40 protein-coding genes and 1 pseudogene are annotated in these 45,582 nt (G+C 66.3%); 27 read left to right on the top strand and 14 right to left on the bottom strand.

All coding sequences use genetic code 11. The annotated features are described in order from the left end of the window. Positions 1–242: 242 nt before the first annotated feature. From ACW2Q0_RS29450 to ACW2Q0_RS29435, 4 genes and pseudogenes are all read left to right on the top strand, one after another. The gene (locus ACW2Q0_RS29450) at positions 243–1,109 is read left to right on the top strand and encodes a carbohydrate ABC transporter permease (RefSeq protein ID WP_457194188.1); all 867 of its coding nucleotides are present in this window, start codon (positions 243–245) and stop codon (positions 1,107–1,109) included. Beyond that, positions 1,099–1,977, top strand: coding sequence for a carbohydrate ABC transporter permease (locus ACW2Q0_RS29445; RefSeq protein ID WP_457194187.1), 879 nt, complete (start codon positions 1,099–1,101; stop codon positions 1,975–1,977). Before ACW2Q0_RS29450 ends, ACW2Q0_RS29445 begins: the two co-directional genes overlap by 11 nt. Further along, positions 1,974–3,275 carry an ABC transporter substrate-binding protein gene (locus ACW2Q0_RS29440; protein WP_457194186.1) on the top strand — a complete coding sequence of 434 codons (1,302 nt, stop codon included), beginning with the start codon at positions 1,974–1,976 and terminating at the stop codon, positions 3,273–3,275. Before ACW2Q0_RS29445 ends, ACW2Q0_RS29440 begins: the two co-directional genes overlap by 4 nt. Positions 3,276–3,368: 93 nt before the next feature. Continuing rightward, positions 3,369–3,742, top strand: a pseudogene (locus tag ACW2Q0_RS29435) (HD-GYP domain-containing protein); the annotation flags it as partial. 931 nt (positions 3,743–4,673) lie between these two features. On the opposite strand, the gene ACW2Q0_RS29430 reads toward ACW2Q0_RS29435, so the two are convergent. Then, positions 4,674–5,117: a hypothetical protein gene (locus tag ACW2Q0_RS29430; protein ID WP_457194185.1), complete on the bottom strand. Its 444-nt coding sequence runs from the start codon at positions 5,115–5,117 to the stop codon at positions 4,674–4,676. A 950-nt stretch (positions 5,118–6,067) separates the two neighbouring features. Here ACW2Q0_RS29430 and ACW2Q0_RS29425 point away from each other — a divergent pair. From ACW2Q0_RS29425 to ACW2Q0_RS29405, 5 genes are all read left to right on the top strand, one after another. After that, positions 6,068–6,433 carry a hypothetical protein gene (locus tag ACW2Q0_RS29425; protein WP_457194184.1) on the top strand — a complete coding sequence of 122 codons (366 nt, stop codon included), beginning with the start codon at positions 6,068–6,070 and terminating at the stop codon, positions 6,431–6,433. A 56-nt stretch (positions 6,434–6,489) separates the two neighbouring features. Next, complete coding sequence (locus ACW2Q0_RS29420; protein WP_457194183.1) at positions 6,490–7,002, top strand: DUF6630 family protein; 513 nt, start codon at positions 6,490–6,492, stop codon at positions 7,000–7,002. Positions 7,003–7,789: 787 nt separating this feature from the next. Further along, a complete protein-coding gene (locus tag ACW2Q0_RS29415; protein ID WP_457194182.1) occupies positions 7,790–8,611 on the top strand; it encodes a mycofactocin-coupled SDR family oxidoreductase in 822 nt (273 codons plus the stop codon). A gap of 67 nt (positions 8,612–8,678) precedes the next feature. After that, positions 8,679–9,893, top strand: a complete 1,215-nt coding sequence (locus ACW2Q0_RS29410; protein ID WP_457194181.1) for a cytochrome P450 — start codon at positions 8,679–8,681, stop codon at positions 9,891–9,893. 104 nt (positions 9,894–9,997) lie between these two features. After that, entirely contained in the window at positions 9,998–10,996 is a 999-nt protein-coding gene (locus tag ACW2Q0_RS29405) for a PDR/VanB family oxidoreductase (protein ID WP_457194180.1), read from the top strand. A gap of 229 nt (positions 10,997–11,225) precedes the next feature. On the opposite strand, the gene ACW2Q0_RS29400 is transcribed toward ACW2Q0_RS29405, so the two are convergent. Then, a complete protein-coding gene (locus ACW2Q0_RS29400) occupies positions 11,226–12,218 on the bottom strand; it encodes a DUF7064 domain-containing protein (RefSeq protein ID WP_457194179.1) in 993 nt (330 codons plus the stop codon). An 18-nt stretch (positions 12,219–12,236) separates the two neighbouring features. After that, positions 12,237–13,865: an AMP-binding protein gene (locus ACW2Q0_RS29395; RefSeq protein ID WP_457194178.1), complete on the bottom strand. Its 1,629-nt coding sequence runs from the start codon at positions 13,863–13,865 to the stop codon at positions 12,237–12,239. 175 nt (positions 13,866–14,040) lie between these two features. On the opposite strand from ACW2Q0_RS29395, the gene ACW2Q0_RS29390 reads away from it, so the two are divergent. Genes ACW2Q0_RS29390 through ACW2Q0_RS29380 form a run of 3 tightly spaced genes read left to right on the top strand, consistent with a single transcriptional unit; the run spans position 14,041 to position 16,138 of the window. Beyond that, complete coding sequence (locus ACW2Q0_RS29390) at positions 14,041–14,961, top strand: alpha/beta hydrolase fold domain-containing protein (protein WP_457194177.1); 921 nt, start codon at positions 14,041–14,043, stop codon at positions 14,959–14,961. Further along, positions 14,958–15,335: an EthD domain-containing protein gene (locus ACW2Q0_RS29385; protein WP_457194176.1), complete on the top strand. Its 378-nt coding sequence runs from the start codon at positions 14,958–14,960 to the stop codon at positions 15,333–15,335. The genes ACW2Q0_RS29390 and ACW2Q0_RS29385 overlap by 4 nt, the downstream gene beginning before the upstream one ends. Beyond that, positions 15,332–16,138, top strand: a complete 807-nt coding sequence (locus ACW2Q0_RS29380; RefSeq protein WP_457194175.1) for an enoyl-CoA hydratase-related protein — start codon at positions 15,332–15,334, stop codon at positions 16,136–16,138. The genes ACW2Q0_RS29385 and ACW2Q0_RS29380 overlap by 4 nt, the downstream gene beginning before the upstream one ends. A gap of 290 nt (positions 16,139–16,428) precedes the next feature. On the opposite strand, the gene ACW2Q0_RS29375 is transcribed toward ACW2Q0_RS29380, so the two are convergent. The 4 genes from ACW2Q0_RS29375 to ACW2Q0_RS29360 are packed head-to-tail and all read right to left on the bottom strand — an operon-like array spanning position 16,429 to position 21,357. Beyond that, complete coding sequence (locus ACW2Q0_RS29375; protein ID WP_457194174.1) at positions 16,429–17,964, bottom strand: long-chain-fatty-acid--CoA ligase; 1,536 nt, start codon at positions 17,962–17,964, stop codon at positions 16,429–16,431. 19 nt (positions 17,965–17,983) lie between these two features. Next, positions 17,984–18,346 (bottom strand): hypothetical protein, encoded by a 363-nt coding sequence (locus tag ACW2Q0_RS29370; RefSeq protein WP_457194173.1) that lies wholly within the window; start codon positions 18,344–18,346, stop codon positions 17,984–17,986. Beyond that, the gene (locus ACW2Q0_RS29365) at positions 18,346–19,473 is read right to left on the bottom strand and encodes a phosphotransferase family protein (RefSeq protein ID WP_457194172.1); all 1,128 of its coding nucleotides are present in this window, start codon (positions 19,471–19,473) and stop codon (positions 18,346–18,348) included. Before ACW2Q0_RS29365 ends, ACW2Q0_RS29370 begins: the two co-directional genes overlap by 1 nt. Positions 19,474–19,512: 39 nt before the next feature. Then, positions 19,513–21,357: an acyl-CoA dehydrogenase gene (locus ACW2Q0_RS29360; protein WP_457194171.1), complete on the bottom strand. Its 1,845-nt coding sequence runs from the start codon at positions 21,355–21,357 to the stop codon at positions 19,513–19,515. 200 nt (positions 21,358–21,557) lie between these two features. Here ACW2Q0_RS29360 and ACW2Q0_RS29355 point away from each other — a divergent pair, with 200 nt between their 5' ends. The 7 genes from ACW2Q0_RS29355 to ACW2Q0_RS29325 all read left to right on the top strand — a co-directional run bounded on the left by ACW2Q0_RS29355 (position 21,558) and on the right by ACW2Q0_RS29325 (position 30,097). Beyond that, a complete protein-coding gene (locus ACW2Q0_RS29355) occupies positions 21,558–22,793 on the top strand; it encodes a TetR/AcrR family transcriptional regulator (RefSeq protein ID WP_457194170.1) in 1,236 nt (411 codons plus the stop codon). Between the two features lie 199 nt (positions 22,794–22,992). Then, complete coding sequence (locus ACW2Q0_RS29350; RefSeq protein ID WP_457194169.1) at positions 22,993–23,172, top strand: hypothetical protein; 180 nt, start codon at positions 22,993–22,995, stop codon at positions 23,170–23,172. 102 nt (positions 23,173–23,274) lie between these two features. Beyond that, a complete protein-coding gene (locus tag ACW2Q0_RS29345; protein ID WP_457194168.1) occupies positions 23,275–24,324 on the top strand; it encodes an LLM class F420-dependent oxidoreductase in 1,050 nt (349 codons plus the stop codon). Positions 24,325–24,369: 45 nt separating this feature from the next. Further along, complete coding sequence (locus tag ACW2Q0_RS29340; RefSeq protein ID WP_457194167.1) at positions 24,370–26,331, top strand: flavin-containing monooxygenase; 1,962 nt, start codon at positions 24,370–24,372, stop codon at positions 26,329–26,331. 291 nt (positions 26,332–26,622) lie between these two features. Next, positions 26,623–27,408 carry an alpha/beta hydrolase gene (locus ACW2Q0_RS29335; RefSeq protein WP_457194166.1) on the top strand — a complete coding sequence of 262 codons (786 nt, stop codon included), beginning with the start codon at positions 26,623–26,625 and terminating at the stop codon, positions 27,406–27,408. 27 nt (positions 27,409–27,435) lie between these two features. Next, on the top strand, positions 27,436–29,049 hold the full coding sequence (locus tag ACW2Q0_RS29330; RefSeq protein WP_457194165.1) for a flavin-containing monooxygenase: 1,614 nt from the start codon (positions 27,436–27,438) through the stop codon (positions 29,047–29,049). Position 29,050: 1 nt separating this feature from the next. Continuing rightward, the gene (locus tag ACW2Q0_RS29325) at positions 29,051–30,097 is read left to right on the top strand and encodes an NAD(P)-dependent alcohol dehydrogenase (RefSeq protein ID WP_457194164.1); all 1,047 of its coding nucleotides are present in this window, start codon (positions 29,051–29,053) and stop codon (positions 30,095–30,097) included. A gap of 80 nt (positions 30,098–30,177) precedes the next feature. On the opposite strand, the gene ACW2Q0_RS29320 is transcribed toward ACW2Q0_RS29325, so the two are convergent. The 5 genes from ACW2Q0_RS29320 to ACW2Q0_RS29300 form a co-directional block, all read right to left on the bottom strand. Beyond that, complete coding sequence (locus tag ACW2Q0_RS29320; RefSeq protein WP_457194163.1) at positions 30,178–30,837, bottom strand: TetR family transcriptional regulator; 660 nt, start codon at positions 30,835–30,837, stop codon at positions 30,178–30,180. 63 nt (positions 30,838–30,900) lie between these two features. Continuing rightward, the gene (locus ACW2Q0_RS29315; protein ID WP_457194162.1) at positions 30,901–31,677 is read right to left on the bottom strand and encodes a hypothetical protein; all 777 of its coding nucleotides are present in this window, start codon (positions 31,675–31,677) and stop codon (positions 30,901–30,903) included. A gap of 474 nt (positions 31,678–32,151) precedes the next feature. After that, a complete protein-coding gene (locus ACW2Q0_RS29310) occupies positions 32,152–32,544 on the bottom strand; it encodes a MaoC/PaaZ C-terminal domain-containing protein (RefSeq protein ID WP_457194161.1) in 393 nt (130 codons plus the stop codon). After that, on the bottom strand, positions 32,541–32,996 hold the full coding sequence (locus tag ACW2Q0_RS29305) for a MaoC family dehydratase N-terminal domain-containing protein (protein WP_457194160.1): 456 nt from the start codon (positions 32,994–32,996) through the stop codon (positions 32,541–32,543). Before ACW2Q0_RS29305 ends, ACW2Q0_RS29310 begins: the two co-directional genes overlap by 4 nt. Continuing rightward, positions 32,996–34,195 (bottom strand): lipid-transfer protein, encoded by a 1,200-nt coding sequence (locus tag ACW2Q0_RS29300; protein WP_457194159.1) that lies wholly within the window; start codon positions 34,193–34,195, stop codon positions 32,996–32,998. The genes ACW2Q0_RS29305 and ACW2Q0_RS29300 overlap by 1 nt, the downstream gene beginning before the upstream one ends. A 164-nt stretch (positions 34,196–34,359) precedes the next feature. Between ACW2Q0_RS29300 and ACW2Q0_RS29295 the strand changes: the two genes are divergently transcribed. The 7 genes from ACW2Q0_RS29295 (at position 34,360) to fabG (ending at position 42,433) form a co-directional block, all read left to right on the top strand. Continuing rightward, entirely contained in the window at positions 34,360–35,187 is an 828-nt protein-coding gene (locus ACW2Q0_RS29295) for an SDR family NAD(P)-dependent oxidoreductase (protein WP_457194158.1), read from the top strand. Next, complete coding sequence (locus ACW2Q0_RS29290; RefSeq protein ID WP_457194157.1) at positions 35,169–36,041, top strand: enoyl-CoA hydratase-related protein; 873 nt, start codon at positions 35,169–35,171, stop codon at positions 36,039–36,041. The genes ACW2Q0_RS29295 and ACW2Q0_RS29290 overlap by 19 nt, the downstream gene beginning before the upstream one ends. Positions 36,042–36,329: 288 nt before the next feature. Beyond that, positions 36,330–37,538, top strand: coding sequence for an acetyl-CoA C-acetyltransferase (locus tag ACW2Q0_RS29285; RefSeq protein WP_457194156.1), 1,209 nt, complete (start codon positions 36,330–36,332; stop codon positions 37,536–37,538). Positions 37,539–37,549: 11 nt separating this feature from the next. After that, complete coding sequence (locus ACW2Q0_RS29280; protein ID WP_457194155.1) at positions 37,550–39,709, top strand: 3-hydroxyacyl-CoA dehydrogenase NAD-binding domain-containing protein; 2,160 nt, start codon at positions 37,550–37,552, stop codon at positions 39,707–39,709. Next, complete coding sequence (locus ACW2Q0_RS29275) at positions 39,702–40,844, top strand: acyl-CoA dehydrogenase family protein (protein WP_457194154.1); 1,143 nt, start codon at positions 39,702–39,704, stop codon at positions 40,842–40,844. Before ACW2Q0_RS29280 ends, ACW2Q0_RS29275 begins: the two co-directional genes overlap by 8 nt. Continuing rightward, positions 40,841–41,614: an SDR family NAD(P)-dependent oxidoreductase gene (locus ACW2Q0_RS29270; protein ID WP_457194153.1), complete on the top strand. Its 774-nt coding sequence runs from the start codon at positions 40,841–40,843 to the stop codon at positions 41,612–41,614. The genes ACW2Q0_RS29275 and ACW2Q0_RS29270 overlap by 4 nt, the downstream gene beginning before the upstream one ends. A 72-nt stretch (positions 41,615–41,686) precedes the next feature. Beyond that, positions 41,687–42,433, top strand: a complete 747-nt coding sequence (gene fabG / locus ACW2Q0_RS29265) for a 3-oxoacyl-ACP reductase FabG (protein ID WP_457194152.1) — start codon at positions 41,687–41,689, stop codon at positions 42,431–42,433. A 225-nt stretch (positions 42,434–42,658) separates the two neighbouring features. Here the strand turns inward: fabG and ACW2Q0_RS29260 are convergent, their stop codons facing one another. Beyond that, positions 42,659–43,099 carry a MarR family winged helix-turn-helix transcriptional regulator gene (locus ACW2Q0_RS29260; protein WP_457194151.1) on the bottom strand — a complete coding sequence of 147 codons (441 nt, stop codon included), beginning with the start codon at positions 43,097–43,099 and terminating at the stop codon, positions 42,659–42,661. 90 nt (positions 43,100–43,189) lie between these two features. Between ACW2Q0_RS29260 and ACW2Q0_RS29255 the strand changes: the two genes are divergently transcribed. After that, a complete protein-coding gene (locus ACW2Q0_RS29255) occupies positions 43,190–43,540 on the top strand; it encodes a DoxX family protein (RefSeq protein ID WP_457194150.1) in 351 nt (116 codons plus the stop codon). A gap of 847 nt (positions 43,541–44,387) precedes the next feature. On the opposite strand, the gene ACW2Q0_RS29250 is transcribed toward ACW2Q0_RS29255, so the two are convergent. Continuing rightward, on the bottom strand, positions 44,388–45,506 hold the full coding sequence (locus ACW2Q0_RS29250) for a hypothetical protein (protein ID WP_457194149.1): 1,119 nt from the start codon (positions 45,504–45,506) through the stop codon (positions 44,388–44,390). Between the last annotated feature and the right edge of the window lie 76 nt (positions 45,507–45,582).

The following is a 45,582-nucleotide window of genomic DNA, read 5'->3' as shown; positions in this document are numbered from 1 at the left end:
GTTAGCACTGGTGTCCGGAGGCGGTAACGACCAGTACGCCAACCTGCGGCAACACCGAATACTGCTGGTCATCGGGAAATAGCGGTGGCGATTCAGCCCCGACCGCCGACTCCTCGTCGTGGGCCGCTGCGGACGAATCCGGCGGCCTCACCCCGTCGTCCGGGATCGCCCTGTAATCTCCGGCACCGTCCGTGGGGACGTGTCGCGCACCGAAATCGGTTGCCCGGGTAAGTTCGCACAGCATGAAACGACGTGCACTTCGTCGTGCCCTGACCAGTTATGCACTGTTGCTCCCGAGCCTGGTGGGAGTCGGCTGTTTTCTGCTGCTGCCGATAGCGATGGTGGCCTGGCTGAGCATGTACAGCTGGAATCTGCTGGGGCCCATGCATTTCGTGGGTCTGCGGAACTGGAGCTCGGTGCTGACGGACCCGGTGTTCGGGCACGCGCTGCTGGTGACGCTGCTGCTGGCGGTGATCGTGGTCCCGGCCCAGACGGTGCTCGGTTTCGCGGTCGCCGCGCCGCTGGCCCGGCGCCGCGGCGGGACGACGCTGCGGGTGATCTACGCGCTGCCGTGGATGTGCGCGCCGGTCGCGGTGGGTGTGGTGTGGCAGTGGCTGTTCGCGCCAACCGGCGGCGCGATCAACGCCGTGCTCGGGCACCGCACCGAGTGGCTCGCCGATCCGATGCTTGCGCTGCCTTCCGTTGCGGTGGTGAGTATCTGGTCGAACTTCGGGTATGTCGCGCTTTTCTTCGTCGCCGGTCTGCGGGCGATTCCGCAGGAGATCCTGGACGCAGGTGCGCTCGACGGGGCGAGCGGGTGGCGGCGCACGCGCTGGCTGCTGCTGCCGATGCTGCGCCCCACCATGTTCTTCGTGCTCGCCACCGGGATCATCACCGCGTTCCAGACCTTCGACACGGTGTACGCCCTGACCAGGGGCGGGCCCGGCAATCGCACGGATGTCGTTGCGATGCGGATCTTTTCCGAGGCGTTCGTCGCGGCCAGGCCCGGCCGCGCGGCGGCGATGGCGATGGTGATGTTCGCCGTGATGTTCGTGATAACGCTCGTGCAGCACCGCTACTTCCGGAACCGGACGGCCTATGAGTACTGATATCGCATACCGCGGCACCGCGGCGGATTTCGTACGGAGACCGCGACATGCCACCGCCCTGCTGCGCGGGGGCATCGTCTATCTGTTGCTCGTCTCAGGGGCGCTGCTGACCGTGGCACCGCTGGTGCTCAGCGCCCTGACCTCGCTCAAGAAACCCGAACAGTTCGCGAGCGGATCGCCACTAGCGCTGCCGAATCCGGTGACGGGCCAGAACTTCAACACCGTGCTGCACCAGGGCCTGGGCCGGGCGGTGCTGGTGACTGCGCTGATGACGGCGTTCATTACTGGCGGCCAGTTGATCACCTCCATCCTCGCCGCCTATGCGTTCGCCCGCACCGAATTCCCCGGCCGCGACGTGCTGTTCTGGATCTACCTGGGGACCATGATGGTGCCCTCGATGGTCACGCTGATACCGCTGTATCTGATGTTCGCGAAGCTGCGGTGGCTGAATACCTTCTGGGCGTTGATACTCCCGTTCGTGTTCGCCTCTCCGTACGCGATCTTCCTTCTGCGCCAGTACTTCCGGTCGATACCAAGCGAATTGCTCGGGGCGGCACGACTGGACGGCGCGAATACACTCGACATCCTGGTCCACGTGGTGGTGCCGATGAGTCGACCGATCCTGGCCACCCTGACGCTGATCACAGTCGTCACCCAGTGGAGCAACTTCATGTGGCCGCTGGTGGCCAGCAGCGGCCGGACCTGGCAGGTGTTGACCGTGTCGACCGCGACGCTACAGACCGAATATAACGCGCAGTGGACCTTGGTGATGGCCGCGACAACCTTGGCGATCGTGCCTCTGGTGCTGCTGTTCATCGTGTTCCAGCGTCAGGTGTTGCGGTCGATCACCTGGACCGGTCTCAAATGAGGCCCGCATCACGGCGTTTCACCGCCCCGAATACTTCCACCTCGGTGCTGCTGGCCATCGTGCTCAGCGTCGTGTTGCTGATCGCGGCGGCGCTGTGGCTCGGCCGCACCGGCGACGAATCGGGTCGCACCGTGCTGCATATGCGTATCTGGGACCGGGGTTTCGTCCCGGCCTATCGGGCCTCGCTCGATGCGTTCGAGCGGGCGAACCCCGATCTCGAGGTGCGGATCACGGTGGTGCCGTGGGCCTCCTACCAGCAGAAACTGCGGCTCGACGTGGCCAGCGGCATCGCGGACGACGTATTCTGGGCAAACCTGTATGAGGACTACGCCGATACGGGCCGGCTACTGGACATCGGCCGGCTCCTTGGACCCGACGCCGCGCGAGCCTGGGATCCCTCGGCGGTGTCGCAGTACACACGCCATGGGCATTTGTGGGCGGTACCGCAATTCGTCGACGGCGGTACGGCCGTGTACTACAACCGGGATCTACTCTCCGCCGCGCACGTCGATCCGGCCGAGCTGTCCACGGCGCGGTGGGGACCAGGCGCGGATACCTTCGAACCGCTGCTGCGCCGGCTCGCCGCGGTCTCGCCGTGGGCATTCAACGCCGGCAACGATTTCCAATCGATCGAGTTGCCCTTCCTCGGATCGGCCGGCGGGCGGCTACAGGGTCCGGACGAACGGTTCGTCTTCGACAGCTCGCAGGGCGCCGAGGCGTTCGGCTATCTCGTGCGCCTGATCACGGACCGGCTTGCTCCGTCGGCGGCAGATACCAACGGCAACACCGACTTCGCCCGAAACGCTTTCCTACAGGGGAAGCTGGCGCTGTTTCAGTCGGGCACCTTCAACCTCGCCACGATCGCGCAGCAGGCGAAGTTCCGGTGGGGCGTGGCGATGATCCCGCAGGGCCCGGCGGGGCGGGTCAGCACCGACAACGCGATCGGTGTGGCTGCCAGCGCGGCCACCCGGCAGCCGGACGCGGTGCGCCGACTACTGGCCTGGCTCGGCAGCGCCGTGGGCAACCGCTACCTCGCGCGGGACGGCGCGAGCATTCCGGCTGTCGTTACCGACCAGCAGGAATACCGGGACTTCTGGTCCCACAGGGGAATCGACGTCGCCGCGTTCTTCGATGTGCTGCGCGGACCCCGCATCGCCAGCGGCGGCGGGTCCGGATTCCCCGCGGCCCTCGACGCCATCAATCCCATACTGTCCGAGATGTACCTGGGTCGTACTCCGGTTCTCGCGGCCCTGTCCGGAGCGGTTGCCGCGGGTAACGCTGCCATGAGCACCCAGTAATGTCCGGACGTAGCCAGTGACCGCTGAAGTTATTACGGCACAGAATGATTCGGATGCACATCCGCGGCAGGCGGCACCAGTCAGACGGACAAGGAGAGCGACGAGTTACTCGAGGCCATGGCTGATTTCTCGATCTCAAATCTCCGTTCACCCTGGGGCATTCGCGTGGCGCCGCGAATCCGGTGGCCGGGGCGGCCCGACACCTGGGCATGTCACCATCGGACATCAAGCATCTCTACCGTGCCGGCCTCGTGCACGGCCTCGGCAAAATGGGAGTGTCCAACCAGATCTGGGAGAAGAAGGGGCCGCTCACTACGGCTGAATGGGAACGGGTACGAATGTATCCGGATCTGACCGGCCGGATACTGAGCCGAGTTAACGGCTTGGAGTCGGTGGTGTCCGTCGCGACGAAGCACCGGGAACGGATCGACGGGTCCGGCTTTCCCCGGGGGATTGCCGGCGCGGAGTAGCGTGCATTCAACGGTACAAACCCTCGAGCACAGGATGCCGGTCTCTGGTGCGGGCAGACGCGCCTCAGGGGTGCGGCGGCCGATGGTGAAGGTCGGCTCATGGCTGAGCAGCCACAGCGTGTCGGGTCGCCGGTCCTCGCACGTTCCTGCTTCCTGGGGGTGCGATTTGAGGCAAACGCCTCATGCGACCACGGAGGCGGCGGAGCGATGATCAGGGCATGACAAAGCGAGTTCAGGAATTACGAAGATCATCGGTCATGACCGATTTGACATTCGCCCTACCGACCGTCGAGCGGTTCGGTACGCGCACTTCGGATCACGCACATGGAGTGCCAGGCTGCGGACGGGTCGATGCAGTCAACGTGGGCCGCCACGTCGAGGCGCGGCAGATTCTCCAGTAGCTGTCGCTGTCGGTCGAACCAGCGGCGCGCGCCTCCTCTCGCAACCGATCGGCAGCGCCGCGAGGATCGAGCGCCGGCCGGTGTGGACGCGGCTCGAGCAGTCGCTGATAAGCCTCCGCCGTGGCAAGCAGCCGGGCCTGCGTGGTCAGGCGTTCCCCCACAGAACCTGGTCCGGCGCCCGTCGGCCTTCTTGCGCGGTATGACTTCCCTGCCAGTCGTTTTCACACCTGTTCGAGCTTTGGACGGTACTGCGTGAGCCGACCGACGGCTTCGGCGGGCACCTCCGACAGCGAGTGATCGTGAGCGATCTTGTCGCGCCGAACCGAGCCGGTCCCCGCACACCGCCGCGACTGGGTTTGGTCACCGAACGTCGGGTTGTTGGCCTCGGTGCTCGGTTCGGCGTGATCCTATAACCGCACGCAGCCGCGTCCAGGCCAAAAGTGCCTAACGGTCCGAAATGGCTTCCGGTGTATGCGGGCTGGCGAATTGGCGTCGACCAACCCGACCCTGGCGCCAGCCCGGATGCACTAGGGCACCAGCAGATACCACTCCGCGAACGGGCCCTGGATCGGCCAAGTGTCGGCCATGATCTTGGCCGGACCCATCCCCACCCACAGGTCCACGGTCACGGTGTCGCCCGGCGCCGCATCGGTGTGCACATACACATCTTGCGCCCGCGCACCCGCTGAGCCCACCCACCCCATCATCACGTGATTGCCACACGGCCCGCGCTGATAACCCAGTGGTGTCACATACGCCAGCACGTGGCCGGGCAGATGCGGCGCCGCCTCCACCGCCACACCGATCGTCCCAGCACAGAAATTCGCGTCCCCGAAGGTGTAGAGCGTGGTGCCGAACGGCGCCCATTGCGGTAGCGGATCAGCCTGCGCCGGCGTCGCCTGTATTCCACACATCAACGCACCGATCCCTGCCGACACCACGACCCCTGCCGCTGCTCGCCGCACTGTCATCAGTCGATGTCCTTCCGGCGTAACAACGGTCTACACAAGCCACCGGTTGCATCGTAAAGGAAGGGCCCCGACGATACCAACAGAGCAGGAAAGACATTCGTGATATGACCGTCGACGATCCGCCTGGCCGAAATGCTGGTTTCTCAGGTTTTTCTCATCTGAACCCGTACCCGACGCAACGCGCCCCAGATCGGAAACCTGCTCTGGAGGCAACGCGTGACGGCTGCTTTCCAGCTTCCGTGACATCGCTCTCTATTGGCTTGCCTCCCACCGGGTTGTGACGGACTGGCTCGGCAAGCAGGAGGCTGCGACCAGCACACTGTTGGGGTGTGGTTCACCCAGCTGTGCAACCGCCTGCGGGCACACTTGTATGCACCGAATCAGCGCAAAGACGGCCGATTTCGCGAGATGCGGTGGGACCTGCCAACCGTCGTGGTTATCCGCGGGCGGCTCAGCGCGTGCTTGCTATGTGCGGTTGACCAGCCCGTCATATCAGGCGAAGCAGGACTACATCAACGAATACATCATCGCGCAGCGCGACCACGACCCTGATACTCCGCGACGTCGTAGCCCGGCCCGGCGCTCTTGCAAGAATGCCGAGTGTCGACCGTCAGGTCCGTGACGGAAATACCCTCACCTGGGGGGAATTACTTGACGACTGACACGAGTCGCGGACGTTCCGCCGGCCTCGGATCGGCACGGCCAGTTGATCATCCGTCACGCCGCGCTGGCCGGTTCCGTCAGCGCGGCCAGCGGCACAGATAGATGTCAGTGCGTTGGAGATGGGGTCGATCAGGTGCCGCACTGTGCTGGTTCTCGGGCGAATCACCCAGCGTCATCGGCTGGTCTGAGTGTTCAACGCGTGTTGGGAAGGGGCGGGCTATGCGGATATTGACAGCTCTATGAAAGACGTTCGGAGACCAGCGATTCAGCGATCTCTGATCTACTCGGTGGCCGATCCCGAGCTGCTGGCGCAGGAGCGCGCGGTGATCGTCGTTCACCGCGCTCCCGGTGGATTCCATAACCGACTCCGTGCCAACATTCTGAAGGTGGACGGGCATGAGGTCGCGAATCTGCGCAATGGCAGGACAGTCGAAGTAGCGGTTCTTTCCGGCCGGCACCGCGTTGAGCTGATGGTCGACTGGTGCGCGAGCAGCCCTGCCAGAGAAGTCACTCTTCCGCAGGGACAACGGTGCTATCTGGTGAACAGGGCGAGGCCGTACTTCGATGATGTGTATGCCTTGAAGATCAACCCGAACGAGTACCCCGGCCTTGAACTGTCGGCAGCACCTGACTGCCCGTCGTCGTATGCCTGACGAGGTTCAGTCAGCATGAACGGTGACACGTCAGCATAATCCGATAGGTTCGCGTCGTGATTTTTCAGAGGAAGCGGCGCACAGCCTTACGCGGCATCGTCGGCCTTCTCGCCCCCGACATCGATGAAGCCCGCGAGCGGTTGAATGAAGTGCTCGAGGACCTCGACTGGGATGACTATTCCGCAGAGGAGGTACTCATCGACGCACTCTATGACGCCGAAGCCTTCGATGAACCCGGTAGTGGCCTGGTCTACTTCGATTGGAAGGCCGAACCACAAGAGTTGCGTGATGGCCTGCAGCTGCTGCCGCGGTGTCCGCGCGAGCTGGCATGGGATTGGTACGAGCACGACCCGACTGCGGCATCGGATCCCGACGGCCGCGACGAATTCCTGTGGCAGCTAGCCGACCGCTGTCAACAATTTGGGGTCGCGATCATCAGCGTCTACGTCGACGGAGACGGGTTTACCCTCGGCTTCCTTCCCGCTAGCCAGCTCAGCGAGCTCATGAAGCTGGCTTCGTCAGCCAAAGCGAGAATCGATGTCATCAGGTCAGGCGAACCCACGCCCTGACCTCACGCTCATCGGCTACCAGAAGTGGATGTCCTCGGACGGCAGCCGATCTCGCCACCAGCCACCACGCGCTGACCGGTTCGGTCAGCGCGTGGTGGCAAGGGAGTGCAGAACCCCGAGCAGGACTCCAGGCGGCTGCCCCAGAACGGGGGTGCGGTTCGTTCGGCCAGTGCGTATTGATCACCCAGCGTGTCGATCTCGACCAACGCGGTGCCGACCGCGAGGCTTCGAGTACCGATGTATTCGAGTAGCTTCTCGACGTCCGTACCAGGCCCAGCAGTTGCTGGCAATGGCCGCCGAACACAACCCCGGCTTCGATACGGGCATGTTCGCCGAGCGCTCCACCAGGAGCCGCACCGCTCAGGGGTAACGGACCATGGGGAGGTCAGCGAGTCAATCAGAAGCGAAAGCGGCCCCCTCCGAGGCAAACCCGATCAGCTGCGGAACTCAAGGTCCCGTGGCGAACCGTTTGGCGTTCCCGCGTTTCGTCTGCGGCCCCACTTGGCTGCCCAGACTCGTGCAGCCCGGTGGCGCCACGAGGAATGCCCCGCCACCGTTCTGTCCTGGGAGATCTGAGCCCGCGAGTCGTCCGTGGCGCCGACTGAGAGTGAATTATGCCTATGGCTCTCTTGAGGGCAAAACCTGTTTGAATGTGGACATTTGGAAATCTTCATTCTAGTCTCACTGCATGTGAGCGTAGTCACAAACGTGCGGTGTGTCTCGACGGGCCACCGCACTCCGGAGGACTTCTCCGGGATCGAACCCATCAAGCGCCAGAGGAGTTTTCATGTCAGCAGCAGGACGTCTGCAGGGGAAAGTCGCATTCATCACCGGGGTGGCGCGTGGCCAGGGCCGCGCACACGCGGTGCGTCTGGCTGGTGAGGGTGCTGCGATCATCGGTCTCGACCTGGCCGGTCCGATCCCCAGCGTTCCCTACGACTCGCCTACCCCGGCCGACCTCAAGGAGACCGTGCGACTGGTCGAGGCGGCAGGTGGCCGGATCATCGCCGAGCGGGGCGACGTGCGCGACGCAGCCCGACTCAAAGAGGTCGTGGACGCCGGTGTCGCCGAGTTCGGCGGGCTTGACATCGTCGTCGCCAACGCCGGTGTCTGCATCCCCTCCACCTGGGACGAGACCCCGCCGGAAATCTTCGCCGCACATATGGACACCAACGTCACCGGAGTCTGGAACACGGTCATCGCCGGCGCCCCGCACCTGGTCACCCGCGGCGGCGGGTCCGTGATCCTGATCAGCTCCTATGCCGGCAAGAAGGTCCAGCCGTTCATGGTCGGCTACACCGCCAGCAAGCACGCCGTCACCGGCATGACCCGGGCCTTCGCCGCCGAGCTCGGCAAGCACAACATCCGGGTGAACAGCGTGCACCCGGGCAACGTCAACACTCCGATGGGTTCCGGCGACATGATCGGCGCCCTGGAGCGAGCGGCCGGCACCAACCCGACTCTTATGAACATGGGCACCCCGTTCCTGCCCCGCTTCTCCGCGGAGGCCGACGAAATCTCCAGCACCGTGCTCTTCCTCGCCTCCGACGACGCCAGCTTCATCACCGCCGAGCACATCAGCGTCGACGGTGGCGCCCAGTACTTCTGACCCCTCCACCTTCCTGACCACCGGGGTCCGGCCCAAAGGTCGACACCCTGAGCAGAGAGAAGCAGAGATGACCCCAACACCGACCCAGAGCACCGCCGAGTCGCACGTGGACGCCCCCTCGTTCCCCTTCGTCCGTCGCTGCCCGTTCTCCGTCGCCGAGGACTACCAGAACGTCCCGAACGACGGGGCCCCCATCCCGGTCACTTTCAAGGGCGCCCCGGCCTGGTTGGTCACCGGTTTCGACGATGTGCGCAAGGTGCTCGCCGACTCGCGGTGCAGCGTTCGGAACGTGCCCGACCTGTCCCGCGGCGACTCCGGTGCGGAGGGCGGCGAGGGTAGCCTGCCGGGCTTCTTCCTGGCCATGGACCCGCCTGAACACACCGTGCTCCGCAAGACCCTGGCCAAGGAGTTCACCCCGCGGCGGATGGAGGCCATACGGCCCACCGTGCAGCGGATCACCGACCAGCTGGTCAACGAGATCCTGGCCAGCGAGAAGCCGGCCGACCTGGTCGATCAGCTGGCCCTCCCGCTGCCGTCGCTGGTGATCTGCGAGCTTCTGGGCGTGCCCTACGACAAGCACGACTGGTTCCAAGAGGAGACCCGCAAGGTCCTCGACACCACCCGGACGCCGGAGGAGATCGGTCAGGCGATCGGGGCGGTGATGACCTACCTCGCCGAGCTTGCTTCAGAGAAGATGGAGGACCCGGGCGACGACTTGATCAGTCTGCTGGTACATCATGCCCGGGTCGGCACGATCACCGTGCCCGAGGTAGCCGGCATGGCCACGCTGCTGCTGATGGCGGGCCACGAGACGACCGGCAATATGATCTCGCTCAGCGTCTACACACTGCTCAGCCACCCGGAGCAGTTGGAGGAACTCCGTCGCGACCGCGATCTGATCCCGCAGGCTGTCGAGGAGCTGCTGCGTTACCTCGACATCATCGGCAATCTGCCCCGCACCACGCTCGAGCCGTTGGACCTCAACGGCCAGCCGTTGGACAAGGGCGCCCTGCTGATGGTGGCGATGGACGCCGCCAACCGGGACCAACGGGTCTTCTCGGACCCCGACAACTTCAACATCCACAACGACTCGCGCGGTCACCTGGCCTTCGGGCACGGCATCCATTCGTGCCTGGGCGCACCGCTAGCCCGGATCGAGCTGCAGGTCGTGATCGAGACCCTGCTCAGGCGAATCCCGACGTTGGCCCTCGTGGAGAAGGACGCCTCGGTCAAACCCGAGTCCAAGATCTTCGGGCTCTCCGAACTGCAACTCACCTGGTGACCCGGGTCCCGGGTCGACCGCCCGGGACCACACTCCTCCGGGGTGCGCCCTCGTTGGGCGCACCCCGGCACTTCCTCTTCCCATCACCTCGGAGAACAAGAACCATGAACGCCGTCAGAACTGTCACGTCGCCCACCACCGTGCGTCGGGTGATGCGCGAGTACGAGGCCGAGGTCGTCGTGCGGCGTCGGGTGCGTGTGGCTGACCGTATCGTGGCCTTTGAACTGGCCGAGGCAGGCGGCAACATGCTGCCCGAATGGCAGCCCGGTGCGCACATCGACGTACTGATGGGCGAGAGACTCGCCCGGCAGTACTCCCTGTGCGGGGACCCTGCGGACAGGTTCCTGTGGCGTATCGCGGTGCTTCGCGAGGAGGAACCGCGCACCCCCAGCGGGTCGCACCACATGCACGACCTAGTCGCCGAGGGGGACCGGCTGCGGATCCGTGGACCGCGCAACCAGTTCCCACTCGAGCCCGCTGCCGAGCACCTGTTCGTGGCCGGCGGGGTGGGGATCACCCCGATCCTGCCGATGGTGGCCGAGGCACAGGCCGCCGGCCGTCCCTGGCGTCTGGTCTACGGGGCCCGGAGCACCACCGAGATGGCCTTCACAGACGAGCTCGCCGGGCACGGCGACCGAGTCACCTTGGTGCCGCAGGACACCGACGGGCTGATCGACGTCGCCGGACTCGTCGCCGGAGCGGCACCCGGTACCGCGGTGCACTGCTGCGGTCCTGCACCGCTGCTCCGAGCGATCCGGGAGGCGGCGTTGGGCCGTCCCATGATCACACTGCGCACCGAGCGATTCGGCGCCGACGTCGCCGACCCTGCGGCCGACCGCGCGTTCGACGTGGTGCTGGTCCGCTCCGGCGAGACCGTGCGGGTGCAGGCCGACCAGAGCATCCTGCGCGCCGTCGAGGCCACCGGTCGTCGGCTGCTCTCGTCGTGCCAAGCCGGCATGTGCGGCACCTGCGAGACGACGGTAGTGGAGGGTGTGCCCGACCACCGCGACTCGGTGCTTACCGTTGAGGAGCAGAACTCGGGCGAGACGATGATGATCTGCGTCTCGCGCTGCGCCGCCGACCGGCTCGTCCTCGACATCTGACTGATCAAGTGCCACCCGAACCAGCCCGGAGCGCTAGCGCCATGCCCCCTGTGATCCTCCAGCACTGCGTGTCACTTCGGTGCCGGGCTCGAGCGGATCGGTCGCGGAGCAGTAGCGTACCTCAATCGCTGGCCCACTTTTCCGGAGACACCACTGGCCCGACCGATCGTGTCGGTCGGGCCAGTGGCCGGGCTGCGGCACACGGTGGAGGACGGTGCGCCGCAGCGGGTCAGGAGGCGGAGGATCGCTCCGCAGCGCGAACCCCCTGGAGGCGGGAGATGTAGTCGTGCCACTGCACCTCGCCGTAGCCGCTGCGGCCCTCCCACTCGCAGTCGAACAGGCCCATCACCAGGAAGATGTTCTGTCCGCCGTCGATCTCTGCGGAGGCCCGGGCGGTGCCGGTGATCGCGTAAGAGGTGCCCTCCTCGTCGACCACGTCGTAGCGCAGACCGGTGATCCGCAGCCCGTCGCGGACGTAGCTGACCCCGGCCTTGGTGAGCCGCAGTGGTCGACCCGCACGCAGCACGTAGCCGTGGGACACATCCGGGGTACCGTCCAGTCGCTCACCGGTGTGGCTGAGCAGGGTCAGCTCCTCGCCGAAGTGGATCAGGTCGAAGGTGCCGATCGTGTGGCCGACTTCGGCCCGGGGACTCCACGAGTGATCGCGGTTGCTGATGCATTCCACTAGGTGTTCGGTGCCGTCGATGACCACGGTCCCGGTCACCCGCATGGTCTGGTCGATGTGCCCGTACGGTTCGGTCCCGGTGCGGTTGGCCGGGGCGTCCTGGCCCGGGGTTCGGTGGAATGCGACGAACCCCTCAGGGCCGTCGGCCACCTTGGTGAACTCCAGGTCTACCGGCGGCATCAGCGCCTCGAAGTGCAGGTCTGCCTGCATGCGTCGACAGTGTGAGCGGTACGTCAGATCATAGTTGTGCGGCGCACGTCCGGTGACCCTCACCCCGCTGTCCAAAGTGAAGTCGGCCAGCCGGGCGTTGCCGATCGGGCTGTTGTACTGCATGTCGCACATCTCCATGTCCAACACGGAGTCGCACATCCGGGAGAACGCGTAGACCTTGGTGGTCGCGACACCGGTATTCAACCGGAACCCGGTCCAGAAATGCAGTCGGATGTTGCTCTCGGTCGTTGCGGAGAACCAGTGGGTCTCCATCCACCGCGGATCACGGTAGGCCGGGCGGGAGAAATCACCGTAGCTACGGGACATCTGCGTTTTCCTCCGGGGTCAGGAACGGGCGGCATTCAGGCACATGTCACGGATCTCCCGCTTCATGAGCTTGCCGTTGGTGTTGCGCGGCAGTGAGGAGGCCACCTCGATCGAACGAGGCCACTTGTACTTGGCCAGCCGCGGCTTGCAGAACTCCAGAATGTCGGCCTCGATACCCTCGGCGTCGTGGCCGGGAAGCAGCTCGACCACCGCCTTGACCACCTCAGCGAGGTCGTCGTCGGGAACCCCGACCACGGCGGCATCGGCCACCGCAGGGTGCTCCATCACCACGTCCTCGATTTCGCGAGGGTAGATGTTCACTCCGCCGGAGATCACTGTGAAGCCAACCCGGTCGGTCAGGAACAGGTAGCCGTCTGCGTCCACATAGCCGATGTCTCCGGTGGTGCTCATCGATCCGTCGGCGCTTTGCGCCTCGGCGGTCTTCTCCGGGTCATTGAGATAGACGAAGTTTGTGACCCCCTTGATCCAGACCTGCCCGGTCTCGCCGGCAGGTACGTCCTCGCCGAACGGGTCCAGAATCAGCAGCTCTCCGGCTAGGGGCTTACCGACGGTTCCGGGGTGCGCCAGCCACTCCTCGGAGTCGCAGATGACGCTGCCGTTGGCCTCGGTCGAGCCGTAGTACTCGTAGATGATCGGGCCCAGCCAGTCGATCATGCCGCGCTTGACCGAGGGTGGGCACGGGGCAGCCCCGTGGGTGATTGCCTCGATTGACGAGACGTCGTAGTTCAGGCGCACCTCGTCGGGCAATTGCAGGATCCGCGACATCATGGTCGGTACCACCAGCGAGTGGGTCACCTTGTACTTGTCCACCAGGCGCAGGAAGTTCTCCGCGTCGAAGCGGGACATGATGACGCAGGTGCCGCCGCAGCGCAGCGACTCGGCAGTGGAGGACTGCGGGCCGGAGTGGTACAGCGGCGCCGGTTGCAGGAAGACCATGTCCGGGCGGGTGCGGTACACCTTCGGTACCAGCTGGAAGATCGGCAAGGGGTCGCTCGGGTCGATGTCCACCTGCGGTCGCAGCACGCCCTTCGGTCGACCGGTGGTACCCGACGAGTACAGCAGGGCCATTCCCAGCTTCTCGTTCTCTACCGGTGTTGTCGGGTATGCACCGACCACTGCCTCGTAGTCTTCGAACTCCATGACGTCGTCGGGCTTGTCCCACATCAGCCACCGCTCCACGTTCGGGCACATCGCGGGCAGTTGCCGGGCCACGTCGGCGACGTGAGCGGACACCACCACGACCTTCGAGTCGGAGTCGGCGATGATGTACGCCGCCTCGTCAGCGGTCGAGTGGTAGTTGATCAGGGTGTAGTACACGCCGGTGCGCTCGCCGGCGCCCTGCACCACCACGGAACCCAGCGAGTTCTCGAACATCACCGCGATCCGCTCACCCTGCCCGACGCCGACGTCGCGGATGAAGTGGGCCATCTGGTTGGCATGCTCCTCGAACTGACGGAAAGTGAGGGACTCACCTGTGTCCGCCATGACCAGGGCGACACGGTCGGGATAGTCCTTCGCTCGGGGGCCGGGATACACGATGTCCTCCTGAAGACTACGGCGGGTGCCGGTGCGAGCAAGCAAAGCTGGCCTGGTACTGCGAGGCGCGGGCAGCGGTGTGCTGTCCATCACATCAACTCTCCGAGTATGTGAACTGTAATTTCGATGCACTCGTTCGTCAACATCCGAATCTGTGGACGTAAACCGCCATATACGTTATTCCGCATTCTGCTTTTAGTCTGTACTTCAGGGTTGTCTGGTGCTAGCCTCTCGTGGCATGCCGCACACTGCACGACCCGCGAGCGTGACCGGGTCAGATCACGGGCAGAGCCCGTCCGGCGACCAGATCGCTCGTGCAAACGCACTCTACGAAGGGGTGTTCGGGGCCCAGCACGAACAGACGATCGAGGCCACCCGCGAGCGATTCGAGAGAATGCTGGCGCAGTTCCCGGTCGACCCTGCCGTGGTCGACGAGGTCGCCGTGGGGAAAGTTCCCTGCCTTCGAGTCACAGCCCCCGGGGCCTCGCCCACCAAGGTCTTGGTCTGGTTCCACAGTGGCGGCTACATCCTGGGTAGCGCCCGCGGCCATCGCAGCCTGGCTGTGTCCCTTTCCGCGGCGACGGGACGCACGGTGCTCCTTCCGGATTACCGCCGCGCACCCGAACACGCCTTCCCCGGCGCGGTCGACGATGCCGCAGCGGCCCTCGACGCGGTCCTGGACGGGCACTGCGGTCCGGTCGAGGACGTCGCGGTCGGTGGCGACTCTGCCGGCGGCGCCCTCACCCTGATCGCGCTGATGCGCCGCCGCGACGCGGGGGGCAGCCTGCCCACCCGGGCGGTCCTCGTGTCGCCGCTGCTCGACCTCGCCGGCAGCGGCGAAAGCATGGTGACCAACGCCGAGCGTGACCTCGCCGTCGACCGCCAAGGCCTGCGGACCATCGTGGCGATCTACCTGCGCGGCGTCGACCGGGCGCACCCGGAGGCCACCGTGCTGAACGCCGACCTGCGCGGGCTTCCTCCGCTGCTGGTCCAAGCCAGCAGCGCCGAGGTGCTGCTCGACGACTCGGTCCGGGTGGCCGACAGGCTCACCGAGGCCCGGGTGGCCGCTCGGCTGCATGTCTACGACGACGTGCCGCATGCCTGGCCGCTCTTCGAATCCTTCCTTCCGGCAGGGCGTGCTGCCATCGACGAGATTGCCGCATTCTTGGCTGAGGCGACGTTGTGATCACCCTGACAATGCTGCTGACCAAACGCGACGACCTTACCGACGAGGAGTTCCGGCGCTACTACGAGGAGCGGCACATCCCGCTGGTGGGACGATTGGTGAAGGCGCGTCCAGTTGGCTACGTGCGGCACCACCGACTGGACGAGACGCTGGCCCGTCGACTGGCCGAGGGGCGGGGCGATCGGGTCGAGGGGAGGGTCAGTGCTATCACCCACATCACGTTGGCAACGCGCGACGATGCCGAGCAACTGGTCGAGGCGATGCTAGAACCATCGGTCCGCGAGGCACTCGCTGCCGACGAACGCTACTTCATCGCCGAGGGGGGGATCCGTTGGCTGGTGACCGGCGATCCGGACGAGGATGGGGCGTCGTGAGCGGCTCTGCCGAGGTGCTGGTGGGGGAGGCTGACGGAGTACTCACGCTGCGGCTCGACCGACCGCGGCGCGGGAACGCGCTCACCCCGGAGGTGGTCGCTGAGCTCAACCACCGGGTGGACGCTGCGATGGGCGATCCCTCGGTGCGCGTAGTCGTGCTGACCGGTACCCCGGGCGTGTTCTGCACCGGCGCCGACCTGGGCAACCGGGAATGGCTGGACCGCGCCGGCTCCGAGGCGCTGCTGCATGACGTGAACGGCCTGGTGACGCGCCTGGTCGAGTTGCCTCGGCCGGTGGTCGCGGCCGTTGACGGCGCGGCGATTGGGGTCGGGGTGTCGCTTGCCCTGGCATGCGACCTATTGCTGGTATCGGCTCGAACCCGCTTTCGTCTGGGATTCTCGGGTGTCGGACTCATGCCGGACGGTGGAGCCGCTGCGCTCCTCGCCGCGAGTGTCGGCCGCGCCCGTGCGCAGCGGATGGTACTGCTCGACGAAGAACTCGATGCCCAGGCGTTGGTCGACTGCGGCCTGACCGATCGAGTTCGACCGGTACCCGACTTCGAGAAGGAAGTGGCCACTGTGGCCAGCCGATTGGCTCGAGGTCCGGCTGTTGCTCTCGCGCAAGCTCTTTCGGTGGTCAACGAGGTATCGCTGACCGCGCTTCCGGCGTCGTTCGAGAGGGAAGTCGGTGGGCAGCTGGACCTGATGGATCGCCCCGACTTCGATGAGGGGGTTCGCTCGTTCGTCGAGGGTCGCGTGCCTCAGTGGCGGGATGAGCCGCCGCTGCACTCGGTCCGATCCTGACCTCCGACGCAATCGACCGGTGGCGGGTTGCACATCTCGTCGCCCGGCCGGTGTTCCGCTCCACCGTCCGCTGGGGCAGAACGCACTCAGCCGAACAGTCCGAGACTGTCGTGATCGATCATCGCTGCAGCGTACCGCTCGGTCATCCCTCGCACTGCCGCCGCTGGCTGAATGGCGTGTTGCACTGTCGCCCAGCAGTTCAGGCAGACTGTCGGCCAAGCCGATGAAGATCACCTCGTCCTCAGCGGACACGAACGCGTTGCCGTGATGTGATGGTGCGAGTGCGCGAGTCAGCTGATGCGTCGCGCCAGGTCCTGCCAGTACGGTTCGCGTAGGTCACGTTTGAGGACCTTTCCGACCGTGCTCCGGGGGAGTTCGTCGGTGAACGTCACCGCAACAGGGCATTTGAATCGTGCAAGGTGGGCGCGGCAGTGATCGATGATCGATTTCTCGGTCGGTGACGCGCCGGGTGCGCGGACGACGATCGCAATCGGGCTCTCGCCCCACCGCTCGCTGGGCACCCCGATGACCGCGGCGTCGGCCACCTCGGGCATCTCGAACAGGACCTCCTCGATCTCGCGCGGGTAGATATTCTCACCGCCCGAGATGATCATGTCCTTCACCCGATCCGAGATGAACAGGTAGCCCTCGGCGTCGAGGTAGCCGGCATCGCCGGTGTGCAGCCAACCGTCGGCGAGGGTGTCGCGGGTGGCGTCGGGAAGTCCCCAGTAGCCCTCCATCAGTTGCGGACCCCGGACCAGGACCTCTCCCACGGAGCCGGCGGGAAGATCCTGCCCGTCTCGCCCCGCGATCTTGACGGAGGTGCCGAGAACGGGACGACCGGCCGAGGCCAGGATCTCCGGTCTGCCCGAGAGCGAGGTGCGGTGGTCTTCGGGTGAGAGAATGGTTGCCACCGCGCAGGTTTCGGTCATTCCGTACGCCTGTGCGAAGTCACAGCCGAAGACGTCTATCGCGCGCTTGACCAGCTCCGTCGCCATGGGTGCAGAGCCGTAGACCATTAGGTCCAACGACGAGAAGTCGAGCTCTGCGGCGAGCGGGGCGGAAATCATGCCCTGGATCATCGCCGGGGCAAGCGTGAGGAGCGCAATGCGGCGCTTCGACATCGTCTGAAGCACATCGGCCTGGTCGAAGTCGCGAACGACGTGGATCGAGCACCCGCCTGACGTGTACGCGAGGATCTGCAGGGCCGCACCGGCGTGGAACATGGGCATGACGCACAACGTCGCCTTGCGTACCGACCTCAGGGCCTGCTGGATCTGCAGGGCATTCATACAGGTCGCTCGGTGCGTCACCATCGCGCCCTTGGGCTTTCCGGTGGTACCGCTGGTGTACATCTGGTGGTACACGGCGTCCGTGGGGACGTCTCGATCGACCGCTTCGTCTGGGAAAGCACACACCGCTGGTTCGAATCCCAGGGCGGATGCGTAGCCGTGCTGCATGACCGACGTCGCGATGTCCGGCAGGACCGACGCCAGGGCTTCCGCGTAGTCGTCGTGCACCACCGCAAGTGCGCACCGCGCGTCCTCGACGATGTACTTCCACTCGCGTGGGGCCAGGCGGAAGTTGAGCGGCACGGGCACGACGCCGGCGCGCGACGCCCCGAAGTACACCGCGATCATCTCGAGTGAGTTCCGATCCAGCAGGCAGAACCGATCACCGGGCTGCAGGGTGTCAGCCAGCCAGTTGCCGATTCGGTGGGTCCATCGACGCATCTCGTCCCATGTGAGACTCCGCCGGTCGTCGCTGAGGTAGATCTCGTTCGGGCACCGATCGGCCCAGTGGTCCAACAGTTCGTGGACGCGCATTGCTATCTCCTCAGTCTTCTCAATCCGGTTCGCGGGTACCGGAACCGGGGCATTGCGCGCCGGTGGTCGCCTTGCGGTAGTGCAGCGAGCGCTGGGCGGCCACGTCGTTGCGGACCTTCTCGAGCAGAGTGGTGGAGCAAGTGGCGAGGTCAGCGGAGTCCGGGGCGTCGGTGTCGTGGGAGGTGTGTCCGCACGGCAGGAGAGCGGCACCGGATCCGGTTGCCTCAGCGGCCTCGGTCAGCTCGCGGGCGATGTTGGCCAGGATGCCGGTGGACGACCACAGCTGGCTGCGGGCGTAGGCGTCGTCGATTCGTCCGATCACGTCCTGCTCGATGGTGCGGACGATCGCCTCCAGGGCGTTGGCGTGGGTCAGGTAGTCCATCACAGGTGCTCCGATCCGATTCGGGTGCCCTCGTGGCGCTGGATCTTCTCCAGCAGGTTGATCGAGAGCCGACGGTTCAGGTAGGTGGAGAGCAGCGGGCGCAGGTCGAAGTAGTGACCTTCACCGATCAAGGCGATTGCCTTGGCTTCCATGCACAGCCGTGACCAGCCGGCTGCGACCTCCCACCACAGCAGCCGCTCATGGTCGATCTCGGTGCCGCTCAGTTTCTCGTAGAGCGCCAGGAAGTCGCGTCGGCTGAGCACGCCCATCATCGAGTCCCCGGGGGCGTCGGTGCCCATCAGTGTCCAGCCGAGGTCGAAATACGGGTCGCCCTCGCCGGCCTCCTCCCAGTCGAGGATGGCCGCCATATCGCTGGGCCGGTGCCACAACACGTTGCCGAGCCGGTAGTCGCCGTGGACGACGGTGACGCCATCGGCGGTCGGCATCCGGGCCACCAGCCAGTCGGTGAGGAACTGGTGGAAGTCCGGGAGCGTCAGCTCGGTCTCGGCGAGGCTTCGGGTCCACCGGTCGATCACGCCTTCGGGGTCCTTGCGTGGGGCCCAGCCGAGTACCTCGGCGGACCGCGGTGTCTCGGACAGGCCGTGGAAGCCGACCAGAGCAGTGGTGTAGGCCTGGGCCAGCGCCCGCTTGTCCTCGTCGGCGTAGCCGAGGGCTCCGTCTCGCACGACGTCGCCGCTCACCTCTTCGGAGATCAGGAACGCCCGTCCCAGCGGGCCGTCGGCCGGGCTGCTGTGCAGCACCGTGGGCACGGCCACGCCGTGGCCGCCGAGCCAGCGCATCAGGGCGGCCTCGCCCTCGGGGCTGTATGGTGCCAGCGGTCCGTGCACCGGCGGGATCCTCACGATCACCGAGGTGTGCGGGGCCGCCGGGGTGAATCGGTAGCGGATGGTGGTCTGGGAGAGCCCGCCGCCCAGCAGTTCGCGCCGTGCCAGTGCGGTCGCCGGCAGGTCGAAGGCGGCAAGGACTTGCTGGTCGAGCACCTGCAGGTCGATGCCGCCGTGCTCGTCTGTGGTCAGGTCGGCGTGGTGTGCCTGTTCGGTGGCCTTCGAGGAGACCGGGTCCGGATCCGCCGGGACGGCGGTTGGACCCGTTGTCGTGGATGTCATGGCAGCTCCTGCCGGGGTCGGGAGAAGGCTTCAGTGTGGTCAGAGGGCGGCGGGGTCTAGGTCCATGATGGTGAGATCGGTGGACTCGCAGATGCGCCGTTCCGCGGATACGCGCGGCAGTATCAGTCGACAGAAGTGGCGGGCGGCGGCAATCTTGCCTGTGTAGAAGTGCCGGTCGGTTTCGGACGGCTGGCTATCCAGGGCGATCAGGGCGATCGAGGCGCTGCGGACCAGTAGCCAGGCCACTAGTACGTCACCGAGCATGGTGAGCAGGCGGCTGGCGTTGAGGCCGACGTCGTAGATCGTGCGGCCGTTGGCGCCCGCGGCAGCCGCCGCCTGCTTCAGCAGTCGGTCGACCACTGCCTCGAGGTCCTCGACCGAGGATTTCAACGCCACGTGCTCGTCGGCGAGCCGCGGATCGACGTCGGTCAGGGCGGCGCGCACTTCGTCGAGCACCACCTGCAAGGTGCGTCCGGAGTCGCGGGCGATCTTGCGGAAGAAGAGATCCTGTCCCTGGATCGCGGTGGTGCCCTCGTACAGGGTGTCGATCTTGCCGTCACGTACGTACTGCTCCAGTGGATAGTCGACCAGGTAGCCGGATCCGCCGAGGGTTTGTAGGCTCTCGGTCCCCAGCAGCACCCACGAGCGTTCCGAGCCGTAGCCCTTGACCACGGGTAACAGCAGGTCGTTTACCCTGGACTCCATCTTTGCGTCGTCGCCGGCATACCACTTCCGGGCCGCCCGGTCCCGCCAGGATGCGGTCCACAGCAGCAGCGAGCGCAGGCCTTCCGCGTAGGCCTTCTGGGTCAGCAGTGAGCGGCGCACATCGGGGTGCTGGACGATCTTCACCTTGGGAGCGGTCGCGTCGTGGGACAGGGTGAGGTCGGGGCCCTGGACCCGGCTCCGGGCGTACTCCAGGGCGTTGAGGTAGCCGGTCGACAGGGTGGCCACGGCCTTTGCGCCGACCATCATCCGGGCGTATTCGATGACGTCGAACATCTGGGCAATGCCCTGGTGCACTTCGCCGAGAAGCCAGCCACGCGCCGGCTCGTCGTCACCCAGGCTGAGCTCGCAGGTGGCCGAGGCGTGCAACCCCATTTTGTGCTCCAGGCCGGTCACGCGCACCCCGTTACGGCGACCGGTCAACTCTCCGGTGACGGGATCGAAGTCGTACTTGGGCACAAGGAACAGGCTCAGTCCCTTGGTGCCGGGGCCCCCGACACCCTCCACACCGACCGGCCGCGCCAGCACGAGGTGCAGGATGTTCTCGGACATGTCGTGGTCACCGGCTGTGATGAACCGCTTGGTGCCCTCGAGGTTCCAGGTACCGTCAGGGTTGAGAACGGCATTGGTCTGCGCCGCACCCACGTCCGACCCTGCCTCGGCCTCGGTCAGCACCATGGTTCCGGTCCAGCGGCGCTGCAGCAGAATCCGGGCAATGCTCTGATCCCGCTCGGTACCATTTCCGGCGATCACGCGGGCGACGGTCGGGGTGCTGGCGTAGACCCACAACGCAGGGTTGGCGCCGAGCACGAACTCCGAGGTGGCCCAGATGAGGGTTGCCGGAGCGGCATGACCACCCAGCTCGGCCGGCACCTGGAGTTGCCACCAGTCGGAGTCCATCCATCGCTGGTAGTCGGCGGCGAATCCGGGGGGCATGGTCACCGAATGCGTGTTCGGGTCGAAGGTGGGCGGCGTGCGGTCACCCTCGACGAACGACGAGGACAGGTTCTCGCGTGCCAGTCGCTCGACCTCGGTCAACATGCTGCTGACCGTGGGGCGGTCGTACTCCTCGAAAGGCGGTGCGCCGTACCCTGAACCAGGGCCGAGCAGCTCGAACAGGTTGAATGTCACGTCCCGCAGGTTGCTCTTGTAGTGCCCCATGGCCGCCTTCCTCAACTCGATGCGTTATTGAACATAACTGGGAATAACTATTTTGGCGATAACCGCGTGGGAACCACGATCTGCGCTAGATAGAAGAGTAGAATGAGGAATTCCAGTACTGATTCAGTCCTCCGTGCACCCAGCGCGGCCCGTCGTGGGCCCGGAAAGCCCGGGGGCAATGACCGATGTGAGGCATACGCGTGAGCGACACACCAGGCGGCGTGGTCGGAACCGTTGAACAAGCCGACCAGGCGGGGGGGCCGCCACCCGTCCCCCGCAGGGAGTCCGCCCGCAAGCTCCAGCTCGTGGAGGCGGCCAGCCAGCTGTTTCAGGAGCGGGGCTACCACCGGGTGAGCATGGAGGACATCGCTCAGAGAGTCGGCATTCGAGGACCTGCGCTATACCGCCACTTTCGCAGCAAGCAGGACATCCTGGCCCGGGTTGTGCTCGAGCAGATCTCGGTGACCGCCAACGTGGTCGAAGTGGCCGCGAACGTCGACGGCTCTCCGCAGGAGCGGTTCGACAAGATGACCGAGGAGCTGGCCCGGCTGGTGCTGGCGCGAGACGAGGCGATGCTCTGGCGGTGGGAACGCCGCAACCTCGCCGAGCACGACGCGACCGCATACCGGGCGAGGGCGCGTCAGCTCGAGGCGGGTGTCGCCTCCGTGGTTGCCGGCCTGCGCCCGAACGCTTCTGCCGCCGACGTCGAGCTCCTCGCTTGGGCAGTGCTCTCGGTGTTCGCGCACTCTCGCGGCCTGCGCTCCTCGGCCAGCTCGAACGGTCACGAGGCACCGGCCGTGCTGCTCCGTCGGTTCGCCGCCGCAGTGGTACAGGTGCCGCTGGCCGAAGGCGGCACAACCACGGAAGTACCGACCTTCCGTGGTCGCGGGCGACGGGAGCAGATCATCGAGGCGGCCACCCAACTCTTCGCCGACCGCGGGTTCGCTGACGTGAGCATGGAGGACATCGCGGCCAACTCCGACGCCGCGCTCGCCACCATCTACCAGTACTTCGACAGCAAGGTAGCCCTCCTGGCGGTAATCCTGCGCCGCAGCATTACGGGTCTCAACTACACGATGGTCCACCACCTGGCGGGACTGAAATCTCCGGAGTCCGAGCTGGCCGGCCTCCTCGAGTTGTACGTCAGCCTCGCGCTGGGGCCACACGGGCGCGCGTTCGGCATCTTCGACGAAGAGGTGGTGATGCTGAGCACGGAGGAGCGCGAGGACCTGGTGCTGAGTTACCGCGGTCACGTGGACCAGTGGGTCTCGGTCCTCCGCGAAGTGCGTCCAGAGCTAGGCAACTCCGAGGCTCGTGCCCGTGTGCGGTCCGCCCTGGGCATGGCCGCCGACATCGTACAGACTCCCCGTCTGCGGGTTCGCGCGACATTGCACCAGGACCTGATTACCTTGATGACCGCGTTGCTCGAGGCCTGACCGGGCACAGGGTGGTTAGCGGCGACTCGAGGCCACCTGGCGGCGGTCCGCCCGACCGATCGTCCGGCGGGCCGCGTCTGAACCGCGGATGCCTGCGGGCCGGGGTCGCTGTGGGGGCGCTCCGTTGCCCTGGGGGTCGGGGCCCCGGCGCCGCCGGCCGGGCCCCACACGCTGCGCTCCATCGACTCGAGCGCCAGAGTTGGTCTACTGGCACGAGGTCATCGAGTACGAGGTGACGGTGCGCCCCGCGCTGGCGTCGCGCGGCGGCGAAGTGGCGCCGGCCGTCCATGTTCTCGACGAGCCACGTGGTGAGGTGGCGTTCTGCGCGCTCACTGTCTGCATCCCATGTGCCATGTCCGAATCCGTCGATGTGAATTAAAATTTCGGATGATCTCCAGTATTTAACCCCTTTTCAAGCCGCAAGTAGCTTGGTAGCGTCCAATCTAGTTATTCTTACTTCTAGTTTTGGACGGGAATCAAGATGGCGCGTCGGGTCAGGATCGGCCTGCTGATCGGGGTTGTCGGACGACTGAGTGAGGCTGGAGATCGGCTCGCAGCACTAGAGGACGACGGTCTGGAGTCGGTGACCGTCTCGGAGGCGTACACCTTCGACGCGGTGAGTCAGCTCGGCTTCCTTGCCGCGCGGACCCGCACCGTCGAGCTGGCCACGGGAATCCTGCCGGTGCACACCCGGACCCCCACCCTGTTGGCGATGACCGCGGCGGGCCTGGACTTCAGCTCCGAAGGTCGGTTCCGGCTCGGGCTCGGAGCCTCCGGCCCTCAAGTCGTGGACGGCTTCCATGGCGTCGCCTACGACGCCCCCCTGGAACGTATCTCGGAGACGATCGACGTGTGCCGGACAGTGTGGCGGCGGGAGAAGTTGGTCCACGAAGGTCCGAAATGGACCATTCCACGATCTGCGGGCTATCCGCCGCTCAAGCTGATCCAGAAGCCGGTCCGCCCGAACATCCCGATCTCGGTGGCCGGCACCGGTCCGAAGACCGTCCGCATGACGGCTGCGAAGGCCGACGCATGGGAGCCGATCTTCTTCCACCCCGGTCGCGCCGAGGATGTGTGGGGCGCCGACCTGGCAGCAGGCGCAGCCGAACGCGCGTCGGATCTGGCGCCGCTGGAAATCGTCGCCCGGGTGCCGGTCGCTGTCGGCCGTGACACCACCGTGGAGTTCGAAAAGGCCCGTGCGCAGCTGGCGCTCTACGTGGGCGGCATGGGCTCGAGGAAACAGAACTTCTACCACGACCTCGCCCACCGGTACGGGTACGGACCCGAGGCCGACCGTATCCAGGACGCCTATCTCTCCGGCCGGGTTCCCGAAGCAGTGGCCGCCGTCCCGGACGAGTTCGTCCGCGAGACGACCCTGATCGGAACTCCGGACGAGGTGACCGAACGGCTGGGCGCGTTCCAGCGCGCCGGGCTCGACCTGCTCACCGTCCAGCCAATGAACGAAGCGCCGGAGAAGGTCACCGAGGCGATCCGGAGGCTGCGCGCGGCGTCCGACGCCTGGGCCTCCTGACTGCCGCGAACGCCTTCCCGAAACCAATCACTGTCGAGGTGTGTGATGAAAGCTCAGAGACGCGACGAAAGAGACCAGGTCGATCTGACCGCGATGATCGAGCAGGCGGCCATCCCGTTGCTGCTGCCGGTCCTCGTCCAGCTCACCGGTGACCTCCGCTGGCTGGAGGAGCGCTACCGGCCCTCCCGCCCTGTCGGGTTCGTCGAGGATCCCAGCGGCGGGCTCGGCGTGGATGTGCAGGCCGAGATCCGCGCCGCCGCCGTGGATATGGTGTCCCGCTGGCAGAAGGGGGAATTGGAGCCCGAACTGCCCGACCCCGACCTGAGCATGATGAGCGCGCTGATGAGCCAGTGCCTGGGTGCGCCGGTGTCGGAGGACTACGCGCCGATGGTCAGCGAGCAGGTGGGGCTGCGCCCCTACCGACCCGAGTCGGTACATCAGCAGCTGGCCGGGCGGGAGTTCTCCGTTGCTGTGATCGGCGCCGGAGTGTCCGGACTCGCCACCGCGCGCAGTCTCAAGGCGGCCGGTATCCCGCACATCGTGCTGGAGAAGAACTCCGAGGTCGGCGGCACCTGGTGGGAGAACCGCTATCCGGGTGCTCGGGTCGACGTGCCGACCAACCTCTACTCCTTCTCGTTCCGTGACAAACAGTGGAGCGAGCACTTCGCCCAGCGCGACGAAATCGCCGAATACCTGGTCGACACCTCCCACGAATGGGGTGTCCGCGATGCCGTCCGGTTCGGGGTAGACGTCCACAGCGCCCGATGGGACGCCGAGGGGCATCGGTGGGTGCTATCCATGACGACGCCACAGGGCGAGGAGACCCTCGAAGCATCTGCCCTGGTCACCGCGGTGGGACTGCACAATCGCCCGAAGATCCCGGAGTTCCCCGGATTGGAGACCTTCTCCGGGGAGGTGGCGCATTCGGCGCAGTGGCCGGAGGGCCTGGATCTCACGGGCAAGCGAGTCGGTGTGATCGGGTCGGGCGCCAGCGCCATGCAGGTGGTGCCCGCGGTGGTCGACAAGACCGCGCACCTGGTGGTCTTCCAGCGCTCGGCGCACTGGGTGGCGCCCAACGACCTCTACTTCCAGCAGGTCTCCGACGCCGACCACTGGCTGCTCGCCAACGTCCCGTTCTACTGGGAGTGGAACCGATTCCGGCTCTACTGGATGTATACCGAGGGAATGTTCCCCGCGCTCGAGGTGGACCCGAAGTGGGATACCAGCCAGAACTCGGTGAACAAGTACAGCGAAGCGTTGCGACGCTTCTACACCGGCTACATGGTTGGGCGCTTGCACGACCACCCGGACCTGGTCGAGGCGTGCACCCCGACGTTCCCGCCGTTCGGTCGGCGCATTCTCCTCGACAACGGGTGGTTCGACGTGCTCAAGCGCGACGACGTGGACCTGGTCCGCAGTGGGATCGCCCAGGTGACCCCCACTGGTGTCGTCACGACCGCCGGCGACGAGGTGGAACTCGATGTGCTGGTTCTGTGCACCGGATTCCAGCAGCAGCGCTACCTGTACCCGCTGGAGGTGTCCGGCGTCGACGGCCGCGAACTGCGTGCGGAGTGGCACGACGACAACGCGCGCGCCTACCTGGGTCTGACCAGTCCCGGTTATCCGAACCTCTTCTACCTGTTCGGCCCGAACACCAACCCCCCCGGCGGCAGTTACTACAACCTTGCCGAGGCCCAGGTGCGGTATGTCACCGATCTTCTGGTGGCCATGGCGCGAGACGGTATCGCTGCTGTCGAGGTACGCGAAGAGGTGTACGCGGACTACAACGAACGCCTGGATGCCGCCAACCGTGGCATGGTGTTCGCGCTGGATGGCGTCGAGAGCTACTACCGCAATTCCTCCGGACGGGTGGTCACCAATTCACCGTGGACGGTCTTGCAGTACTGGAACATGACCCGGGTCCCGAATCTGGACGACTACGTGAAGTCGATGGATTCGAACCTCACGAGTCAACGTGGAATTGTTAATAAAAATTCTACTTACTGACCGACCAAATCGGATAGAGTGTGTGACGGTCGCCACAGATTGGCCGCCAGTGGAGCCGCCTTACTGCGGGCCCTGTCCCCGGTGTCAACCAGCACCCACATCTCATCTTTTATCTGTCAGCGGAGATCCGGAGTGTCGAGAGCAACCTCCGGCGAGTGCCCCGCTGAGGGACTCATTTCAGAGGAGGACGCTGTGCCTGTACAGCGTGTGATCGACGCAGTTATCGACGCTTATTCTTTTGCGACTCAAGATGCCACTCTTGAAGAAGTGCGCTCCGGATACGACATGAGCATGGGGAAGGCAGGTCTCCCCGATGGTGTGACCCGCACTGAGGGCGTTGTGGGTGGCGTGCCGGGTGTGTGGTTCCGTCCCGCCGGGGCTGGAGCCAACTTCCGTGCCGTGCTCTACCTGCACGGCGGGGGTTTCCAGTTCGGCTCCAGTGAAAGCCACGCACCCCTGGGTGGTGCGCTGGCCGTCGCGTCGGGCGCCGAGGTGTTCGTGCTCGACTACCGCCGCGCCCCGGAGCACCTGTTCCCCGCCGCCCTCGACGACGCCACCGCGGCGCTCCGGGCTCTGGTACAGGAGCGCGGTGCGGCAAAGGTCGTGGTGGCCGGGGACTCCGCCGGCGGCGGTCTCGTGCTCGCGACCCTGCTGGCAGCACGCGAGGCCGGCATCTCGACCCCGCTCGGTGCCGTCGCATTCTCGCCATGGGCCGACCTGACCCAGGGCAGCGCCAGCATGGCCGACCGGTCCGGGCGCGACGTGTTGGTCACCAAGGACCAGCTCGACGCCAACGCCACCGCGTACCTCGGAGCGGGGGATCGCACCAACCCGCTGGCCTCGCCGCTCTACGGCGACCTGGTCGGACTGCCGCCGCTGCTGGTGCAGATCGGCACCGAGGAGATTCTCTTCGACGACACCGAGCGCATCGCCGAGAAGGTCCGCGCCGCCGGTGGCCGGGTCGAGGTGCAGATCGAGGAAGGCATGCCGCACGTGCACCAGATCCTGCTCGGCCGGCTCCCCGAGGCCTCCGCATCGATTGAGCGCGCCGGCGCCTTCATCCGCGCGCTCGGCTGAGCACAACCCAGAACGGAACACTGCCCCATGAACACCACCCAGACCACCCCCGCGCCCGAGGGCACGCTTGATGTGCTCGTCATCGGTGCCGGCATCTCCGGGATCTACCAGCTGTACCGGCTGACGATGACCGACCTCTCCGTTGCGGTAGTGGAGGCCGGCGAAGGAGTCGGCGGCACCTGGTACTGGAACAGGTATCCCGGCGCTCGCTTCGATTCCGAGTCCTACACCTATGCCTACTTCTTCTCGAAGGAACTACGGGAGGAATGGTCCTGGTCGGAACATTTCGCCGGTCAGCCCGAGATCGAGCGCTATCTCAACCACGTGGTAGACCGTTTCGACCTGCGCAAGTACATCACCTTCGACACCCGGGTCTCCGCGATGGACTTCGACGAGGACACCAGTACCTGGTGGGTGACCACCGCGAATGGTGACCTGATCCACGCACGTTTCGTGATCACCGGTGTCGGCATGCTGTCGGCGCCCCAGTTTCCCGCGGTCCCCGGCATCGAGGACTTCCGCGGCATCTCGGCGCACACCGGCCTGTGGCCCCAGGCGGGAATCGATTTCGCGGGCAAGAAGGTGGCTGTGATCGGCACCGGATCGTCCGGAGTCCAGGTGATCTCCGAGATCGCCGATGCTGTCGACTCGCTGACCATCTACCAGCGCACTCCCAACTGGTGCTCGCCGCTCAACAACGCGCCCATCACCGACGAGGAGCAGGAGCAGATCAAGTCCGACATGGACCAGATGCACGAGACGCTGAAGGGCTCCTTCGCCGGGTTCGCGCACAGTTTCGCGCCGGTGGAGGCGGGTTCGGTCAGCCGTGCGGAGCGTCTGGAGTTCTGGGAGCAGCTGTACAAGACACCGGGCTTTTCCAAGCTGCTGGGCAACTACCTGCAGGTGATGACCGACAAGACCTACAACCGGGAGTTCAGCGACTTCCTGGAGGGCAAGATCCGCAACCGCGTCCAGGATCCGGCGGTGGCCGACCTCCTGGTCCCAGACCATGGATACGGGGCCAAGCGCCCACCGTTCGAGACCAACTACTACGAGGTCTACAACCGGCCCAACGTAAACCTGGTCGACCTGCGCACGACCCCGATCACCAGGATCACCGAGACGGGGTTGGAGACTACAGCCGGCGCAGAGGATTTCGATGTCATCATCTATGCCACCGGCTTCGACGCGATCACGGGCGCCTACGACCGGATCGACATCACCGCCGGTGGTGCATCGCTCAAGGCGGAGTGGAAGAACGGACCTTTCACGTTCGCCGGCGCCGCCGCCCCGGGCTTCCCGAACCTGTTCTTCCTGGTCGGGCCGCACAGTTCCGGCGGCAATGTGCCCCGCATGTCGGAGCGTCAGGTCGACTTCGTCACCGGCGTACTCGGTGAGGCGGTGCGTCGTGGTGCGAGCCGGGTGGAGGCCACCCGCGAGGCGGCACAGGAGTGGACTGACCACGTGTATGAGCTGAACAGCGCTTCCCTGGCTGCCGAGGAGAAGATCGACTACACATACGGCACCAATACACCGGGCAAGAAGATCGTGTTCCGCCATTACGACGGCGGTCTGATCGGCCTGAACACCAAGCTGACCGCGGTCGAGGACACCTCCTACGCAGGCTACGAGTTCCGGTGACATGCCCATGAAAGCCGTACAACTCGTCGGACCTCGTGACCTCCGCGTCCACGAGGTCCCGGACCCGGTGGCCGGACCCGAGGACGTGCTCCTCCAGGTCGCCGGGGCCGGCATCTGCCATTCCGATCTGCACGTGGTCGAGTCGGAGCGCCCGATGTTCCGCCGGCCGGTCGTGCTCGGCCACGAGGTCACCGGGCACGTCGTGGAGATGGGGGAGCAGGTCTCCGGGTGGTCGCCCGGGGACAGCGCGGTCGTGCACCTGTGCTGGTCGTGCGGCGAGTGCATCGCATGCCGGCGAGGTGACGACAATCTGTGCGTCGCCACCGGCCGCCGCGCACAACCGCCAGCACCCGGGCTCGGCCCCGACGGAGGAATGGCCGAGCTGATGCGGGTGCCAGCCCGATATCTGCTGCCCATCGGGAACCTGGACCCGGTGACCGCGGCACCGCTCGCTGATGCCGCGATGACGCCGTACCACGCCATCGACCGGTCCCGATCGGTGCTGCGTCCGGGTGCCACGGCCCTGGTCATCGGTATCGGTGGCCTGGGGCACGTGGGGGTGCAGATTCTCGCGACGGTGCCCGACGTGCGGATCGTGGCCCTCGACGTGGACGAATTGCGCCTGAAGGCGGCCTTGGACCTGGGGGCTCACAAAGTGGTTCAGGCCGGCCCGGACGCCGCCGGGCGGGTGTTGGAGCTGACGGGCGGCCTGGGTGCCGACGCGGTCTTCGACTTCGTCGGCAACGCCGCCACCACAACGACGGCCGTCAACGCGGTCGCACCAGGTGGGATGTGCCAGGTCCTGGGGCTCGGTGGTGGTGCGGTACCGGTCAGCGCCCAAGCTCGAACCGGCCGCGGCTGGCCCTGGGGCGCCTGGTTGCGGAGCTCCTACGGTGGCACACGCGCGGACCTCGAGGCCTGTGTCCGGCTCGCCCAGGAGAGTCGCATCTCTATCGAGGTGGAGACGTTCCCACTGGTCGATGCACTGGAGGCGTTCCGTCGCCTCGAGGTCGGCGACATCCGCGGCCGCGCCGTGCTGGTGCCGTGATTGACCGCGGCCCAGGGAATCGATAGTTCCCGGGGCCGCGGTCTATCGACAACCTGCAGCCAAACCTTCGCGGGCTGCGGTCAAGCGATGGCGCGGCCGAGAAGCTCGCGGCAGAACCTCTTCAGCTCGTTTTCGGGGATCGCGTGGCTGGTGAGTGTCGCACGAACAACATTGGGTGGCACGTCGCGAACGCTTGACCCGAATACGCTGACCACCCGAAGCATGAGCCCCGCCACGTCGAGCGAATTCCCTTCGGACGTATACCGGTACACTAGTTCGTACATCCCCCCCAAGATCAGCGTGACATCGTCCGAGAGCGACTCGGCTGCCGACAGCTCCTCCGAACCGAGGAACGACGCGACCCATTGCTCATTGAATCGAATGATGCGCGCGGTGAGTTCCCGGTTCTTCACGATGTCCAGTGTCACCAGCCGGATTCGATCCTCGAGAAGGATTGTCCCGAAATGCAGTTGGCCGATGACGTAGAGAGTCGAAAGCGGATCTGTCAACTCGGGATAGTGGCTACGGACATGGTCACGTGTTGCGGCGAGCAGGTCGTCGAGGAAATCGAGGAGGAAGATCTCCTTCCTCGGAAAGTGGTACTGCACGAGCGGTCGATCGACGCCGCTCGCGTCCGCAATTTTCGTGTAGCTCATCTTCGTGAACCCCGACTCCAGTAGCAAGTACCGTGCAGCTCGGGCGATGCGGGCCTTCGCGGATGCAGCGGGTTCGGCGGGCATGTTGTCACCTGTTTGGGGTCGGACGGCGTGCGTGTGCACGAGACTGCGGCGACTTGACGACGGCTATGCAGACGCCGTCGGGCGTCCGGCCGTGTCGGATGCCGTCGGAACAGGTTCATGGGGTGAACCCTGCTTGGGCATGCGATGGGCGAGGATGACGAACCGAAGGGCGCACACGGTGCTCAACGCGCCGAGGACGTAGAACCACGGCGCGTCGAGCGCGGTGACGGCGGTGCTGAAGAACCCATACCCGGGCGGCATGAAGGTCAGAATCGTGCCGAGAAGGGTGAACCATGCCAGCGCGATGATCCCCGGCTGGCGGACCTTCGTCTCCTCGAGCTTGAACTGCGTCGCGATTGCCAGGGTGGCGTTGGTCGACATCATGAGTACCAGGCACATGACGTCACCGATTGCCGCGCGGATGACCATGAACAGGATGACGCCGGCCGAATATGCTGCGATTCCTCGAATCCAGGCCGTTCGTGCGGACACGGGCTCGGTGTAGTACCGGCCGAACACCGATTGGCGTTCGTTCCTGACCACGAGTTGAAGCGAGTAGATCTCGATCGCGACGAAAGTGACGCAGCCTGCCCATAGGAGCTTGAACAGCCAGTGGTCGACCTGGAAGAACCACATGCTGAAGAGAAGGACGAAGGTGAGATCGTGGCCGAAGTACCAGGCATGCTGCCAGAAGAAGAATGGACAGTCCTTGTTCCTGATCTGCATGTACATGCTTGTCAGGTACTGCGCGAAGCCGAACCCATATGTTGCGAAAGCCAATGCAACGAACAGTACGGGATGCCGGTCGACGACCTGCATCACGCCATCGATGGTGTACACGAAGCTCACCCTTCCGGGGCTCGCCTGAGCCCTGTCGCTGTGCTATGAGGCAGCCTTCTCGTTAACTATACGCGTATAGCCAATTTCCAGGGTAGCGGTTCGATGTTGCTGAAATACATATCCGCACTGCGCCACCGTGTTTGCCCGCTGGAGCACTGGGACGACAGCGCGGACCGACAGCGCGGCTCCCTGCGGGAGGCCCGGAGGTATCACCATCACCATCACCTTCATCGAGCAGGCGACGGGCTGCCGCTCCCGTCACCCGGGGGTCCCCGGCGGATTGCCGAACTCCAGCTGCTGGGTGACCACGAAAAGCCCGTGCCGGGTGCGCTCGGCACGGGCCTCGTCGACACCGAGGCGCCCCGCCACCAGCGGACGCACGCCCTCGGTGAGCAGGTCCGCTGTCGGGCAGGCCGCTGGCCAATGACGAGGGCGCGACCACCGGGTGGCGGGGGCCCTGTGCAGTCGGTCGGGTCACGCGGGGGAGAGCACTGCGCGCCCGCTCATGGTCTGGGTGCCATCGGATAGGACGGCGCTCAACCGCAGCACGACTGCCGCCTCGGTGCTCTCCTCGGGTACCACCTCGGCACTCAACCGGGGCTCGGCCAGGACGGGTGTGATCGCGGTGAACCGGGTGGACAGCTCTCGGAGCCGCGACTGCGGCACGGCGGCGGTGAGCAGCCGGCCCAGGTAGGCCATCGACAGCATGCCGTGGGCGAACACGTCGTCCAGGCCCGCGGCCTTTGCTGCGTCCAGATCGATGTGGATCGGGTTGTGGTCACCCGAGGCACCGGCGAACAGGGCCAGGGTGGTGCGAGTGATCGGACCCGGCTCGAGGTCCGGGATGGTGATGTCCGGTGTGCTCACGAGGCGATCCCTCCGTTCTTGACGACAGTGGTGGACTCCAGTTCGGCAACCTTGGTGCCGTCACGCAGCACCTCGCAGCGCCGGACGAGGAAGTCGAGGCTGCCGCCGGCCTTGGAGTACAGGTCCACATACGACGGGGCGAAGACCACCATGTCGCCAGCGTGCACCGGCTCGAAGTAGCGGAACGACTGCTCGCCGTGCAGCACCTGGCTCAGGTCCACGCCGTACTCGCCGAGCACGTCGAAGACATCGGAGCGCTCGAGCTCGAGGCCGAACAGGAAGGTCGGCGGCGCGAGCAGATCTGGGTGGCCGGCCGCGCGGGCGGCGTCCAGGTCGGAGTAGACGGGGTCCTTCTCGCCGATGGCCTTGGCGAACTGCTGAATCCGGCCGCGTTCCACGGTCACCTCGACCGTGGTGTCGGTGCGCCGAAGGATGGAGGCGTCGAGGGGCATCAGGAGATCTTTTCGTAGAGGGAGACAACGGCGGCGCCGCCGAGGCCGATGTTGTGCTGGAGCGCGAGCGTAGCGCCCTCCACCTGGCGGTCGCCGGCCTGGCCGCGCAACTGCCAGACCAGCTCGGCGCACTGCGCAAGACCGGTTGCGCCCAGCGGGTGCCCCTTGGAGAGGAGGCCGCCGGACGGGTTGGTGACAACCCGCCCGCCGTAGGTGTTGTCGCCGGCGAGCACGAACTTTTCGGCCGTGCCCTCCGGGGTGAGGCCGAGACCCTCGTAGGTGATCAGCTCGTTGGTCGCGAAGCAGTCGTGCAGCTCCACCACGGGAATGTCCAGCGGGTCGACACCCGAGTCCTCGTACACCTGACGGGCGGCCTCGCGGGTCATCTCGTATCCGACGACCTTCATCATGTCGTTGTCGTCGAACGTACCCGCGACATCGGTGACCAGCGCCTGGCTGCGGAGCCTGATCGACGCGTCCAGCCCCTTGGAACGGGCGAACTCCTCGCTCATCACCACTGCTGCGGCGGCGCCGTTGGTCGGTGGGCAGCACATCAGCAGGGTGAGTGGGCCCCAGATCTGCTTGGAGCCCATCACTTTGTCCAGGTCGATGGGGTCGCGGAAGACGGCGAGCGGGTTTCGGGTGGCGTGGCTTCGTGCCTTGACCGACACCCGGCCGAAAATTTCCGGGAGGATCCCGTACTTCTCCATGTAGGCGACGCCGGCTCCGCCGAAGGTCTTGGCGGCCACCGGTGCGGGCAGATCGCCGCCGGGCTGGGCGGTGGTGATCACCTCGCCACGGGTCGTGGGGCTGGGCCGGTCGTCCCAAACGTTGACCAGGGCGCCCGGGCGCATCTGCTCGAATCCCAGTGCCAGCACGCAGTCGGCCGTGCCCGACGCGACGGCCTGACGAGCCAGCCAGAGCGCGGTGGAGCCGGTGGAACAGTTGTTGTTCACGTTCACGATCGGGATGCCGGACAGGCCGACCCCATACAGCGCGGCCTGCCCGCAGGTCGCGTCCCCGTAGACGTAGCCGACGTACGCCTGTTGGACGTCGGTGTAACTGATGCCGGCATCGGCCAGGGCCTGGCGCGCGGCGGTGGCGCCCATGACGTCGTAGTTCTCACTGGCGCCTGGTTTGGCGAAGGGCACCATGCCCACTCCGGTGATGGTGACGGTGCGCGTGTCGCGAGTGCTCATTGACGCTCTCCAGCGGTTGGTGGTGAAGTTGAAGTCCCCCAAGTTAGCAGATGCAATATTAACATGAAATGGGTTATATACGGCTAAACTGGCATGTTGACTCATTGACATAGTGAAATTACCGTTCACGCATCGACCTTGGAACCCAATCGTGGAGGTGTCTTGTGAGTAGTGGAAAGCTGAACCGGAGGGTCGCGCTCGTCTCGGGCTCGGGGCGGGGCATCGGCCGAGCTGTCGCGCAGAAGCTGGCCGCAGAAGGTGCGCGGGTTGTCGTGAACGACCTGGACGATGCACCGGCGAAGGAGGTGGTGGCCGCCATCGAGGCCGCGGGCGGTGAGGCGGTGGCCCTCGTCGGAAGTGTCACGGACTTGGACTTCGCCGACCGCTTCGTCGGCACGGCCGTCGATACCTTCGGTGGCGTCGACATCATTGTGAACAACGCGGGCTACACGTGGGACAACGTCGTCCAGAAGATGACCGACCAGCAGTTCGACGACATTCTCGATGTGCACCTGCGTGCCCCGTTCCGGATCCTGCGCGCCGCGCAGCCAGTGATCAGTGCGGCCGTGAAGAAGGAGCGCGCCGAAGGTCTCGTGGTCCCTAACCGCAAGGTGGTCAACACGTCCTCGACTTCCGGCCTTTACGGAAACCCGGGGCAGGTCAACTACTCCACCGCCAAGGCCGGCCTGGTGGGCATGACCAAGACGCTCGCGAAGGAATGGGGTCGCTACAACGTGACCGTCAATGCGGTGGCCTACGGTGTGATCACCACCCGGTTGACCGCTGTCACCACCGAGGAACAGACCATCGACGTGGACGGGCGCACCATCAAGGTCGGCATCAATCCGGCCGTGCACGAGAGCGCGACCGCGCAGATCGCACTGGGCCGGGCCGGCACGGTCGAGGAGGCGGCCGGCGCCGTCTATCTGCTCTGCGCCCCGGAGTCGAGCTACATCACCGGGCAGGTGCTGGTGTGCTCGGGCGGTCTGTGATGGGCGCCGAGGCGGGTGACCGGAAGTACGAGGAGATCGACTATCGGGTCGACGACGGGATGGCCGTGATCACTCTGGACGCGCCGGAACGACGCAATGCGTTGCGCAACCAAATGTTGCGAGATCTCGCCGACGCGCTCGACCGGGCCGATCGTGACCCGGAAGTGCGAGTGGTGCTGCTGACCGGTGCTGGCGCCTCGTTCTGCGTCGGCGCCGAATTGCACGGACCGGACACGCTGATCGAGGCGCTCGAGGAGGACACGCCAGGGCATACGCCGACGGGGTACCGCGAGCCGGGCGGTCGGGTCAGCGAGCGGCTGTTCGATATGAGCACCCCGGTGATCGCTGCGGTGAACGGGGACGCGGTCGGCGGCGGCGCCTCGATCATCGCGGCGTGTGACGTCAAGATCGTCAGCTCGACCGCCCGCTTCGGGTTCGTCTTCACCCGCCGCGGCGTGGTGCCCGAGAGCGCGTCCTCGTGGTACCTGCCGCGACTGGTCGGGCTTGCGACGGCCGCCGACTGGCTGCTGTCCGGTCGTATCTTTGGCGCCGACGAGGCGCTCACCGCAGGCCTGATCACCCGAGTCGTACCGCCGGAGGACGTGCTGGAGCACGCCGTTGCCTACGCACGCCAGTTCGTCACCGACACGTCACCCACGTCGGTGGCATTGGCGAAGCGGCTGCTCATGGACTCGTGGCGCCACGACACGCCACGCCAGGCCTCCGAGGTCGAGTCCCGGGTGTACGCGAGCCGGTTGCGTTCGTCGGATGTGCGTGAGGGAGTGTTGTCGTTCCTGGAGCGCCGACCGGCCACCTTCGGGCCCTTCGCACCAGGACCCGATGAACGCTTCTGAAGTTCCGTTCCGCGGCGTTCAGCGGACGGTGGCCTGGCGTCACCGTCCGCGTGGCGTTGCCGGGACAGGGCCCGGGCCGACCGAATGTAACTTGCGATTCTATATCATATTCTTAATTAGACCAGTTCTCAAGCAAATAAGTTAATTATTATTATTGTTTAGTTATTGACAGTTTCGGGGTGGAGTTGGGACGCTTCAAATCGCCGGGCCACCCGTCCGAGGCCCCTTGCGACCGACCCGATCCCGCCTGTCCCGGTTTGCTCGGCTGCCGGAGTGGAAAGAGGACCCATGCCCCACGAAGTGTTCATCTACGACGCGTTGCGCACGCCGCGCGGCAAGGGCCGCAACGGCTCGCTGTACGGCGTCAAGCCGGTGACCCTGGCCGCCGACCTGCTGATCGCCTCCCTCGCGCGCAATCCCGAGCTAGACCCGAACGTCATCGACGACGTGGTGCTGGGATGTGTCTCGCCGCTTCGCGATCAGGGCGCCGACATCGCCCGTACCGCGGTGCTCGCCGCCGGTCTCCCCGAGACGGTCGCTGGCGTGCAGTTGAACCGGTTCTGTGCCTCCGGGTTGGAGGCAGTGAACACCGCCGCCCAGAAGATCGCCTCTGGCTGGGAGCGCATGGTGCTCGCCGGCGGCGTGGAGAGCATGTCGCGGGTGCCGATGAGCTCCGACGGCGGCGCCTGGGCCAACGACCCCGAGACCAACCTGGCCACCGGCTTCGTGCCCCAGGGCATCGGAGCGGACCTCATCGCCACCCTCGGGAACTGGAGCCGCGAGGACGTCGACGCGTTCGCCGCCGAGTCCCAGGCCCGAGCCGCCAAGGCTCAGGCCAACGGCTGGTTCGACCGCAGCATCGTGCCGGTGGTCGACCGCAACGGCACCGTGCTGCTCGACCGTGACGAGCATCCCCGGCCCGGCACCACCGTCGAGACCCTCTCCCGGATCGAGCCCTCGTTCACCGGGCTCGGCAAGGCCGGCTTCGACGCGGTTGCGCTGGAGAAGTACCACTGGGTCGAGCGCATCGACCACGTGCACCACGGCGGCAACTCGTCGGGGATCGTCGACGGAGCCGCGCTGGTTGTGCTGGGCAATCAGCGGGTGGGCGCAGATCTGGGCCTCACTCCCCGTGGCCGAATCGTGGCCACCGCCGTCTCCGGCTCCGACCCCACGATCATGCTGACCGGCCCCGCCCCCGCCAGCCGCAAGGCACTAGCCGCCGCCGGGCTCACCGTCGACGACATCGACCTGTTCGAGATCAACGAGGCCTTCGCTTCGGTGGCGCTGCGCTTCATCCGCGACCTGGACCTGGACCACGAGCGGGTCAACGTCAACGGCGGCGCGATCGCGCTGGGCCACCCGCTCGGAGCCACCGGCGCGATGCTTGTCAGCACCGTGCTGGACGAGCTGGAACGACGCCACCTTCACCGCGGCCTGGTGACACTCTGCGTCGGCGGCGGTATGGGCATCGCCACGATCATCGAGCGGATCTGAGGAGCACCCGGATGAGCACCACCTTCAGCACCCCCACCATCACCGCCAGCAGCGTCGACGGCGTGGTGACCCTGACCTTCGACAACCCGGACAAGCACGTGAACACCCTCTCGGGTCGCGCCGTGGGCGACCTCGGAGCCGTGCTCGACCACCTCTCCGGTCTCGGGGACGAGTTGCGCGCGGTCCTGCTGGTCTCGGCCAAGTCGACCTTCATGGCCGGCGCAGACCTCAACGAGATCCTCACCATGACCGACGACGTGGACGCGACCCGCACCCTGGCCACCACCGCCAAGGCTCACCTGCGTCGCCTCGAGACCCTCGGCGTGCCCGTGGTCGCCGCGATCGGCGGCACCGCCCTGGGCGGAGGCTTCGAGCTGGCCCTGGCCGCGCACCGCCGAGTACTGGCGGACGACCCCAAGGTGCGCGTCGGGCTGCCCGAGTCCACGCTGGGCCTGCTGCCAGGCGGTGGCGGGTTGGTCCGCACCGTCCGGCTGCTCGGCCTGGACACTGCCCTAGACCGGGTACTACTGCCCGGCGCCTCGCTGAAGCCTGCCGCGGCCCTCGAGCTGGGCCTGGTCGACCGGGTGGTGCCCGCCGAGGAACTGCTGGAGGCCGCCCGCGCGCTGGCGCTCGAGATCAACCCGGCCAGTCAGCCCTGGGACCGTGGGGAGCTGATCCCCGGCGGCACCCCGGCCGACGCGCACGTCGAGGCAACCCTGCCGCTGCGCGCCGCTGCGCTGCGGGCCGCGCACCGGGGCGCCCCGATGGACGCCGCCGCCGCGATCCTCTGCGCTGCGGTCGAGAGCACCCAGGTAGATGTCGACACCGCGTTCGAGATCGAGACTCAGTGGTTCGTCCACCTGGTCACCGCTTCGCCCGCCCGCAACATCGTCCAGGGCACCTTCTTCGACCTGCAGACCGTGCGCTCGGGCGCCGGCCGGCCCGAGGGTTTCGAACCCTGGCAGGCCACCCGGGTCGCGGTGCTCGGGGCCGGGATGATGGGCGCCGGCATCGCGCTCAACGCGGCCACCTCCGGGATGACCGTGCACCTCGAGGACGTTGACCTGGCCGCCGCCGAGCGCGGCAAGGCGTACGCGGTCAACGCGCTCGACAAGGACGTCGCTCGCGGTCGTCGCAGCCAGCAGCAGGCCGACCAGATCGCCGCCCGCATCCAGCCCACCACCGACGTGGCCGACCTCGTCGGCGCCGACCTGCTCATCGAGGCGGTCTTCGAGGATCCGGCACTCAAAGCCGCCGTACTGGCCGAGGTGGTTCCCGTGCTGGCCCCAGATGCGCTGCTCGCCTCCAACACCTCGACCCTCCCGATCAGTGACCTGGCCGAACACGTGGACCGACCCGAAACCTTCATCGGCCTGCACTTCTTCAGCCCGGTCGAGCGGATGGACCTGCTCGAGATCGTGGTGGGGGAGAAGACCAGCGACGCGACTGTGGCCCGCGCCTTCGACGTGGCCCGTCAGCTGGGCAAGACTCCGATCGTCGTCAACGACGGCCGCGGCTTCTACACCAGTCGGGTGATCCTGACCCGCCTACTCGAGGCCGCCGCCATGCTCGCCGAGGGCGTGCACCCGATGACCATCGAGCGGGCCTCGCAGCGGGCCGGGTACCCAATGGGCACACTGGCCTTGTTGGACGAGGTCACCCTGGCGCTGCCGTACAAGATCCACGGTCAGTTCGCCGAGGCGGCCCGCGAGACCGGCGCACCGTTCACCCCACATCCGGGCGCCGAACTGCTAGGCCGGATGATCGAGGTCGAGAAGCGTCCCGGTCGTGCCGCTGGCGCCGGATTCTACGAGTACTCCGACGGACGCCGCGCCGGCCTGTGGCCGGAGCTGACCGAGAAGTTCGGTCAGCTCCAGGTCGCCGAGGACGTCCAGGAGCTCACCGATCGCCTGCTGTTCGCGGAGGCTTTGGACACCGCGCGTTGCCTGGAGTCGGGCCTGGTGCGCAGCACCGCCGACGCCAATGTCGGCTCGCTGCTGGGCATCGGCTATCCCCGCTGGACCGGCGGCACCGCCCAGTTCGTCGAGGGCCACCCCGGCGGCGTCGCCGGCTTCGTCGCCCGAGCCCAGGAATTGGCCGCGCGGCACGGGGAGCGATTCACGCCCCCGGCCTCGCTGGTGGCCCGTACTAGGGAGACCGTCAATGCGTAGGACCGTGTACCAGCCCTGGCACGAGGAGTTCCGCAGCGCCTTCCGGGCCTTCCTGGACCGCGAGGCCGTACCGCACGTGGCCGCGTGGGAGGCCGCTGGCGCCCCGGACCGTGCCTTCGTGAAGGCAGCCGGACAAGCCGGGTTCCTGGGCTTCGAATTCGACCCCTCGCTGGGCGGACTGGGTATCGACGACTTCCGGTACAACGCGGTGATGACCGAGGAGGTCGTCGCCTCCGGGATGGCCGCCGACCTGTTCAGCATGCAGAACGACATTATCGTGCCGTACCTGCGCGACCTGGCCACCGACGAGCAGCGGGCCCGCTGGGTGCCCCGGTTCACCGCCGGTGAACTGGTGGTCTCCCTGGGCATGAGCGAACCGGGCGCCGGCTCCGACCTGGCCGCGATCACCACCACCGCGCGCCGCGAGGGCGACGAGTACGTGCTCCACGGCTCCAAGACATTCATCACCTCGGGTGCCACGTGCGATCTGGCCATCGTGCTGGCCCGTACCGGCGAGCGCGACGGCCGCGGCACCAGCCTGATCGCGGTCGAGCACGGCACCGCTGGTTTCAAACGCGGCAACCCGATGCACAAGATCGGCCGCCGCGGCCAGGACACTGCCGAGCTCTTCTTCGACGAGTGCCGGGTGCCGGTGTCCAACCTGGTCGGCGAGGCGGGCCGCGGATTCTCCGGCGCGATCACCAACCTGCCCAGGGAGCGGCTCTCGATCGCGGTCTCCGCGGTCTCCTCCGCCCGGGTGGCATTCGACCTCGCGCTGGCGTATCTGACCGAGCGCACCGCGTTCGGTGGACCAATTGCCCAACTGCAGTCGGTCCGTATGACTCTGGCCGAGCTGCATACCGACATCGACGTAATGCAGACGTACGTGGACCGCTGTGTGCTGGCGGTCGACGACGGCAGCCTGAGCGCTGAGGAGGCCGCAGGCTGCAAATACCAGGCCACCGAGCTCCAATGGGGCGTGATCGACCGGGTTCTCCAGCTCTTCGGCGGCTACGGCTACATGGAGGAATATCCGATTGCCAGGATGTGGCGGGACGCCCGGGTCCAGCGGATCTACGGCGGCGCCAACGAGGTGATGAAGGACCTCATCGGCCGACGGCTGGTGGGCGCATGAGCCCCCTGGCTGGCCGCACGGTGCTCGTTACCGGCGCGTCGCGCGGGGTCGGGCGAGGCATCGCGCTCCGTCTCGGCGCCGCCGGTGCCTCCGTGGCGGTGAATTACCGACGCGATGCGGACGCCGCGGCCGATGTTGTCGAGGAGATCCGGGCCGCCGGTGGTCGTGCAGAGGCGTTCGCCGCCGAGATCGGTGCCCCCGGTGCCGGCGAGCAGCTGGCGGCCGCAATCCGGGACCGGCTCGGACCGGTAGACGCACTGGTCAGCAACGCCGGCTCCGCGAGCAAGGGAGCCACCGTAGCCCGCACCTCGGCGGAGGACTTCACGGCCCAGCTTCAGGTGCACGCGCTGGGTCCGATCGCCTTGCTCCAGGCGTTACTGCCAGATCTGCGGGCCGCTGGACGAGGTGACGTGGTGATGATCTCCAGCAGCACCGTGCCGCTGACCCCAGCTCACGCCGCCCCCTACACGATGGCCAAGGCCGCGATGGAGACCTGCGTGCTGACCGTTGCACGTGAGGAACGCGAGCACGGGGTCCGTGCCAACGTCGTGGCCCCCGGCCTGGTGATGACCGAGATGGGGCGCCGCCTGGTCCGGGCCTCGGCCGGCGCCGAGATCGAGGACCTCGACGCCGCCGCCCCGTTCGGCCGGGTCTGCCGACCCGACGACGTGGCCGGTGTGGTCGAGTTCCTGCTCTCCGACGGCTCCGGTTACGTGACGGGGCAGCGGATCAGTGTCGACGGCGGCGGTCGCGACGCGGGCATCTTCTAATCCCCGCATCCCATCGAACACTCACAGAACATCCAGGAGGACACAGTGGCACCAGGACGCTTCGATTCGAAGGTGGCTGTGGTCACCGGTGGCGCCCGTGGCATCGGCTTGGGCACCGCTCTGCGCCTGGCCGAGGAAGGCGCCGCCGTAGCGGTGCTCGACCTGGACGTCGAGGCCGCCACGACCGCTGCGAAGACCATTACCGCCGAGACCGGCTCTGCGTCGGTCGGTCTGGCCTGCGACGTCTCGGACGCAGAGTCGGTGGCTGCGGCCATGGCCGCGGTGGTTGCCGACCTAGGCGGCCTGCACGTGCTGGTCAACAATGCCGGCGTGACCCGTGACAGCCTGCTACACAAGATGACCGAGGCCGACTGGGACATCGTGCTCGGTGTACACCTGCGCGGCGCCTTCCTGATGGCACGCGCCGCTCAATCCCACTTCGTCACCCAGAAATACGGCAAGATTGTCTCGCTTTCCAGCGCCTCGGCGCTGGGCAACCGCGGCCAGGCCAACTACTCCGCCGCCAAGATGGGGATCCAGGGCCTGACCCGCACCCTCGCCATCGAGTTGGGTCCTTTCGGCGTGAACGTCAACGCTGTCGCTCCCGGCTTCGTGGCCACCGCGATGACCGACGCCACCGCCGCGCGGCTCGAGCTCGGAGTCGAGGAGTTCCGCAGCGCGGTCGCCGCGAAAAACCCGGTGCGCCGGGTCGGAGAATCGGCGGACATCGCTGCTGCAGTCGCGTTCTTGGCCAGCGACGAGGCTTCATACGTGACCGGCCAGACCCTCTACGTCGACGGCGGCGCCACTCTCGGCTAGCACGCCGGCGAGCACTGGCCTGCCAGCACGTTCCCACAGGAGCCAAACGTGACCGTCCGCACCGGCACTGCTCAGTGACAGTTGAGCCGTTGTTGACGGCGACCAGGATGAAATCCTCGGCCAGCAGATCGTTCAGGCTGGTGGTGTCTGCGGTGACCTGGGCGTCGAAGAAACGCTGGTCTTGCTCGAGCAGGGACGTGCCGTCGCAAGGTTGGCGATGATCGTCTAGACCTCGTCGCACCCGCTGGCGACTCCGCCCGATGCTGGACGCACCCGGGAGAGCAGTCCGTACAGCGTGGTGATCTCGTCTGCGGACAGGTTGGCGAACACCTCGCCGTCGATGCGCCGCATGGCGTCGTCGATGTCGTCGGCGACCGATCGACCCGCGTCGGTCAGCTCCACGATGTGCCGGCGTCGGTCCTCCGGGTCCCGCCGACGTTCCGCCAGGCCGCGGTCCTCCAGCTCGTTCAGGGCGGCGACCAGGACGCTCGGGTCGACCCCGGCCTTCTCGCCGAGCCACTGCTGCCCGACCGGACCGGGGGTCAGCAGCGCCAGCACATGCGTCTGCAGCGGCTTGAGCCCGCGCTGACCCCCCGCAGCCCTGATCGCCCCGGCCGCGGTCATCCCGCTCAGGGCCAGCGCCCAGCAGATCCTGTCGTCGATCACGGCTTCACGCTACACTACCTTCAATAGTTGAAGATTTTAAATGATTTGATATCTTCAAGAGTATATCGCCCACAAAGATGGAGTGCCGTAATGTACATCGCCTATACCGTCGTCGCCGTGCTGCTCTCGCTCATGTTGCTGGCCTCGGCGCGGGACAAGCTGGTCCGCAATCCGGCGCGGATGGCGGGCCTCGAGTCCATCGGGGTGCCACTGACGTGGGTCCCGTGGCTGGCGACAGCCGAGATCGCCGGCGCCGCCGGTCTCTTGGCCGGCATCTGGTTCGCCCCGCTGGGCGTCGCCGCCGCGATCGGTCTGGTGCTGTACTTCGTGGGCGCGGCCGGAGCGCATCTGCGCGGCGGCGACGCCGCCCACGTCGCACCGGCGGCGGTGATCCTGATCGTCTCCGCGGTGCTGATCGGCCTGCGCATCGCGACCGCGTGAACTCAGCTAGCTATAACTACGGGACCCAGCGGCGGTTCGCGTTCTCATAAATGAGCGATTCCGAGAGAAGATCCCACAGGAGGTTCGGCCTGTGACTCGCAGTGGAAAGTGGCGGTGTTCTCGCGCCATCAAGTGGCGCATCGGGGACTGCGGTCAGGTCGTGCCGATGACGAGGGGCGCTGCAGGCGGTTTCGACGACGTCGGCGGTGATGGTGTGGAGTTCGTTGATTTTCATGATGCGGTGGATTTGGGCGAATAGTCGTTGCAGGAGGCGGAAGTTGCCGCCGGTGATGCGGGCGACGGCTGATCACACCACGCCAGATTCTGCACCCGCCGAACGTTAGAGCATGCCCACGACACAACTCGCGGTCCGCATCGGTCAGGACACGGCCGTAGGCAGTACCGGATACCCTGGGCCGCAGTCGATCCAACGTTTGACCGGTTCGGTCGGGGCACGCGCCACGCGGCAATTGAGTGCGTTCGCTGCGCGGGTCGCGGTCGGGGGATGACAGGATCCGTCGTTTACGCCTACCGCACGCGCCGTTGGTTCGAGTGTCGAGGCAGCAGGCTGATCGGAATGGTCGCCGAGTCAGGCGATTCGCTCACCCGTGCGATAGCTGTAGATCCTGATATCGGCAATTGCAGCGAAGTCCTTGAACCGGTTACGGGAGTGCGAGCTGCGGTCGACGAAAACCACCAGGCATGGACGCGACTTATCGATGGCCTGGAAGAGGCCAGGCTCATGGGCTACATCGATGAGACCGACCCGGAGATGGCGCGAGATGTATTGGAGCCATTGAAGTTCTGTCCTGCTTCGATGTCCTGGGATTGGTGGGAATGGTCAACGCTACGCCGCGCCTGCGGCGGGGGCAGTCAAACGCTGTGCACGACGCGGATACCGGGCGGTGGCCTTTTTCAGCGCCACCGCAACGGGCGCGAAGTGTGACCGCTGCAGCAGGGCACCGAAGGCATCATCGGACGGTAGCTGAGAAAGGATGCCGGCGACGAAGGCTCTGTCCTTCGAGGTGCGACAGGTATCGAGTAGGAGGGCCACTGCCGGCGCTGCGGCCGGACCGACCTGGCATACCACATTGAATAACGGCGCCTTGTCGGGAAAGAGCGTCTGTATATCTATCGGCGCACGGCCCTTCAAGAACCCGATGCGATCCAGCTGCGCGGCGGTCGTCGCTGATGGGACCAGCAGGTCGAACGTCCACGAGTACTGGTCGGCGGCCTTCTCGTCGGCCAAGTCCGCCTCGAGCCAGTCCTGTCGTTGCGGCAGCAGGTACGACGACAGCATCCGAGCCAGCAAAGAACCCGTGTTCCGCAGCGCCTCAACCCGCTGCACCGCCTCGGCGTACTCCTCGTCCGACGCCACAGCCAGACGAGCTCGTATCAACCGAGCAGCCTCGGAATGCATGCCCCACCAGGGCTCGTCCTGCTGCCGATAGGACAGAGCGTCGTACCACTGCCGGTAGTAGCTTTCCCGATGCCACGGCGTCCAACCGACGGGGTCCTGGTGACGCCGGTCCAGCACCAATCGTCCGGCCTGCGTGAGAACATCGACGGCGAACCCCAGCCCGCGTGCGGAAACCCAGCCATCGACCAGGGGAGCTGCGAGTTCCTCGCGGACGTGCTGGCCGTGTCGGACCATCGAGGAGCAACAGCTGTTCTGGTCGTCGACAAGGATCGTGGCTACCACCGCTGCGCCCAGCGCGGAAGGCTCTGCCCGACAGGTCGAATCGAGGTAATCCAGCCACAACAGCCCGGCGTCGGCGAGTTCGTCGTTTCCCTCATGGCGCGCGTTGGCGAGCAATCCAATGATCCGCTCCCGCTGTCGCTCGACTACCCGCGTCAACGGCGCGGTCGGCGCAGGCTGGATCGGGCGGTGACCGGTCACCCCGCGAAACGGCTCGGCCTTGGCCAGCCAGCGTTTCGGAACGACCCACTTATCCTCATCGATCATGAGCGCAGGCTAACGACGCCCACCGACAGCTGACCGGTGTAAACCTGAGCCCTACGGTGCATTCGGCCCGCCACGG

This window comes from Nocardia citri (assembly GCF_054065835.1).
The sequence above is the reverse complement of the archived record's forward strand: the minus strand, read 5'-3'. Positions and strand labels throughout refer to the sequence as shown.

Coding starts and splice junctions, on each gene's coding strand:
- ACW2Q0_RS29450 (WP_457194188.1), top strand. CDS start 243: ATGAAACGACGTGCACTTCGTCGTGCCCTGACCAGTTATGCACTGTTG.
- ACW2Q0_RS29445 (WP_457194187.1), top strand. CDS start 1,099: ATGAGTACTGATATCGCATACCGCGGCACCGCGGCGGATTTCGTACGG.
- ACW2Q0_RS29440 (WP_457194186.1), top strand. CDS start 1,974: ATGAGGCCCGCATCACGGCGTTTCACCGCCCCGAATACTTCCACCTCG.
- ACW2Q0_RS29430 (WP_457194185.1), bottom strand. CDS start 5,117: ATGACAGTGCGGCGAGCAGCGGCAGGGGTCGTGGTGTCGGCAGGGATC.
- ACW2Q0_RS29415 (WP_457194182.1), top strand. CDS start 7,790: ATGTCAGCAGCAGGACGTCTGCAGGGGAAAGTCGCATTCATCACCGGG.
- ACW2Q0_RS29410 (WP_457194181.1), top strand. CDS start 8,679: ATGACCCCAACACCGACCCAGAGCACCGCCGAGTCGCACGTGGACGCC.
- ACW2Q0_RS29405 (WP_457194180.1), top strand. CDS start 9,998: ATGAACGCCGTCAGAACTGTCACGTCGCCCACCACCGTGCGTCGGGTG.
- ACW2Q0_RS29400 (WP_457194179.1), bottom strand. CDS start 12,218: ATGTCCCGTAGCTACGGTGATTTCTCCCGCCCGGCCTACCGTGATCCG.
- ACW2Q0_RS29395 (WP_457194178.1), bottom strand. CDS start 13,865: ATGGACAGCACACCGCTGCCCGCGCCTCGCAGTACCAGGCCAGCTTTG.
- ACW2Q0_RS29375 (WP_457194174.1), bottom strand. CDS start 17,964: ATGCGCGTCCACGAACTGTTGGACCACTGGGCCGATCGGTGCCCGAAC.
- ACW2Q0_RS29370 (WP_457194173.1), bottom strand. CDS start 18,346: ATGGACTACCTGACCCACGCCAACGCCCTGGAGGCGATCGTCCGCACC.
- ACW2Q0_RS29365 (WP_457194172.1), bottom strand. CDS start 19,473: ATGACATCCACGACAACGGGTCCAACCGCCGTCCCGGCGGATCCGGAC.
- ACW2Q0_RS29360 (WP_457194171.1), bottom strand. CDS start 21,357: ATGGGGCACTACAAGAGCAACCTGCGGGACGTGACATTCAACCTGTTC.
- ACW2Q0_RS29345 (WP_457194168.1), top strand. CDS start 23,275: ATGGCGCGTCGGGTCAGGATCGGCCTGCTGATCGGGGTTGTCGGACGA.
- ACW2Q0_RS29340 (WP_457194167.1), top strand. CDS start 24,370: ATGAAAGCTCAGAGACGCGACGAAAGAGACCAGGTCGATCTGACCGCG.
- ACW2Q0_RS29335 (WP_457194166.1), top strand. CDS start 26,623: ATGGGGAAGGCAGGTCTCCCCGATGGTGTGACCCGCACTGAGGGCGTT.
- ACW2Q0_RS29330 (WP_457194165.1), top strand. CDS start 27,436: ATGAACACCACCCAGACCACCCCCGCGCCCGAGGGCACGCTTGATGTG.
- ACW2Q0_RS29325 (WP_457194164.1), top strand. CDS start 29,051: ATGCCCATGAAAGCCGTACAACTCGTCGGACCTCGTGACCTCCGCGTC.
- ACW2Q0_RS29320 (WP_457194163.1), bottom strand. CDS start 30,837: ATGCCCGCCGAACCCGCTGCATCCGCGAAGGCCCGCATCGCCCGAGCT.
- ACW2Q0_RS29305 (WP_457194160.1), bottom strand. CDS start 32,996: ATGCCCCTCGACGCCTCCATCCTTCGGCGCACCGACACCACGGTCGAG.
- ACW2Q0_RS29300 (WP_457194159.1), bottom strand. CDS start 34,195: ATGAGCACTCGCGACACGCGCACCGTCACCATCACCGGAGTGGGCATG.
- ACW2Q0_RS29285 (WP_457194156.1), top strand. CDS start 36,330: ATGCCCCACGAAGTGTTCATCTACGACGCGTTGCGCACGCCGCGCGGC.
- ACW2Q0_RS29280 (WP_457194155.1), top strand. CDS start 37,550: ATGAGCACCACCTTCAGCACCCCCACCATCACCGCCAGCAGCGTCGAC.
- ACW2Q0_RS29275 (WP_457194154.1), top strand. CDS start 39,702: ATGCGTAGGACCGTGTACCAGCCCTGGCACGAGGAGTTCCGCAGCGCC.
- ACW2Q0_RS29270 (WP_457194153.1), top strand. CDS start 40,841: ATGAGCCCCCTGGCTGGCCGCACGGTGCTCGTTACCGGCGCGTCGCGC.
- ACW2Q0_RS29255 (WP_457194150.1), top strand. CDS start 43,190: ATGTACATCGCCTATACCGTCGTCGCCGTGCTGCTCTCGCTCATGTTG.
- ACW2Q0_RS29250 (WP_457194149.1), bottom strand. CDS start 45,506: ATGATCGATGAGGATAAGTGGGTCGTTCCGAAACGCTGGCTGGCCAAG.